We start from the raw sequence: 57,671 nt of genomic DNA on the forward strand, positions 1-57,671 counted from the left end.
ACGAAAAATCTGACGGCGCATCTGACGCACAATCTTTGTGCGGTATTGCCTTAAATCAGTTCCTGGGGCGGTGTCGCAGCACTTTTCCAGGAACTGATTTTTTTGCGAAATTAGGGTGATGCCTTTGTTTTCTGGAAAAGGCTATTCATAAAAAATGCTTGTAATGTCTCTGCAAATATGTTACACTGGAAAATAGATGAAATTTCCGATAAATCGGAGCGTTTTTGTTTTTTTTGTAGGAGGATTTATATGAAACATCGTAACATGTATCGTTTTGCCGCTGGATTCACTGCGGCAGTTCAGGTGGCGATGCTGTGTGCTGTATTGCCAGTCAGTGCTGGAGTGGAACTGAACACTAATCTGATGGCGAAGCGCCAGCGGTGGAAACTTTATACGGATGCCAGCGCTGAGGCGGATTATACTGCTTATAATTCTATCGATGCAACGATCACAAATACAGGCGATCTGGATTATTCTGTGCAGATGTATTATAACGGACTGCCGCTGTACCAGGGCGGTGTGTATGCGCTTCAATTTGATATTTCCAGTACAGTTCCCCGGACAGCTGAGGTGTTTCTTCAGGAAAATGGCGGAGATTATACTGCATATTTTGCGAAAAGCCTGTCACTGACAGAAGAAACACAGACTGTGGAAGTTACCTTTACAATGGAAGAAGAAACAGATTTGATTTCCAAGTTTGTGCTGAACTGCGGCAATATGGGAAGCGAGCTGGAAACTCATGTCATTTCGCTGAACAATGCTTCTCTTATGCTGATCGATGACGCTAATGTGGATTACAGTACTTTTGAAATGCCGGAGAAATCCATTCTGCTCAATCAGGTGGGCTATCTGACCCATGCCGAAAAGACAGCCGTATTCCGTGGACTGGAAACGGAAGAGACGTTTACGGTTCATCGTGCAGAAACGGGTGAAACGGTATATACCGGGACCATTTCCGATGCCCAGGAAAATACAAGTGCAGAGGAAATGGATTGGCAGGCAGATTTTTCTGGGGTGACAGAGCCGGGTACCTATTACCTTGAGTCGGAGACTTGCGGAAAATCGGATACATTTTCTATCGGGGATGATGTGTACAATGATCTGACGGACAGCATGGTGCGGATGTTCTATCTCCAGCGCTGCGGCTGTGAAGTGGAGGATGAGACTTTTGGACACGGCCCATGCCACACACAGCAGACTCTGGACTATACCACCGGAGAAGAAATGGATGTGACCGGCGGTTGGCATGATGCCGGTGACTATGGCAGATATGTCACAGCTGCCGCAAAGGCAGTGGCGGATCTGCTCTGGGCATATCAATACAATCCGTCTCTGTTTTCTGACCATGTAGGCATTCCCGAAAGCGGAAATGGAGTTCCCGATGTGCTGGACGAAGTGCGCTATGAACTGGAATGGATGCAGAAAATGCAAGATATGGAAACTGGCGGTGTCCATCACAAGGTGACCTGTCGGAACTTCCCCGGCTATATCATGCCGGATCAGGAGACGGATACCCTCTATGTGACGCCGGTTTCGTCTCTGGCAACGGCAGATTTTGCGGCGGTTATGGCCATGGCATATCAGTGGTACGGAGAATTTGACAGCACGTTTGCTGAAGAATGTCTGACGCGTGCAAAACTTGCCTGGAGTTATCTGAGTGATAATCCGAGTCTGGTATTTACCAATCCCAATGACATTTCCACAGGAACCTATGCAAACTATTCTGATATGGACGAACGATTCTGGGCTGCTGCTGCGCTGTATGCTGCAACAGGCAAGAAAGCCTATAAGAACGGCGTGAATGACGGGTTGGATTCGCCTTCCCTCCAGATTGCATTCGACTGGGGAACCATCAGCGGATATGGATATCTTTCTCTGCTTTCTATGCCGGTGGAAAAACTGGACGCAAACATTCGGGAAACACTGACGGAAGATTTTATGAAAAATGCAGCTTCTCTTTACAAGACGGCTTCGTCCGATGCGTATCACAGCAGTGTTTCCACCTATTACTGGGGAAGCAATATGACAATTGCAAACAATGGCTTTCTTCTGTCGAGAACAGCACAGCTGACGGGAAATTACGATTATCTGGACATTGCCTATGACCAGCTGTATTACTTGCTTGGATCAAATGCCACAGGCTATTGCTTTGTCAGTGGTTTTGGCAGCCAATCTCCTCAGAATCCCCATCACCGTCCGTCTATGGCAGTGGGACAGGCGATGCCTGGTATGCTGGCAGGTGGTGTAAATCAGAACCTGGAGGATGAGACGGCAGAGGCGATACTGCAATTCACTCCCAATGCAAAGCGGTATCTGGATCATTCAGAGAGTTATTCTACCAATGAAATTGCGATCTATTGGAATTCTCCCATGATTCTGCTGCTGTCTGTGCTTACGAAAGCGGCAGAACCAATACCGGGGGATATGAATTCTGACAGAGTTGTCAACGGAATGGATCTTGCACTGCTGCGTCAGAAGACGCTGACGGGTGACGCAGCAATGGCAGATGTGGTTTCTTTGCAAAAATTCCTGCTGGGCATCGAAATGTAACACGAGTGTATGACATAAATTTCAGCGCCTGATCTAAGGCAATACCGCGCAATCTTTGCGTAGGTTTTCCGGGGCTTCGGATAAAATATACTATTTATAATATAATAGGCGTACTGCGGTACGGGAAAACGGTGGAGGATTGCTCTGCCGTTTTTTATTGGAAAGAGTAATTCTGAACTCTTATTGGACATTTTTGGAATATATAAAAGACATAGTGCCATGTATTTTTGCACGTTAAAATTTTGGATTTGGAAAAGATGCACAAAAACGGCATTGTATTTTTTGCAAGGCTTATAAATTTATGTGGAAAATGAAAAAAGTACTTGCAAATTTCGGATAAATATTATATACTGGTATATGGAGAAGTATGGTGCAGACGGGCACATGGGACTGTGCGGGAATGCGGCGTATGGCTGTACAATTTGGAGCGGAAAGGGGGACGCAGACGACTGGTACAGCGGCGGCGCAGACAGGTACGGCAGCTTCTCTGCATCCATGCGGCGGCAGTTTTGCCGCGGCTCACATTTTTTTCAATAGAAAGGAAGAATGATAATCATGAAGATGAAAAAGTTTATTTCATCTCTCACCGCTGGCGTAATGGCGGCTACAACGGTTTTCACTAGTGCTCTGGTGACACCGGCTATGTCGTTCTTGGCTAGTGCAGCTGAGGTTGATCCAATCAAGATTGTAAATGGTACTCCTGTTGATGTAACTAGCGGAACAGCAACTGAAGAGATTACCGGTATTAAAATTTCTGGTAAGACCATTAATGATGCAACATATAATAAGTATGTTGGCACAAATATTTATGTTACTATTAATGGAACGACTACGTCATATACAGATTTAGTGGTAGATGATGGCGGAGATAACTGGACACCAAATAGTGATTTCTCATTCACGCTTGATTTTGACCCGACTGTTGCATCTGGAGATGCATATGGGGTAACACTGGAAGCATTTGGGTGGAAAGATTTGGCAGATGGCTTTGCTCAAATTACAGATGTAACATTGATTACAGAGGCTGTGACTACTGAGACCACTGATGTTGCCGAAACCACCACTGTTCCTGAGGAAACTACCACTATTTCTACCGATGAATCCGTGGAGACAAGCGAAACAACTTCGATCACCACTTCTGCTCCGGAAAAGAATGACAAGGAAATTACTGATTTCGAAGTAAAATCTGAAAAGGGCATCGATGGTAAGATGTACAGCTACATCGAATTCGACCCGGACGGTGCAGAATCTGCTACTTTGATTTACAAGGTAACAACAGACGACAACAATACAAGCGGTTCTTTTGGTACCTGGAATGGCAGTCTGCCGGCTGACGAACAGTGGCAGCAGGTTGACTTTACAAATATTCCTGTTCCGGACAATAAGGAAGTTTCTGTGGATTACGTAATCCCGGCAACTGTAGGTACTTCTGTAAAGGCTAGTGTATACTATCCTGGTGTAGATGGCGTTGAATTTGTGAAAGTAATTCTTCACTATGGTGACACTCCTGCAAGCTCTGAGAGCAGTGAAACGACTTCTACAACCGAAGCAACTTCTACAACCGAAGCAACTTCTACAACCGAAGCGACTTCTACAATCGAAGCAACTTCTACAACCGAAGCGACTTCTACAACTGAAGCGACTTCTACAACCGAAGCAACTTCTACAACTGAAGCAACTTCTACAACCGAAGTAACAACTTCAACAACGGAAGCTACGACCACAATCCAGACTGAGACAACTAAGGCTAGCGAGACCGAGACTTCTAAGACAGAAGCAACCACTGCAAAGACTACCGCAAAGACAACTACCAAGACAACTGCAAAGACTACAGTTACCACTACCACAAAGGCTCCTGCAAGCACAATCGGAACAGAGGCGCCGAAGGGTAAGGGTATCGTATTCGATATTGCAGAAGTTGAGGCAACTCCGGGCGAAGAGGAAATTACTGTACCGGTTTCTGTAAAGAATGCAATTCCTGCGAATGGTATTTCTCTGACACTGGATATTCCGGAAGTTACTGCAAGAATCCTGACTCTGAGCTATGGCGACCAGTCCGTGGACGATTACATGAGCTTCGACAGCGTACAGAAAAACCTGGTAGGCTATATGGCTTATACAGAAAACGGTCTTGACACTTCTATGGAAGCAGAAGACCGCTGGCTGTACTTTGCATGGGCTGTAAACGGCTCTGCTTCTCAGCCGGATGACGGCGATGCATTTGCACTGCTGTTCGATGTTTCTTCTGATGCGATTTCTGTTGCAGAAGAATATGGTCTGGAACTGATGACCGATGCTGATGGCAATACTTATTATGAATTCCCGATTTACTTCGCACCGCAGGGTACTGTAAACTGGGACTATACTGGTAAGTATCCGGACGATGATCCGTCTAACCCGTATCTGCTGCCCACACAGAGCTATGCAGACGCACAGAACAAGAACATCTTTGACACTGACGTTACCTGCTACAGCGGTGCGATCCGCATCTATGCTGAAAAGCAGAGCACAACAACCAGCACTTCGAAGGAAATGCCCATCAATCTGGATATTGATGAAGTATTCGTTTATCCGGAAGATGAGTTCGACCTGCCGGTAATGGTTACTGCACAGAACGGCGTTGACACCAACAGCATGGCTGTAAAGGGTGTTATCAACATGCCGACTCCGACTGCAGATATGGTCATTGTTCCTTATGGTGAGGATTCCTCCATCACAAACTTCGGTGATTCCAACCAGGTAAACCTGAAGGAATTTATCGCATACAAGGATGGCACCTCTACTCTCACCGATGGTAGCGAACGCTGGATCCGCTTTGGTCTGACCCAGCAGGGTGCAGCTGCTGATCCGGCAGCACTGGATTATATCCTGGCTCTGACATTTGAGATTCCGGATAAGGATACTGTTATTTCCGTTGCAGAAGCAAATGGTCTGGAACTCCTGACTGGTGAGTATAACGGCGAAACTATTGAGTACTATGAGTTCCCGGTTGACTGGGCACCGCAGGGTACTGACAAGCAGCTGAGCGGCACCGATTGGGTTGAGGTTGAGCGTTTCCAGTATTCAAACGCAAACAACGTGGATATCTTCAAGGATCAGGTTGGCGTGAAGAACGGTGCGATCCGTGTTATCATGGGCGTAAAGGCTACTACAACATCTGAAAGCACTACCACCACCACTACTACAACCACAACAACAACGACCACCGCTTCCTCTACAACAGAGACCAGCGAATCTACTACGACAACAACAACGACTACCACTACAACAAGTGAAGAAACTACCACTACAACAACCACAACTACCACAACAACGACTACTACCACAACAACTACCACCACAACAGAAAGCTCTACTACCACAACAACTACCACCACAACGACAACTGTAAGCGAAACAGAGACAACAACATCTGAATCGACTACAGAGTCCACTACAACCACCACCACAACAACCACTACAACAACTGAGAGTGAAGTGACAACTACCACAACAACTAGCACAACGACTACAACCACTACTACTTCTGGTACAACAACCACCAGAAGAGGCGCGAATACCATGACATTCACCACAACATCGACAACAACAGCCACCACCACAACTACTTCCGAAACCACAACCACCACTACTACTACCACAACAACTTCCGAAACCACAACTTCCAAAACCACATCTTCGGAAGTTGAGCCACCCACCACAACTACAACACGCCTCTCTGCTGAGCTAAAGCCGGATGCAGGCTTCTACTTCTCTGTAGATAATAATGACTTTAATCCGGCTGATCTGATCACTGTTTATGCGATCGATGAAAAGAATCAGCAGAAGGATGTAACAGCTCAGGTTACATTTGAGTATGCAACACCTGCCGAGATGTTCGAGGCTGTTGGTGAAGCATATGTTGCGAAAGAGCTGAAGGCTTACTTTAATGACGAAGATGGCACAAAGACAGAGCTGGATGTGGCTCCTATGGTTTATATCGGCGTAAAGGGCGATACAACTCTGGATTCCAAGGTGACTCCGGATGACGCTTATTACGCATTGGTATACTATGCATCTTGCTCCGTTGGTAAGGCAGCAACTCTGACAGACGGCAAGGATGAGAACCTGGAGAAGCTTGCTTACTTCCTGACTGATGTTGACACAGAGGGCAAGGCAGGCGCAGATACTGATACAGAGAAGGTAAGCCCGGACGATGCATATTATCAGCTGGTTTACTATGCAAGTGAATCTGTTGGTAAGGATATCACATGGCCGGATGTTATTCCGTCTCTGAAGAAGCTGGAAGGTTCTATCTGGGCTTCGTAAGCAGAATTTCATTTTGACAGCATAGGAAAAATGACATAAGTTACTGAGACCCGGTGCGGGAGAAATCCTGCACCGGGTTTTTGTTTTCAGGTCAGAGTGTAGATTTACTTGCTTTTTCAAGGATCGTACTTTGTTTTTTTCAAACTATTCAAAAAAGAGCAAAAATCTCAAATCTATGCTTGCAAAATCGTACAGAATCGGCTATACTTATTATGAAGCGGTTTTCGCTTTCAGACCATGACAAATAGAGGAGGGAATGCTCTTGAAAACAATACAGGAAACACGACAGATGTTGCAAGCCCGTGTTCTGGATGATATCATCTCGAAACTGTGCGGCGGAGCAGACCAGATTGAAGCCTATCGAAAACGTTTGCTTCATGCAATAGATGCATTTGCTGCGCAATTTGGCACTGATCGTAAAATTGCTTTATTTTCCGCACCAGGAAGAACTGAGCTTGGCGGAAATCATACAGACCATCAGAGAGGCCATGTACTTGCGGCAAGTGTCAATTTGGATATCATCGCAGTTGCGGCATACCGTGAGGATAATGTGATTCAGGTACAGTCAGAGGGCTTTCCGATGGACGTGATTTCTCTGGATGAACTGGAACCGCAGACGGATAAAAAACCGGATGCAGCGGAGCTGATCCGCGGCGTTGCTGCACGTTTCAAAGAGCTTGGTTCTCCGTTGACGAAAGGCTTTGATGCATATACCACATCTCAGGTCATGAAAGGGTCGGGGCTTTCTTCGTCGGCTGCTTTTGAAGTGCTTATAGGGAATATCTGCAATGCGCTTTATGCAGAGAATCGTTTCAGCGCTGTGGAGCTTGCACAGATCGGACAGTATGCAGAAAACGTCTACTTTCAGAAGCCCTGTGGTCTCATGGATCAGATGGCTTCTTCAGTGGGAGGCGCAGTTGCCATTGACTTGTTCGAAGAACATGCACCGGAAGTAGAGCCTGTTCCTTTCGATTTTTCTAAGACAGGTTATGCATTGTGTATTGTGGATACCGGCGGCAATCACGCTGATCTGACGGCAGAGTATGCGGCGATTCCGGCGGAAATGCATTCGGTTGCAGCATATTTCGGAAAGGAAGTCCTGTCCGAAGTGCCGGCAAATGAAGTGCTCTGTGCCATTCCAGAATTGCGGAAGGCATGCGGCGACCGCGCTGTGCTCCGTGCCATACACTACTATCGTGAGGATCGCCGTGCTCAGGGCGAGTCGGATGCTCTGGAACGTGGTGATTTTGAAGCATTTCTTCATCTGGTGCAAAATTCAGGTCAATCTTCGTACTGTCTGCTGCAAAATGTATATCCCTCTTCTGTGCCGGAAGACCAGCCTGTGTCCATTGCGTTGGCTGTAGGGTCGGCGGTGCTTGGCGGCAGAGGTGCCATCCGGGTACACGGCGGCGGTTTTGGTGGTACCATTCAAGCGTTTGTCCCCACTGTGCTTCTGGCACAGTTCCGGGAGGGTATGGAACAAGCACTGGGTGCAGGCTGCTGCCATGTACTGCAAATTCGTCCTGTGGGCGGAACGACAATTTTGATATGACATTCAGATAAGAAAGGAAGCGTAGTAAAATGGGTAAGATTCTGGTGACCGGAGGAACCGGTTTTATCGGAAGCCACACTTGTGTTGCATTGATCAATGCAGGCTATCAAGTTGTAATTATGGACAATCTCAGCAATTCCAAGGTGGAGGCGATTGCCCGGATCGAACTGATCACGGGGAAGCATGTGCGTTTTTACCGGACAGACATGCGGGATGAAGAAGGCATGCGGCAGATTTTTGAGGATAATAAAATCGATGCGGTTATTCATTTTGCCGGACTGAAGGCAGTGGGCGAATCGGTGGAAAAGCCGCTGGAGTATTATCAGAACAACATCGGCGGCACACTGTCTCTGCTGCGTGTTATGAGAGAATATCAGTGTAATGTGATGATCTTTTCTTCCAGTGCAACGGTGTATGGCTGTCAGAATCCTGTACCGTATCAGGAGGAAATGCCTACCTCTGCCACAAATCCCTATGGTTATACCAAGGTGATGATCGAACAGATCCTGCGTGATGTGTGCGTGGCAAATCCGAAATTCAGTGCTGTGGCACTGCGGTATTTCAACCCCATCGGTGCCCACGAAAGCGGTCTTTTGGGTGAGGATCCTAACGGGATCCCCAACAATCTGGTGCCCTATGTGGCACAGGTTGCCGTCGGCAAGCTGGATCATCTGAATGTTTATGGCGATGACTATGATACCTCCGACGGCACAGGTGTCCGGGACTATATCCATGTGATGGATCTTGCCGGCGGTCATGTTGCAGCATTGGCATACGGTGTAGAGCGCAGCGGTTTTGAAGCTGTGAACCTGGGCACCGGAAAGGGCAGCAGTGTGCTGGAAGTCGTAAAGGCTTATGAAAAAGCCTGCGGAAAGAAAATCCCCGTAGAGATCACTGACCGCCGTGCCGGAGATATTGCAACATCTTATGCAGATCCGGGAAAGGCAAAGGTACTGCTCGGCTGGGAAGCGACTGCGGACCTGGAAAAAATGTGCGCCGACAGCTGGCGGTTTACCCAGCAGAATCCGGAGGGACTCTAAGGAAGTACTGATTTCCTAATATCAGAAAGGAGCAGATATGACAGGCAGATTCGGAGATGCAATCGACAATTTCCTGATCGTCATGGTAGCAGTTGCAGTTGTGCTGCTGCTGGTGGTGATGCTCGGCTCTCGTCAAAGTCCGTTTCGGCAGCGACTCAGCAAGATGCTGGTTCAGAATCCCAATGCGGCAGAAAAACGCCAACCCCTGGAGTTTAACCGGGAGTATTACATCACAGGAGAGAGAAATATGCGCAGACCAAATCGTGGAAAAAATCCGCCTCGTACCGTCATTGCTGTTCTGGTACAGAAGGTGGACGAACGCCGCAGAACCATGGATCCCGGCGGCACCATGAAGTTATATAATGAGTATTATGAGCTGATTTTCAAAACACGCAAGGGTGACATCCTGCATATTGTCACAAGCAAAAAAGCGTACATTGAAACGCCCTTTCATCAGCAAGGTCAGCTGACCTTTCAGGGTGACAGGTTGATCCGGTTCCAATATCCGGGCGGCGAGGTAAATGAAGATCAGGACGCTTTCACCGGTGCGATTCCGGTGGCACGCCGGGTTTGATACCATCATTCACATATGATTAAAACAGCCCCGCAGGCATTGAACCTGCGGGGCTGTTACTCTTTTATTTGAGGCAACACCGTACAAAGAGCGCCTATGGGCTTTGCGCGGTATTGCCTTGATTATTACGGAATGATCATAACTGGCGTATTGATGGTGACTTTGTTGTAAATTTTCTTCGCCACATCCAGAGGGAGATTGATACAGCCGTGAGAACCGTTTGTCTGATAGATCTCGCCGCCATAAGCGCTGCGGTTCAAGTCGTGGAGACCGATTCCGGTATATGTGACCGGCATCCAATAGTCTACCCAGACTTCATAGCCCTGTACTTCCATAGTACCCAGCTTTCTGGGAGATTCCCGTGACCATACCTTGTATGCACCAGGAGGTGTAGCACGGCTTGGATCGGATGCAAGTCCGGTGACAACATCGGTTTCCAGATACAATTCACCGTTGACATAATACCACAGCTTCTGGTGGCAGATGTCCACTTCAATGTAGGTGTCTCCAGTATATGTAACACCAGCAGTGGAGTTCATGCGGAAGCCTTCTACCTTATAAACTGGTTCAATGGTGACCGGCTCGCCGGCTTTGATGTATTCTACCAGCTTTTCTGCTGTTGCGCTGACATTTGTTTTCCATCCATAGATGCCGTCTCCGCCGATGGGGAGTTGGATTGTGCCATCCATGGTGGATTCAAAGGTACGTGTATATCCAGTGACCAGTGTATCGTATTTGTCAGCGATGTTCTCCTGTACCCAAGCAGTTGCTTTGTCCAGGTCTACGGAAATATCACCGGATTCAGTGGAGATCCAGTCCATAATGGTTTCGTGATCCAGTGTTTCTGTGCCTACGGGGTCCATGATCTCTTCCCGGTCTGTCATATCATATGTGATCTCCACAACACCGATCTGATTGTACAGTGCCAGGGTGCTCTCCAGACTGGAAGCAGTCACAGATGCTTTTTTATAGCAGTTGCTGTCTGCCATATTGATGGTGTTGTTGCCCTCACGCATTTGTGCAATGGTATAATCAGAGAGCACCTGGGTGTCCACCATATTGCCGTCATCTTCCGGCTGGATGGAAAATGTACCGTCCTCGTTCTGTACGACTTTTGCATCTGTGGGCGGTACGTTGCCCCAGTCATAGGCAGCGATCAGACTTACCAAATCGTCCTCGGAATAAGAATCCTGAAGTGTTGCTGTATATTCACTTTTGGAGAAGAATTTTTTGAACCAGAGCGCATGACTTTCTTCAGCTGGATCTGCGAGGCTATTCTCTGGGAGGGAAACTGTGCATCCAAAAGAGGAACCCTTGAATACAATGGGGTCGCCTTCTTTTGGGAGAAAAGTTAGTCCCATATCCTGCGCAGTGCTCAGAACTGCCGATTCCGCCTCTTCCATGGTCATGCCTGCAATATTGACGCCGTTGACATAAGTCTGGGGCAGGAATTTTCCGTGATAGATCAGGAGCCCGCCCAGATAAACCAGGATCAGTGCAGCTATCACGGCAATACCGATGATGATCCAGATAGTTGCAGCGCTGTGCTGCGTCCTGGCAACAACCGGTTCATATTGCCGTCTCGGCGGCGTTGGTCTCGCGGGACGGGATGCCGTGGCAACAGAAGCAGCAGGCTTTCGTTCCGGCTGTCGGGCAGGTGAAGGAGAAGCAGAAGCGTGCCGCTCTTCGCCCCGCTGTGATGCAACAGCCTCCCGGATCTGCCGCGCCTTATCCGAACGGGAACGCTCTGCCGGTGTGACAATTCCGGAATGTGTACGTTCTGTCCGCTCTGGTGAAGGCGATCCAGTGCTCTTTTTCTCCATATGCTGTACAGGCGGCTTCGAAACTGGTTCCCGTGCGTCCTTTGCTGCAAGAGATGCTTTGATTTTTTGCCGCATCTCTTCTTTTGTCAGGTGCGCTGGGCTGCCGGAAGTGCCGGTATTGCTGAAGTTTGGCTGCTGGTCTTTGTTGTTCAATGCTATCGTTCCTTTCTTCCCCTGTGATTTAGGTATAATATAAGTATACCGAATCCTCTATTTTTATTTTTACTTGAGGGCTGTGATGCTGCGTTTATATTTCACATGAATGCGTATGGATTTGTGGGACAGCTTGCCTGTCCGAAGAATATTACTTGAAGATCCATCGGTCTACTTTCGAGGTGACCTTATGTGAATACGCTCTGAAATCGACACAAAACACACTACAATACTATTATATACATAGCCTCTGACTTTGTCAACACCTTTCGACGCCGATTTTGGAAAAAACACGAATTGTAAACACCTTTTACCGATTTGTATCCAATACTGCGACATTTGGTTTTGTCCCAGTATATGCAGCGGAATGAAAAGGTATGCCGTCAGTGCTTATAGGCTGTACAGAAATAAGCATTTTCTTTGCAATCGATCATTTATGCAAATCTAAAACGGTATAATATTGCTCAAAATCTGTTAGAAAAACATTATACAAAATGCATGGAAATTGTGCAATATGACCATGACCGATGGTTAATTTTTGTAAAAGATGCAGATTGACAGCGGATAGAAAAAGTTATAAAATAAACTTGTTTACATATGGTATTCGCCCGGTGCTGTATGAGATTGATGAAGAAAGAAAAGAATACGGGTATTGCCTGTCGTATGCACGCGGCTGGCAACAGGAGGAATGAATCATGAAGAGGAAAAAACTGGGCTGCAGTATTGTTGCAGCGATGCTTGCAACTGCTACAGCGGTTTCAGCATTACCGGCTTCTGCCGTTGAGAATGGTGCACTTGCTGACAATGTGCAGCAGATAGTCGCTGCAAGCAGCGCCTCTGTTTCTGTCATTGCTGCAAGCGGCGTACAGGAAGCAGCATATGCTGAATGGGGTGCAGTGACCGGAGCGGACGGCTATAATGTTTACGTGGACGGAACACAGATCGATTCTATGCTGATTCGTCAGTATGCAGATCGTTTTCGTGCGGATGCTGTTGGCTTAAAGGCAGGAAGCCATACCATCAAGATCGTGCCCATTATCAGCGGCAAGGAAGATACATCCAAAGCGGCAGAAAAGTCTGTGACTGTAACAGCACATGACCGCAGCGGTTTCGGCTGGGTAAACGGCACTTCTTCCGGCGCATACAATGAGGACGGCACCCTGAGAAGCGGTGCAGTTGTACTATATGTTACAGAAAATACCAAGGATTCTGTTTCCATGGATGTCACAACCGATTCCAAGGGCGGCACAACAAGTGCAACCGGAATCCAGAATATTCTGACTGCTTATCAGAAGGGATATGAGACAAAGCCCCTTTGTATTCGTGTGATCGGTAATGTGACAGACCCGTCTACGTTGATGGACGGCGATATTCTGATCAAGGGCAATGGTTCCAGCAAGAGACTGAGCTGCGGTGTTACCATCGAGGGTATCGGCAACGATGCGACCCTGAACGGTTTCGGACTCAGAATTGCAAATGCAAGCAATGTAGAAGTACGCAATCTGGGCTTCATGAACTGCAACAGCGGCGAGGGCGATGACTGCGGTTTGCAGCAGAACAATGACCACGTATGGGTACATAACTGCGATTTCTTCTATGGCGATGCCGGATCGGATGCTGACCAGGCAAAGGGCGACGGCGCACTGGATACCAAGACCTCCAGCTATATCACACATTCCTACAACCATTTCTGGGATAACGGAAAGTGCAACCTGCAGGGCATGAAGTCAGAATCGACTGAAAATTATATTACATATCACCACAACTGGTACGATCATTCTGACTCTCGTCATCCTCGTATTCGTACTTGTTCGGTTCATGTTTACAACAACTACTTTGACGGCAATGCAAAGTATGGCGTGGGTGTAACCATGGGTGCCTCCTGCTTTGTGGAAAATAACTACTTCCGCAACTGCCCGAATCCCATGATGAGCTCTGGCCAGGGTACGGATGCCTTGGGCGAAGGTACCTTCTCCGGCGAAGCCGGCGGTATCATTAAATCATGTGGAAACTACATGACTGGTCAGAAGAGCTATATTACTTATGCGCAGAACAATACAGAGTTTGACGCTTATGAAGTTTCAAAAGCATCTGAAACTGTTCCCAGCAGTGTAAAGACTGTTTCTGGCGGTACGACATACAACAACTTTGATACAAACTCCAGCATCATGTACAGCTATACTGCGGATGCAGCAGCGGATGTTCCGACGATCGTCATGGCAAATGCCGGACGTGTTCAGGGCGGTGACTTCCAGTGGACATTTGACAACTCTGTGGATGATGCAAGCTATGCAGTGAACACTGCACTGAAGGCAGCACTGACCAGCTATGATGATTCTATCGTGGCAATCGGCAGCGGATTTACTGACAATACCGATCCGGTGACCACTACAACAACAAGCCAGACGCTGCAAACCACCACAACCACAGTGACCACCACGGTTTCATCCAAACAGACTGCTTCGGCAACCACCACAAAGACTCCCGATGTGCCCACAACAGGCGATATTTTCTGCTCGCCTACTGGTACAGGCAGCGGTGCCTCGGAGAGTGATCCCGCTTCTGTGATGGATGCAGTTTCCAAGCTGACAGCAGGTCATACGATCTGGCTGCTGGAGGGTACTTATGCATTCTCCGAAATGATTGTGATCTCTGAGGATAACAGCGGTACAGCAAATGCCATGAAGGGCATGAAGGCATACAATGGTGCTGATGTTACCTTCGACTTCTCTGGTCAGGGTGCTGCGAATTCATCAAACCGTGGTATCGTATTGGACGGCGACTACTGGCATTTCTATGGCTTTGAGATCACCAAGGCAGCTGACAACGGTATGCTTCTGTCCGGTAACAACAATAAGATCGAGATGATGGTATTCAACGACAACCAGGATACTGGTCTCCAGCTGTCCCGTTACAATACCAATGCGGCAACTATTGCGGAATGGCCCAGCAACAACCTGATCTTGAACTGTACCTCGAAGAACAACTGTGACAATGCGTCCATGGAAAATGCAGACGGCTTTGCAGCAAAGCTGACCTGCGGCGAGGGCAATGTCTTTGATGGCTGTATGGCATATAACAACAGTGACGACGGCTGGGATCTCTTTGCAAAGTCAGAAACTGGTCCTATCGGCGTGGTTACGATCCAGAACAGCATTGCATTCCGCAACGGCTTTACAGAATTCGGTGAAGGCTATGGCGACTGTGATGGCAACGGCTTCAAGCTGGGCGGTTCCGGCATTGGTTCTGCTCATGTTGTAAAGAACTGTCTGGCATTCGAAAACCTCCACTGCGGCTTTACAGATAACAATAACCCGAAGCTGGGTACGCTGATCAACTGCACAGCAGTCAATAACAACGGCGAGGGTACAGGAAAGCCCAACTTCTCCTGCTATCGCTGCACCGATGACGGTTGTGATTTTGAAAACATTATGTCCTACTATGACAGCGCTGTATTCCTGTCTGACAGCAAGCTGAAGGGCGGCGCTTCTAACGATAAGTTCGTAGGCACCTTTACCAATGGTATTTACTACAACAGCGGTTACTATCAGGTCGATGCAAAGACCGATGTGACAAACGGCGCAAAAATCGGCACCAAGCTTTCCGCTGGTCCGGCGGCTTCTGACTTTATTTCTATGGCAGGAGCACCGGCACAGGGCACAGATTTCCACACTGCATGGAGAAATGCAGATGGTTCTCTTAACCCGGGCGGTTTGTATGAAACTGCGGATTCCAGCAGCTATAAGACCATGGGCTATCATATGTACAATGGCAGCATCGTGGTTCCGCCGACGACAACAACAAGCACAACTTCTTCGAATCATACAGAGACCACAACAACTACTGCTACCGGTGCATCTACCAATACTCCGGTGATTCCTTCCGGTGCACAGATCCATAACTTTACACTGAACGGTACAAACAGCACATTCTACACCATCAGCGGCAATCTTTCCACAGGCAAGGGTACTGTAAACTACAATGGTCTGGAACTGACCCAGTGCCTGAAGATGGAATCTGCGACTTCCATTACGTTTACAAATGCTGCTGACGGCAATCTGACTCTGGTATTCGTTGAACCGGCTGCAACAGTTAAGGTAGATGGTACAAAGTACACTGCAAGCGGTGACGGCATTATTACTGTTCCGGTTTCTGCTGGTGCACACACCATTTCAAAGGCAGACACTGCAAACCTGTTCTATATGGTATATGCAGATAAAGGCGGCACGGTAACAGAGACTACGACGACAGCAAAGCCGGATGAAACAACAACGGCAAAGCCGGATGAAACGACAACTGCAAAGCCGGATGAAACAACAACGGCAAAGCCGGATGAAACGACAACCGCAAAGCCGGATGAAACAACAACGGCAAAGCCGGATCAGACTACCACAAGTGTTTCCATTAACCCGAATATTCTGTATGGTGACGTCAACCTGGACGGCAGAGTGGACATTACTGACGCGGTGCTTCTGAATAAGGCAACTGCTGGTGCAGTAAAGCTCAATGACAGCCAGTTTGCAAATGCAGACTGCTGGAAAAACGGCGAACTGAGCAGTGATGATGCACAGACACTTCTGAAGTTCCTGGTACATCTGATAAGCTCGCTGCCTGTGACAGAATAAGAATTACGTTAAAATTTGCCCCCGTCAGAATGAAACTGATTCTGACCGGAAAGAAGGCTGCTGTACCGATTTCAAGGTGCAGCAGCCTTTTACTTTGAGATCATTCCAGAAAAAACATGTTTCCCACTTGACAAACCCTGCCGAATTCATTATAATATAGGATAGGCAACACCGCACAAAGAGCGCCTGACGACTTTGCACGTCATATTTCACAAAAATGCTCGTGAATACAAAAAGTATTCACTGCGCTTTTTGTTTCATCTGACGCACAATCTTTGTGCGGTATTGCCGATAGAATATCGAAATGCAGTGAAAAGGAGGAGTATCCTGCACCGGATTCTTCAGAGAGAAAACGGTTGGTGCGAGTTTTCGGACGGTGCAGGAGAAGGTAGCCTTGGAGCAGTGCAGATGAAGTTCTCGTCCGGAGAATGGGTAATCTGCGCCGGGTGCGCCCGTTCCAGCGCAGGCAGAGTTTTTCTGCAATGAGTGCGGCAATTTTATTGCCGAATTCAGGTGGTAACACGGACAAATGTTCGCCCTGAGCAATCTTTCAGATTGCCGGGGTGTTTTTTATTGCGGCAATCAGCACATATTATACATGGAAAGGAAAAGTAACTATGAAACAGGAACTGGCAAAATCTTACCAGCCCAAAGACTTTGAAGACCGCATTTACCAGATGTGGAACGACAGCGGCAGCTTCACACCGCATGTAGATTCGGAAAAGAAACCCTATACCATCGTGATTCCTCCGCCCAATATCACCGGACAGCTGCACATGGGGCACGCACTGGATGAAACTTTACAGGATATTCTCATCCGCTGGAAGCGTATGTCCGGCTACAGCACCCTGTGGCTGCCGGGTACAGACCATGCCTCCATTGCAACGGAAGCGAAGATCGTAGAAGCAATGCGCAAAGAGGGCATCAAGAAGGAAGATATCGGTCGTGACGGCTTCCTGGAGCGTGCCTGGGACTGGAAAAAGCAGTACGGCGGCAGAATTGTGGAACAGCTGAAAAAACTGGGTTCCTCCTGCGACTGGACAAGAGAACGCTTCACCATGGACGAGGGCTGCAATAAGGCAGTCAAGGAAGTTTTCATCAAGTACTATGAAGAGGGACTGATCTACCGGGGCGAGCGTATCATCAACTGGTGCCCGAAATGTCTCACCTCTATCTCCGATGCAGAGGTAGAATATGAGGATCAGGCAGGTCACTTCTGGCATCTGCGCTATCCCCTGAAAGACGGCAGCGGTTATCTGGAACTGGCGACCACCCGTCCGGAAACGCTCCTGGGCGATACTGCCGTAGCTGTAAACCCCAACGATGAGCGCTACCAGCATCTGATCGGCAAGACGCTGATCCTGCCGCTGGTTCACCGGGAAATCCCCATTGTTGCCGATGAATACGTTGAGATGGACTTCGGTACCGGCGTAGTTAAGATTACTCCGGCACACGACCCCAACGACTTTGAAGTTGGTCTGCGTCACAATCTGGAAGTCATCAATGTTATGACAGACGATGCCAAGATCACAGATGATTATCCCAAGTATGCCGGTATGGATCGTTATGAAGCACGCAAGGCTATCGTGGAGGATCTGAAAGCCGAGGGCGCACTGGTGGAGATCGAGGACTACAGCCACAATGTGGGCACCTGCTACCGCTGCGGTACGACCGTTGAGCCGAGAGTTTCCAAGCAGTGGTTTGTCAAGATGAAGCCCCTGGCACAGCCGGCAATTGATGCAGTGAAGTCCGGCAGAACCAAATTTGTTCCGGAGCGTTTCAATAAGATCTATTTCCACTGGCTGGAAAATATCAAAGACTGGTGTATTTCCCGTCAGTTGTGGTGGGGTCACCAGATTCCGGCGTTCTACTGCGATGACTGCGGTGAAATGGTTGTCACCAAGGAAAACAGCGCAGTCTGCCCAAAATGCGGCAAGCCCATGCGTCAGGATCCTGATACGCTGGACACCTGGTTCAGCTCTGCCCTGTGGCCGTTCTCTACCCTGGGATGGCCGGAACAGACGGAAGATCTGAACTATTTCTACCCCACCAATACACTGGTAACAGGCTACGATATCATTTTCTTCTGGGTAGTCCGCATGATGTTCTCCGGTCTGAAAAATATGGGTGAAGTACCTTTCAACACCGTTCTCATTCACGGTCTGGTACGTGACGAACAGGGGCGGAAGATGTCCAAGTCTCTGGGCAACGGCATCGACCCGCTGAAAGTCATTGACGAATACGGTGCAGATGCCCTGCGCTTTATGCTGGCAACCGGCAATGCACCGGGAAATGATATGCGTTACAGTGACGACAAGGTAAAGGCTGCCCGGAATTTCGTCAACAAGCTGTGGAATGCATCCCGTTTCATTCTGATGAATCTGCCGGATGATTTCCACTACAACGGTCTGCCGGAAGATCTGGAGCTGGAAGATCGCTGGATCGTATCCAAGTTCAATGCTGTGGCAAAGGAAGTGGGCGAAAATCTGGACAAATTTGAGATCGGCGTAGCAAGTGCCAAGATCTATGACTTCATCTGGGATGTATACTGCGACTGGTATATCGAACTGACAAAGCCCAGAATCCAGGCTGGCGGTGCTGCCATGGAAAAGGCACAGGCTGTTCTGGTATGGGTAATGCGCGGTATGCTGAAGCTGCTGCATCCGTTTATGCCCTATATCACCGAAGAGATCTGGCAGGTACTGACAGACGGCGAATCCATGATTATCACAGAATCTTATCCGGTTTATGAGGAGCAATATGACTATGCCGATGCGGCACAGTTCGAAAAGGTGATCGACGCCATCCGTGCGATCCGCAACCGCCGGACGGAATTGCAGGTTCCGCCGTCCAAGAAGGCACGTGTCTGCATTGAGACCACAGAGCCGGAGCTTTACAAGAGCACTGCAATATTCTTCGAGAAACTGGCATCTGCCTCTGCGGTAGAAGTCGGCGCAAGCTTCGATATGCCGGATGCAGCTACTGCCGTAACAGACAGCGTGAGAATTTTCATTCCCATGGATGAACTGGTGGACAAGGACAAGGAACTGGCACGGCTGAAAAAGGAACAGGAAAAGGTACAGAAGGATCTGGACTTCCTGAGCAAGAAGCTGTCCAATCAGGGCTTTTTGGCAAAGGCACCGGAACAGCTGGTAGAAGCAGAAAAAGCGAAGCTGGCGAAGGCGCAGGAGAAGATGGACAAGATCATGCAGTCCATGGCAGCGTTACAGTAAGCCTAAAATATTCTAGTTTATGGTACGCTTGCATTTGTAGGGGCGGCTATTAGCCGCCCGCAGGTAAATCATTTGCTGACAGAAAAATGCGGGCGGATAATATCCGCCCCTACATTCTCCGCATTTTTATTCAACCGATATGTAAGTTTACCAACCAATGAAAAAACAAAAACGAGGTGAATGATAATGACCATTTCCGAAACCATGGACTATATCCAGAGCTTTCAGAAAAGCGGCAAGCCTGTCCATGACCTTTCCCGGATCCACGCTCTGCTGGATGCACTGGGCAATCCCCAGGATTCTCTCCGTGTGGTACACATTGCCGGTACAAACGGCAAAGGCTCCGTGCTGGCATTCTGTGCAGCGGCAGCTTCTGCGGCAGGCTTTCGGGTGGGCACGCTGACTTCTCCCTTTATCCGGCATTACACCGACCGGATTCAGATAAACGGGCAGGATATTCCCATGGAGACTCTCTGTACCCTCTGCGAACAGGTGCAGCAGTGTCCCGTCTCTGAGGATTGTTCCCAGTTTGAGATTACATTTGCCATTGCACTTCTCTGGTTTGTGCAGGAAAAATGCGATCTGGTCTTTCTGGAAACAGGAATCGGCGGTCTGCTGGATGCCACCAATGTGGTGAAGCATCCCCTGGTCTGCGTCATCACCTCGGTTTCCTATGACCACATGGCAATCCTTGGGAATACTCTGACTCAGATCGCAGCGCAGAAAGCCGGCATTATCAAGCCGGGGTGTCCCGTGGTGCTGTCCCCGGACAATCCTCTGGACGTGACCTGTCTGGTACAGGAAACGGCGCAACGCAAGCATGCCGCACTCATTACCCCAGCCATGGAGGACTGCCAGATCATGTCGGAAACGCTGGAGGAAACGGTATTCCAGTACCACTGTTTCACCTACACCCTTCATATGCCCGGACGGCATCAGGTGTACAATGCGCTGACAGCCATTGAGGTGATACGACTGCTGGGAATGCACGGCTATCTCATTTCCGCTGCTGTCACACAGCAGGCGTTTGAAAAAGTACAGGTACCGGCACGCACCCAGGTACTGCAAAAGGAACCGCTGGTTCTGCTGGACGGCGGTCACAATCAGGCAGGCGTCCTGGCGCTGACAGATCTGATTCAGCACGCCGGGCGCAAGCCAGTGCACGGCATCTGCGGCATGATGCAGAATAAGGATTATCAGACAGCCTGCGGTATCTTGCGGCAGACTCTGGATACGGTTATCTGCGTGGACGATTTCACGGAACACGCTGTAGCTGCCGAAACTCTGGCGGAGTGCTTCGGGGATCATAAACAGGTGCAGACTGCGCCGCTGAAACAAGCCTATGCAGCAGCATTGCAGCAGGCAAAGGCAGACGGCGGTATGGTCGTGGTCTGCGGTTCCCTCTATCTGGCAAGCGCTGTACTCCAGGAGGAAACAACGCCGGAGGATCAGCCGGTGCTGTAAAATCATCTGAGGCAACACCGCACAAAGAGTGCCTGACGGCTTTGCACGTCATATGCAAGCATCTGACGCACAATCTTTGTGCGGTATTGCCCTGAAAATAATCGTAAAAAATTGCAGAGAGTGCCATGTGCATTCTCTGCAATTTTTGTTTAAACGGCTTTTCCCGGTGCATACTCCTATTGAGGTGACCGATATGAAAAAACTGGAACTTGCGTTATTGCTGGGACTTGCCGGAGCGATCTGCTTTTCTTCCCTTACTAAAACAGCCGAAAGCCGTTCCGATCTGGAGGACAACGTCCTGCGGCTGCATATTCTTGCCAACTCCGACAGCATTGACGATCAGGCATTAAAGCTTAAAGTACGTGACCGGATACTGGAATACACAAGCGATATTCTCGGAAATCCAGGAGATACGCTGGAGGAAGTGGAGGAGATCGTCACAGAGCATCTGGAGGAACTGGAGGAGATCGCCCGGGAACTGATCCAGGATGAGGGTTACTCCTATGATGTCACTGCCCAGCTGGTGGAAATGGAATTTGACGATCGTACCTATGGAGAACTGACCATGCCTGCCGGCGAATATGACGCCCTGCGCATTACCATCGGTGAAGCCCAGGGGCAGAACTGGTGGTGTGTCATGTACCCATCTCTCTGTGTGTCAAATGCCTGCGAAGTGACGGATGATCCGGAGACAGAAGAGACATATTTTGATGCGGAAGAACAGGATCTTCTGGAGCATCATGAGCGATATGCCGTGAAACTGAAATGCGTAGAATGGTTTGAGAAGATGTTTTTACACTAAGGCAACACCGCACAAAGAGCGCCTGCCGGCTTTGCACGTCATATGCTTGCATATTTTCCGTCATATTTCACAAAAATGCTCGTGAATACACAAAGTATTCACTGCGCTTTTTGTTTCATCTGACGAAAAATCTGACAAAGTTTATGCTCGTAGAGTACATCTGACGCACAATCTTTGTGCGGTATTTCCCTAAATTCACCATTCCTGTTCTATCCGTTTTGGATGCTTTTCTTTCCGGCGATAGCGTTTGGCATTGGTTTCCGCTACTTTTGTCACGGGATCAACGCCGCCCCAATCTTTTCGCCGGAGTGCATTGCGGCGCTTCTGTTCCTTTTTGCTGCATTTCTCAAAGGGGACAAACTGCTTCATGCTTCTTCACCTGCCTTGAAATTATAAATGGGACGGATGATATCAATAACCTCCACCGTATCGCCGATGCACTGCAATATTTCCTCCATGGACTTATACGCCATAGGACACTCGTCCAGAGTATCCTTGTTGACAGAAGTGGTGTAGATACCGTTCATCTGCTTTTTAAATTCCGATACGGTGAATGTATTCCGGGCGGCAGAACGGGAAAGAACTCTGCCTGCACCGTGGGGTGCGGAATAATTCCAGTCGGGATTGCCCTTTCCCACGCAGATGAGACTGCCGTCTCGCATGTTGATGGGAATCAACAGCTTTTCGCCCATCTGTGCTGAAACGGCACCCTTGCGCAGAATCATGTGTTCTGTGTCAATATAATTGTGGATGGTGGTGAACTGTTCTGTCACGTGCAGTCCCATGCCCTTGATGAGTTCATCCATCATTGCCTTGCGGTTCCACATGGCGAATTCCTGTACCAGCTTCATATCGTGGAGATACTGTTCAAACAGTTCTCCCTCGGTGTAGGCAAGGGGCTTTGGCACGCTGGTGTATTTGGTATTTTTCCGCTTCTGCAATTCTGTCTGGATCTGCTTTTCCTTTCCGGCAGCTTTCAGATCGGCGATCAGGGCGTCCAGGTCTGCCTTGGAGCAGCCATTGAGACGGCGGTATGCTTCTTCCTGGTAATACTGCGCCGTTTCCACGCCCAGGTGCCGTGAGCCGGAGTGCAGCACCAGGTAGAGACTTCCGTCACTGCCCTTGTCTGCTTCGATGAAGTGATTGCCGCCGCCCAGTGTGCCGATACTCCGCTCTGCACGGATGGGATTGATATACTTGTAGCAGTACAGCTGTGTCAAGTCGATATTCTGTGCATAGCGGTGGGCTTTTTCTCGGATGGAAAAGCCGGAGGGAATCTTCTGGTAGATCAGCTTGTCCAGCTTTTGCAGTTCCAGATGGGTCTCCTTGAGCCGGGCAACTTCCATGCCGCAGCCGATATCCACGCCTACCAGATTGGGCACTGCCTTATCCGTAATGGTCATGGTTGTGCCGATGGTGCAGCCTGCCCCGGCGTGAACATCCGGCATAATACGGATTTTGGCGCCTTCTGCCATGGGCTGGTTGCACAGCTGAATGATCTGTCCGATGGCAGTGTCATCAATGTGATCTGTAAAGACCTTTGCTTCGTTGTATTTTCCGTTTAATATGAGCATTTCTGTTCCTTTCTGTTGTACCTGCGCCGGGAATTTGAAGCAATGCCGCGCAAAGCCGTCAGGCGGTCTTTGTGCGGTATTGCCTTGAATCATTCGCAAAAAAATGCACCTCTGCCCAAAGCAAAGGTGCATGGATTTCCGGAATGCGATCAGATTGATATGTCAGATCTGCCGTGCGCAGGGAATGATCATGCTTCGGTTGCCTTTTGTGCTGTTCCGTTTTACGTTCGTATGATTCGGATAATATGTACGGTTTTGCATGAGATTCACCTGCCTTTCTTGTATTTTAGCGTGTTCACAAAAATGAATCTGCAAATACGCTTTTATCAATTATACCACATTTTTTTAGCTTGTCAAGTAATTTTCGAAACAAAATTTTCCCGTCCGCTGTAGAAAAACAGCAGTCGGCATCGGAAAAACAAACATTTTTGAAAATACAAGGAAAACGTGAGATTGTCCTTGACAATACCAGGGGAATATAGTATAATAAAAACAATACCGCCAATTTTTTGTAATGCATACAGGCGGGTTTGCAGAAAATTGCAAAAAAATATTGAATAGAAAAGGAGCATTTGCATTATGCTGCTCGACAAATATTTACCGCGTATTGAATTTGACAGCTATGAGGATTTTAAAGAAAATTATCGTGTGAACATCCCGGAGGACTTCAACTTCGGCTTTGACATCATTGACGAATGGGCAAAGCAGGAGCCGGAGAAAAAAGCACTTGTCTGGTGTGATGATCACGGCGAGGAGCGCACATTCACATTCACTGATATTTCCCTATTGTCCAACCAGGCTGCCAATTATTTTCTGAGCCTTGGCATCAAGAAGGGCACAGTTGTCATGATGATTCTGCGCCGCCGCTGGGAATACTGGATCTGCGCTGTGGCACTCCATAAGATCGGTGCCATTCTGATTCCGGGATCTCTCCAGTTAACGAAAAAAGACCTGATCTATCGTGGAAACAGCGCAAAAATCCACACCATGATCTGCATCAATGACGATTATGTTATCGAACAGGTGGAACAGGCACAGGCTTCTGTTCCCACCATTGTCAATAAAATTGTCGTAAACGGCGAGCGTGCAGGTTGGAGAAGCTTCCAGGATGAGGTGAGCGGTTTTTCTACTGAGTTTGCACGTCCCACAGGTGAAGCCGGCACAAAGGCATCGGATACCATGCTGGTATACTTCACTTCCGGCACCACCGGCGAGCCGAAGATGATCCAGCATAACTATACCCACCCTCTGGGGCATATCGTCACTGCGAAATACTGGCATCAGGTGCAGGAGAACAAGCTGCACATGAGCGTTTCCGATTCCGGCTGGGCAAAGTTCGGCTGGGGTAAGATCTATGGGCAGTGGATTTGCGGTGCAGTGCAGTTCGTATATGATATGGACAAGTTTATCCCCACAAAGCTGCTCCAGAAGATCCAGGATTACAAGCTCACCACCTTCTGCGCACCGCCGACCATGTATCGGTTTATGCTCCAGGAGGATGTGGCATCCTACGATCTCTCCAGTGTGGAGAACTTCACCACAGCCGGCGAGCCGTTGAATCCAGAGGTATTCAACCGTTGGAAGGAACTCACCGGCAAGGAGATCCGGGAGGGATTTGGTCAGACCGAAGGTACTGTTCTAATCGCAAACTTCCCGTGGATCACCCCGAAGCCCGGTTCCACCGGAAAGCCGTCACCGCTGTATGATATCACATTGCAGCGTGAGGAGGACGGTACACCGGCAGCGGACAATGAACATGGCGTTCTGGTCATGCAGAACCTGAAGAAAGCATGGCCCACCGGTCTTTTTGTGGGATATTACAACAATCCGGAAATGACAGAGGAAGTGCTGGGCGGCGGCAGCTATTGCCCCCACGATGTCTTCGAACGGGATACAGACGGCTACTATTGGTTTGTGGGCAGAAATGATGATGTTATCAAGTGCTCTGGATATCGTATCGGGCCCTTCGAAGTAGAAAGTGCCCTCATCGAGCACCCGGCAGTTCTGGAATGCGCCATCACTGCGGCACCGGATCCCATCCGTGGTCAGGTGGTAAAGGCAACTGTTGTTCTGACAAAGGGATATACCCCCAGCCCGGAACTGACAAAGGAACTGCAAAATCACGTAAAGCATACCACTGCACCGTATAAATATCCTCGTATCATTGAGTATGTGGATGAGCTGCCGAAAACACTGGGCGGCAAGATCAAGCGTGCACAGATCCGTAAGGAAGATGAAGCAGCACAGAAGTAATTTGTGTTACTGCGCATAGAATTATACCTGGAAAACACCGTGTGAATGATTCGCACGGTGTTTTTTGCAAAAACAGCACAGAAAATTTACTATATTTTCTTTTGGAATGTTGCAATTTCTTATTGTATATGCTATAATAAAAGAAATAGATTCGTGTAAATAATGCAAAGGAGGGTGATGGCATGAGGCGTTTGATACGCAGTTGTGCGGTCTGTATCCTAACTGTTTGCTTTTCTGTTTTTTCACTGCATACAAACTGGTTCCGTGCGGCAGCAGAACAGCAGACAGAGGTGTCGGATATGAGCGGATATCCGGAAGAAACGGCTGCATTGGTCAATGATTTTCGTGCTGAAAATGGGCTGGAGCCGCTGCAGATCGCTCCGGTTTTATTGAAAGCTGCTTCGATACGTGCGCAGGAACAGCAGCAGACATATGGTCACACAAGACCGTCCGGCGAGAATTGGTTTACGATCGTGGGAGAAATGGGACTGGATACCAACTGTTTTGCTGCGGAAAATGTAGCTGCAGGGTATGAAACGCCGGAGGCTGTGGTAGAAGCCTGGAAAAATTCTCCGCCGCATCGTGCTGCTATGCTGGGAGAAAATTATGAGTATATTGGTATCGGCGTGAGCTATCTGGAAAATGATCCGGAATACTATTTTTATTACTGGGATCTGGTGATGATCTCCTCTGAAACCCCTTTGGATGGTGCGTGGATTCCGGGAAATAATGTTGAGACAACTGTTGTTACGGACGAGCAGTCATCGATTGATACCACTGCTGCTGATACACTGCCCGGTGGACTCTCTATTTATACCCGCATAGGGGATGCGAATATGGATAAGGAAATCAGCCTGGCGGATGTGGTTCTGATGCAGCAGATGATGCTGGGTCAGGTGACTGCCAATGACATGCAGCTGTTACAGGCGGATTGTTATCAGGATGGTATCGTGGATCAAAAAGATGTCCTTACCTTGCTGCGGTTTTTGATGCGTCTCGTAACGCAGATTCCGGTGATTCCATCGTAAGGTGATACAAAAGGGGCTGTTGCAAGGACAGTCAAATCCTGGTTCACGGGTGCGATTCCCACATCGCACCGTTTTCCTTTTGGATTTTGACTGCCTGCAACAGCCCTTTCTATGTGTTTCCATTAGGCAACACCGCACAAAGAGCGCCTGACGGCTTGCACATCATCTGCTTGCAGATTTTCTGTCATATTTCACAAAAAATCTGACTGCGCATATGACGTACAATCTTTATGCGGTATTGCCTTTACGTTGCCCTGTTCTCAATGGGCAGCAAAATGGTGATCTCTGTGCCTTTTCCCAGTTCACTCCGGAGAGAGATGGTGCCGTCGTGGCAATCAACGATATGCTTGACAATGGACAGCCCCAGACCAGTGCCGCCGCGCTGTTTGGAACGGCTTTTGTCCACACGGTAAAACCGCTCGAAGATCCGGCTCTGGGCGTTCAGGGGAATGCCGATGCCGTTGTCGGAGATGAGGATCTTCGCCTGCTGTCCCACGTGTGCAATGGAAATGTGTACCTCACCGCCGGGATTGTTGTATTTGATGGCGTTGTCGATGAGGTTGATGAACAATTCCCGGATATATCCCTCGTTGCTGTGCAGCAGGAGACAGGTACCTTCCAGAGTTACTTGGATATGACTCTGTTGGATCTGTGGTTCCAGGAGCTGGATGGCACTTCTGGCGGAAGCGGAAAGCTCCACCGGGGTATCCAGCATTTCCGTATGCTCTTCAATCTCAGAGAGCCGGATGATATCATTGATGAGAAAGAGCAGTCGTTCGCTTTCCCGTTCAATCATTGCGCCGTATTTGAGCACATCTTCTGTTTTGGTAATCATACCGCTGCCGAACATTTCCCCGAAGCCCTTGATGGTCGTCAGGGGCGTTTTCAGTTCGTGGGAGACGTTTGCCGTGAATTCCTGACGCATTTTCTCTGCCTTGACGCTGTAGGTCACATCTACCAGGAGAATAATTGTGCCGAAAATGCCGCCCATTTCTACACGGCTGATATGGGCACGGATGTATTTTCCGTCAATTTGCAGGAGCTGGCGGACAGACGCATGGTGTTCTGCTTTGGATTTGCGCAGAGCGTTCAGAAAATCCTGGTTGTCAGTGAGGATGAAAATGGACTTATCCTCCCATTCGCCCTTGTCAATTTCCAATAGTGTTGTCGCCGTGCGGTTTGCCAGCTGGATCTTGTCGGAATCATCCAGGATCAGAATACCCTCAACCATGTGCTCCTGGATCAGTCCGATAATATCCTTTTCGTGGTATAATTCTTTCTGCGTGCGGCTCATCTCCTGCCGCAGGGCATTTAGTGTTTTTTGTTCCTCCATGTGCTGCTGCTGCATGTGCTGTTTCAGGTGCATATACGCCATGCCCAGAATAAGCAGCAGGCTGACAGTCACAGCAAGGGCGATCCATGCGATCCAGTCCATGTTTTATCCTCCGATCTTATACCCGTAGCCTCGAACCGTGTGAATGAAATTCTGACATCCGGCGGCATCCAGCTTTTGCCGTAGCGTTTTGATATGGGCATCTACTGTGCGGGTCTCTCCCTCGTACTGAAAGCCCCAGACCTGTTCCAGGAGTCGGTCTCGGGAAATCGCCGTGCCCCGGTTTCGCACCAGATAGGACAGCAGTTCGAATTCTTTATATGTCAAAGGGATTTCTGTGTCCTGAAAAGTCACTATGCGTTGATCCAGGTCGATGACAAGCTCCTGGACAGCCAGAACATGGGGCTGTTCCGGTTCTGCCGGATGGCTCCGGCGGAGTACTGCCTTAATACGGGACAGCAGTTCCATGATACCAAAAGGTTTTGTAATGTAGTCGTCAGCACCGTTTTCCAGCCCGGTCACTTTGTCGATCTCCGTGGACTTTGCAGAGAGCATGATCACCGGGATATCCCGTGTTGCCGGTTCAGATTTCAGACGCTTTAAAATGGAGATGCCGTCCTCGTCAGGAAGCATGATATCCAGCAGGATTAGTGCCGGGGCGGCCGTCTGCATCCGCTGGAAAAAAGCTTTGCCGTTGGGAAAGCCCTCCGCTGTATAGCCGCCGGACTGCAATGCGCAGGTGATCAGTTCTCGTATGCCGTTGTCATCTTCAATACAAAATATATTTGCCAAGATCCTCGTCCTCTTTCATGTAACTTCTGTTAGGGCAATCCCATAAAAGCCGTCAGGCGTTCTTTGTACGATGTTGCTTCAGATCTGCCTCAATAGCTGCCGTCATGGCTTGCACCGCAGTTTCTACCGCATGTGTCATATCATTTTCGGCATGGGCATTATCCCGCACGACCTGTTCCCGTTCCTGATTCCACAGCATTTGCAGTACCGTGGCGCAGCGGACATGCCGGGCGGCGGCTACGATAAACAGTGCGGCGGATTCCATTTCGGATGCCAGGGCGCCGGCGGCTTTCCATGCCTGCCAGTGATTCAGCAATGTTTGAGAGATTGGCATGGATTCCGGGTCATGCTGCCCATAAAAAGAATCTTTGCACTGTACCACGCCGGTGCTATAAGGATATGCACGGGATTGGGCAGCGCATACCAGATGCTGTACCAGAGAAAAGTCAGGTACTGCCGGAAAAGCGAGAGGCAGATATTCCTGTGTCGTTCCCTCCATGCGGATGGCACCGGTGGGAATGATGAGCGTTCCCGGTATCAATTCCGGCTGCATACCGCCGCAGGTGCCAATGCGGATGAAAGTGTGGGCACCCAGTGCCACCAGTTCCTCCATGGCAATGGCGGCAGAGGGTCCGCCGATTCCGGTGGAAGTGACGCTGACAGGCGTATCGCCGATTTTTCCGGTATAGGTGGTGAATTCCCGGCTCTGGACGACCTTTTGGGCATCTGTCAGATAGCCTGCAATCATTGCCGTCCGTCCGGGATCGCCGGGAAGAAAGACATACTGTCCCACTTCACCGGGGGCGCATTGGATGTGGAATTGACGTTCAGACATGGGTGATCCTCCTGAATGCATAAAGTTGAATCATGGTGCATCATGCAGATGACGATGAAGCGTAAAAAGGCTGGGAATTGTAGAGGCGAACTGCGTTCGCCCGCAGAATTCCGAAAATTACTCAACGGGCGAACAATGTTCGCCCTGCATTGGTATAACTTCTATAAGGGCAATACCGCACAAAGATTGTGCGTCAGATGCGCCGTCAGATTTTTCGTCAGATGAAGCAAAAAGCGCAGTGAATACTTTGTGTATTCACGAGCATTTTTGCGAAATATGACGGAAAATATGCAAGCATATGACGTGCAAAGCCGTCAGGCGCTCTTTGTGCGGTGTTGCCTAAGATAAAACAACAAAAATCGTTTTCAACGATAAAAACCGTCTGCTTGACAAATTGCCGAAACTCTGTTATGATACTTACTGTTATCTTATTACGTGGAGGAATTGCATATGCAGCCGAATCCGTACTGGCAGCCGCCGGAGCCGCAGCATCACTATGACATCCGTGCACTGATCTTCGGGGCAGTTTCTTTTCTGTTCTGCCAATTGCCGCTGATTCCTGTGGGAACGGGGATCATTGCCATTGTTTATGCTGCAAAAGCCAGAAAACAGCCGTACAGCAATCGGAACATTACCATAGTCGGCATGGTGCTCGGTATCATCGGAATCTGTGTGGGATTTATTGCAACTATATACTGGGCATTCTGTTTTCTGGGGATTTTAGCGATGCTGTACCAGGAGTCGGATTTGGTGCCCACTCCTGCCGATCCGGATGTCTATGAATTTGAAAATCCCGGTCAGCCGGCAGTATTCCGGATGTGGAAATTTCTGTAAAATTACAGCTTATCCGTACTTTCGCTTTGGGCAACTTCAGTCTCCTCAGCAGTATTCGGATTCTGCGGCGGCTCCGGTACATTCATTTCCTCCGGCGGCGGCATCACCACCGCAAAGCCGGAATCTGGTGCTTCTTCTGCCTGTTCCCGGCAAGCGGGATCTACGCAGAAGGAAATTGCCTTATGATTGTTAACGATCCGGTTCACACGTTCTGTGCCGCCGTATTCGCCGTCAATGGTCCAGGAAACCGGCTCATCGTCCAGATTGGTCACCGTCAGTTGGGACGTGCGGAAATAGTGGAGATACTGCTTCGCCAGTCCCAGCTGGATCTTGGAAAATGCCGCAATGAGCTGGTGGAATTCGATCAAATTGGACGGTTTGTGGATCAGGGTTACTTCAAAGAGACCGTCATCCCAGCGTACATCGGAAAGTGCCAGGAATTTCGCGACAGAGGAAGAATTCGTCACCATACCGTAGAGAAATTCATCTTCAATGACGCCGCCGTCATGTTCGATCCGCATCCGGCAGGAGCGGATCTTCGGCAGCTTGGAGATAGCATTGAGAATATAGGCGGCGTGTCCCAGGACATTTTTGAATTGCTGGGGTGTCTGGTATGAGATTTCCGTCAGTGCGCCGAATGCCGCAACATAGGTGAAATATTTATCGTTAAAGCCGCCAATATCGCATCGCATGGGCTCACCGTTGATGATGCAGTCCACAGCAGCTTCGGGGTCTTTGGGAATGCCCAGACCACGTGCAAAGTCGTTGGTGGAACCAAACGGGATATAGCCGATGGGGCACGGCGTTTCGCTTGACATACAGCCCTGGATCACTTCGTTCAATGTGCCATCGCCGCCGGAGCAGACGAGGATGTCATAACACCCGGCATCACAGGCTTCTTTTGCACATATTGTGGCATCGCCGCGTTCCTGGGTGGGATGCACCGTGACCTGAAATCCGGCAGCTGTGAAGCGGTCTACAATCATGGCGAGATGTGAACCGACAGATGCTCTGCCGGAATACAGATTGCAGATAAAGTAAAGCTGTTTCAAAAAATAACCTCCTTTGTCATTTCTATGGTATCTTTAGTATAACACGATTTGTGCAAAAATGCAAGGGCATTGAAAACATGTTCCTGCGAAAGGAGATGGATTCTCATGAGAAATGTGATGCAGGAAATCGAAGTGCCGGACTGGAAGGAACGTCTTGCCGCATATGTTCCCCAGGATGCACAGGAACAGGTGGACTATGAGGAAATATGCAAGGCGGCGGAAATTGACGGCGTGCAGATCCTGCACCGTTCCAGAACAGCAGGTCATGTGACTTGTTCCGGCTTTGTCATGAATCCGGCGCTGGATGCCGTATTGATGGTGTATCATAATATTTACGATTCTTTTGCCTGGACAGGGGGACATGCAGATGGTTCCACGGATTTTCTATGGACGGCCGTCCGGGAGGCAAAGGAGGAAACGGGGATCCGGAAACCCTTTCCGCTGTCCGGTGCAATTCTCTCTCTGGATGTGCTGCCGGTAAAGGCGCATGTGAAAAACGGCGCTGAAGTCCCGGCGCATGTGCACTATAATGTGACATACGGGCTGATCGCCGACTCCAGGGAAACCATTTCTGTGAAGCCGGATGAAAACCAGGCTGTCCAGTGGATTCCGGTGGAACAACTGGCGCAGGTTTGTCGGGAACCACATATGCTCCCGGTATATGAAAAGGTGATAGCCCGGATGCGTGCCTGTGCTGCACAGCAAAAGCAGGTCATGGCTGCTATGACAGAGCCGCTTCTGGCGTGGTATCCCTTCCATGCGAGAGATCTGCTCTGGCGGCATGACAAGGAACCTTATCATGTGTGGCTGTCGGAAATTATGTTGCAGCAGACACGTGTGGAGGCGGTGAAATCCTATTACCAGCGCTTTCTGGAAGTATTCCCGGATGTCCACGCCCTTGCGGCAGCAACGCAGGATCAGGTGAACAAGTGCTGGGAGGGTCTGGGCTACTACAGCAGAGCCGCCAATCTGCGCAAAGCTGCAGAGGAAATCGTGGAAACATATCACGGCAGCTTTCCGTCTACGTGGGAGGAAGTGCGCAGTCTGCCCGGTGTAGGAGATTACACAGCCGGTGCCATTTGTTCCATCTGTTATGAACTGCCCACGCCGGCGGTGGATGGCAATGTGCTACGGGTGACGGCACGGGTGACGGATAACTTCTGTGAGATCGACCGTACAGAGCGAAAAGAGGCAGTGACCAAAGCCCTTGGGGAAGTGTACCAGTCCCACCCTGGCAGCTGCGGTATGCTGACACAGGCACTCATGGAACTGGGTGCTACAGTGTGTCTGCCCAATGGTCAGCCCCTTTGCGGGGAATGCCCTCTGGCGTTTCTTTGTATGGCACGGAAAAATGACGATGTTATGCGTTTGCCCCAGAGAACGGCGAAAAAGCCCCGGAAAATGGAACAATATACTGTATTTGTACTGTGCTGTGACGGAAAATATGCAGTCCGGAAACGCAGTGCAAAGGGATTGCTGCACGGCTTGTGGGAATACCCCAATATTTCCGGTATATGCACCACAGAGGAGGCGATTGCACAGGTCAGTGCGTGGCACTGCCAGCCCCAAGATGTGCTGCAAACAGTAGAACGGCGGCATATTTTCACCCATGTGGAGTGGGAGATGTATGGGGTGTATCTGACCTGTGCCCGGCAGGATGAACAGTTCGTCTGGCGTTCGGCGCAGGAAATCGCAGCGGAGATTTCTCTGCCCACGGCATTCCGGCAGTTTATGCCGAAGTGATCCAGTTTATGCAGCAGAATCAGTGATTTTGAGTAAAAAAACAAATGCGTCATAAAGTTGAGTATAAAGTTGAGTAAAGTTGAGTTTGCGTGAAAAATGAAACCATCCCCTTGACAAATCCAGAGAAATCCGGTATAATTAACTACTATGAGCAGACTGTGTGATAGCGCAGCGTAAGCTGTGAGGAAAGTCCGAGCACCATAGGGCAGGATAGCTGTTAACGGCAGCCGGGGGCGACCCTAGAGCCAGTGCAACAGAGAGATACCGCCGCAGCAATGCGGTAAGGGTGGAAAGGTGCGGTAAGAGCGCACCAGAGTACGGGAGACCGTACTGCTATGTAAACCTTATCCGGTGCAACGTCTATTGGTACACGCTGCCGCAACATCGGCCCGGTGGGCAGCGGCGTAATGGCGGCATGAGCTGCGAGGCGACTTGCAGACTAGATAAATTATCACACACGACAGAACTCGGCTTATAGGTCTGGTCATGACAGCGCAGCATTTTTGACTGCGCTGTCTTTGTAGGAATATGTTTTAATCAGTGATTCCTTAGGGCAATACCGCACAAAGATTGTGCGTCAGATGCAAGCATATGACGTGCAAAGCCGGAAGGCGTTCTTTGTGCGGTGTTGCCATAGAAAGAATAACGCTGCATAAGATAGTTCTGGAGGTGTCTGTGATGGATATGCTGGAACAGAATGGGAAAACTACAGTGCAGGCAGGGAATCGGAGCTATACTGTGATCGTGACTGCACCGGAGAAAAATGCGGCGAGAGAAGATTCAGATCGGATCCGGCTGGGAAAAATGCTGGATCAGCTGATCCGCATTCCTGGCGGAAAGCGAAAAAGGAAGTAAAGCGATAATATTGCTGGAATCGAGAAAACGGAGGTGCTGTGTATGATGGACGCAGAGACAATGCTCTGGTATAAACAGCCGGCAGAAGATTTTGACCATGCACTGCCGATCGGAAACGGCAGGATCGGAGCCATGGTATTTGGCGGTGCGGCAGATGAGGTACTCAAATTAAACGAGGATTCCATCTGGTCCGGGGGAAAGCGGAACCGGAACAATCCCGATGCCCGTGAGGGTCTGGAAGAAGTGCGTGCTCTGCTGAAAGAGGAGCGCATTGCAGAAGCCGAGGCGGTCGCATTTCAGAAAATGCAGGGCGTAACACCCAATTCCCGGCACTATATGCCCCTGGGGAATCTGAATCTGCATATGGATTTTGATGGCAAGGCAAAACAATACCAGCGCAGTCTGGATCTGGAACAGGCACTGGTTACGGTGCGCTTTACGGCGAACGATGTGACCTATGTCCGTGAGGTATTTGTATCCGAGCCGGATCGTGTTCTGGTATTGCACATTGCCGCCAGCGAGCCGGGAAAGATCAATCTCTGTGCGTCAGTGGACGGACGGGATGATTATTATGACGATTGCCGTCCCTGTACCGATTATGATAACATGATCGTCTACACAGGCGGCACAGGCAGCAGGGATGGTATTTTTTTTGCTGCAGCTATGACTGGCTTTACCGAAGGCGGTTCCATCCGCACAGTGGGTGGGTCTCTGGTGGTGGAACATGCCAACGAGGTGACTCTGCTTCTGAGTGTGGGCACCAGCTTTTATCACGGGGAACAGTATGAGGATGTCGCAAAGCTGGATGCGTCCTATGCAGCGGATTGCAGCTATGAGGAACTGCTGTATCGCCATCTGACGGAATATCAGGAAAAATTCCGCAGGGTACGCTTTACCCTGCCGGACAACAGTGAGGGCGGCAGTGCACTTCCTACCGATGAGCGTCTGCTTCGCCTGAGAGGTGATGAGGGCGATCATAAGGAATGCAAACTGCAAATCCATGACAGCAAGCTAGCGGTGCTCTATTTCAACTATGGCAGATATCTCATGCTGTCTGCAAGCCGTCCGGGCACACAGCCCATGAATCTCCAGGGTATCTGGAATCAGGATATGTGGCCGGCGTGGGGCTGCCGCTTTACCATTAATATCAATACGGAGATGAACTACTGGCCGGCGGAGGTATGCAATCTGTCGGAATGCCATCTGCCTCTGTTCGACCTTATCGAACGGATGCGTGCGCCGGGACGGGAAACTGCTCAGGCAATGTATGGCTGCCGGGGATTTGTCTGCCATCACAATACGGATATCTGGGGTGATACAGCACCTCAGGATCTGTGGATGCCAGCTACCATCTGGCCTATGGGTGCAGCGTGGCTGTGTCTGCATATTTTTGAGCATTATGAGTTTACTCAGGATCTGGAGTTTTTGGATCAGCACTACGAGGCAATTCGAGAGGCTGCGCTGTTCTTTGTGGACTATCTGATTGAGAACGAAGTCGGGGAGCTTGTGACCTGTCCCTCTGTATCGCCGGAAAACACCTATAAAACAGAGCGTGGAACAAAGGGCTGTCTGTGCAGCGGCCCTTTTATGGATACGGAAATTCTCACGGTACTGTTCCGTGATGTCATTAAAAGCAGCAAGCTCCTGGGACGTGACGAGGCATTTGCCGCACAGCTGGAGGAGCTGCTCCAGAAGCTGCCGCCGCTGAAAGTGGGTAAGTACGGTCAGATTCAGGAGTGGGCGAAGGATTATGAGGAAGTGGAGATCGGTCACCGGCACATATCCCAGTTGTTTGCCCTGTACCCGGCAGATCTCATTACGCCGTATCACACGCCGGAACTGGGCAAGGCTGCACGTGCAACCCTGATTCGCCGGCTGACCTATGGCGGCGGTCATACGGGCTGGAGCCGTGCATGGATCATTAACATGTGGGCAAGACTACTGGATAAGAACTCGGCATATGAGAACTTGCAGAAGCTTCTGGCATGGTCAACCAATCCCAACTTGCTGGATTCTCATCCGCCGTTTCAGATCGATGGAAATTTCGGCGGTACAGCGGCAATTGCAGAGTGTTTGCTGCAAAGTCACCGTGGTGAGATCAATCTGCTGCCGGCATTGCCGGAATCGTGGCCGGACGGCAGTATTTGCGGGTTGCGTGCCCGTGGCGGCTTTGAGGTAGATATCACCTGGCATCAGGGCAAGCTGGAATCAGCAGTGATTCGTTCACTGGCAGGAAAGCCCTGCACAGTGCGTGCCAATACTATCATTAGTGTCAGCAGTGATACGGGCTCGGTAGATGCACGTATTGACGGCGCACTGCTGACCTTCCCCACGGAAGCAGGAGCGACATATCGCATTCGAGTATAAAGGCAACACCGCACAAAGAGCGCCTGTCGGCTTTGTACGATATTGCCTAAAAAGTAATGGTATCCACTTATGTAATAATCTGAACTTCGCACAGATTTAGTTAACGATATTCCATAGACCGGGAGATGGATAGATTGAGAAAACAGCAAATTTGCGCATTGTTGGCGGCTGTGATGATGCTGACAGGGTGTGCTAAAATTGAACAGGAGCCGGAATGGAACGACGCACTGACGGCAACGCCGGTGACGCAGTTGGAAACGGAAGTGGCTACGGAAACGACTGCACCCCAGCATCCTGCCGTCGCTTTGCAGGTGCCGGAAATTACACGACAGGATGCGTCCCTGAAGCTGGAAGCGGAAGATGCCGCAATCCCCTCCGGTTGCTCTGTGGCAATGCTGCCTCGTTTGGGCTATTCTGGTACAGGGTATCTCAGCGGTCTGGATGCCGATAATCACAGTACTCTTGTCTTGACGGCGGAGATCCCTGCCACGCAGCATTATGATATCACTGTAGTAGTAGGCTCTGGTGCAGCATCTACCTGCAAAATTCTCGCCAATGGCGAACCAGTGTACACGATGACTACGGATGCAACAGAGAATTTCATGCGTGTTACAGTACAGGGAATCTTCCTGTCTGCCGGCGACTGCGAACTGTCCATTGTTCCGGTAGATGGTCTTGTGGATATTGACTGCGTGGAACTGACCAATAATACCAGCCTTTATGATGAAATAGCAGAAATCGACGCAATGCCGGTAAACACAGATGCTACGGCAAAGACAAAGCAGCTGTATCAATTTCTTACAAAGAATTATGGTTCTAAGATCATCACCGGACAGTATGTTTCAGACAGCTCTGATGGGGAACTGAACCAGATTTATACTGTCACCGGAAAATATCCCATGATCCGATTTGCAGACATGGGTGCATATTCTCCCAATGGCGGCGATTCTCGAAAGGCAACTGCCGTGGAGGACAGTCTCGCCTGGGCAGAGGAAGGCGGTGTTGTGGGGTTGTCCTGGCTGTGGAATGCGCCAACGGGAACTGATACGATTTATGCCAAAGATGCCACTTTTGATCTGGCAGAGGCGGTGACAGATGCCGATGTAGCTATGTGTTCGCCCCAGGAACTGTCGAAAATGGAAGAAAACGGAGAAATCTCCGCGAGCTGCTATGCCCTTCTCCAGGACATCGATGCCATTTCAGCAGCAATGCAGCCTCTGGCGGATGCAGATGTGCCGGTGTTGTGGCGCCCTTTGGGCGAAGCAGGCGGTGGCTGGTATTGGTGGGGGAGTGCCGGTGCAGATGCCTATTGCTGGCTTTGGGACTTGATGTATACTCGTATGACGGCGTATCACAAGCTGAACAATTTGCTTTGGGTCTGGAACGGTCAGAGCAGCAGCTTTTTGGTGGAGGAATCCCAGTATGACATTGCATCGCTGGATCTCTATGTGGATAAAGCAGAGGTGTATGGAAGCCGCTATGAACAGTATGTGGCACTTCGGAATATGGTGCCGGGGAAAATGCTTGCGATCAGTGAGTGCAGCACGGTACCCGATATGAACGCCATGTTCCGGGATAATGCAGTGTGGTCTTTTTTCGGTTTGTGGTATGCGCCGTATCTGGGCGAATATACGGATAATAGTACCCTTATTGCCATTTACAATTCAGAGGGTGCTCTGACACGGGAAGATTTTTCGTATCAGTGAGAAATGTAAAGGCAGCACCGCACAAAGAGCGCCTGGCGGCTTTGCACGTCATATGCTTGCATATTTTCCGTCATATTTCACAAAAATGCTCGTGAATACACAAAGTATTCACTGCGCTTTTTGTTTCATCTGACGAAAAATCTGACGGCGCATCTGACGCACAATCTTTGTGCGGTATTGCCTAAAAAAACATCAGCACTAGGGCGTGCTATGTGAATACACTCTGATCCAGCTGTGAAATAAAAAGTTTATCACACAGAAAAGGAACGTTTTTGTAAGGAAAACGTTCCTTTTTTTATGCAATATCTAAAAACACTTTTTATAATTCAATTCTTCCGGGAAATCAACTTTTTTTGCTCTGACCTCTTGACATTTTTCTGCTTATTGCGTATAATGAACATATGAACAATCGTTCAAATGATAGATGCATAGGAGGAATCAGAATGCGAAAGATATATCGTATGGAGAACCTGGACTGCGCAAATTGTGCAGCAAAGATGGAGGCAGCTATTCAGAAGCTGGAAGGCGTACAGTCTGCGACAGTGAGTTTTATGACCCAGAAGCTGACCATTGAAGCGGAGGAAGCGGATTTTCCGAAAATTCTGAAAGCGGCGCAGAAGTGTGTGCGGAAGGTAGAGCCGGATTGTGAGATCATTGTCAAGTGATAAAGAAGCGCAATGCATGTAACGTCAAAGTAATATCAAAAACTTCATTGCCAAGCTGCCTTTTTCAAAACGGTTAGGAAATCGCTCTTGGTTAGACAACTAGGGGAAACGTAGTTATTCAAAAAAAACCGGAAAGGAATGCCTTATGACACGACAACAACGAAAAATACTCATCAAGATCCTGATCGGCGGCGTGCTATTTGCGGCGGCAATGCTTGTAACCCATTTGCTTACCCTGCCATGGTGGGGTGAATTGGTGATCTTTCTCGCCGTTTATCTGGTGCCCGGCTGGAGCGTTCTTGCAAAGGCGGCACGGAATATTGCCCATGGTCAGGTGTTCGACGAAAATTTCCTGATGACCATTGCCTCCATTGCCGCCTTTGCCATCGGCGAATATCCCGAGGCAGTGGAAGTCATCCTGTTCTATCAAGTGGGTGAACTGTTCGAAAAAATCGCCGTGGGACGTTCCCGCCAGGCAGTATCCGATCTTCTGGATCTCTGTCCTGATGAAGCAACGGTGCTCCGGGACGGAAAGCCGGAAACAGTTCTGGTGGAAGAAGTCGCCGTAGGCGAACATATTCTGGTGCGGCCCGGAGAGAAATTCCCGCTGGATGCCGAAGTTTTCCAGGGGCACACAACTATTGATACCGCCGCCCTCACGGGAGAATCCATGCCCGTATCTGCGGCGCCCGGAGACGGCGTTTGCAGCGGCTGCGTGAATCTCAGCGGTGCAGTGGAGCTTGTGGTCACAAAGCCGGCTTCGGAATCCACTGCCTCTAAAATCATGGAACTGGTGGAGACTTCTGCCTCCCAAAAGGCAAAGACGGAACAGTTTATTACCCGGTTCGCCCGGTATTATACGCCCTGCGTGGTCATTGCCGCAGTGATTCTTGCTATCGTACCGCCGCTGATTACGGGGCAGACATTTTCAGAATGGATCTATCGTGCGCTGACGTTCCTGATTATTTCGTGTCCGTGTGCACTGGTGATCTCTGTTCCCCTGAGCTTTTTCGGCGGAATCGGCTGTGCCTCCAAAAACGGCATTCTGGTGAAGGGCAGTAACTATTTGGAAGCACTGGCACGTGCTCAGACGGTGGTCATGGATAAGACAGGTACCCTGACCCAGGGAAAATTCCGTGTAACTAAGCAGTATGCTTTGGAAATTTCTGAAGAAGAACAGCTGGAACTGGCGGCGTTGGCGGAATCTGCATCCAATCATCCCATTGCCCAGTCCCTGCGGGATGCCTATGGAAAACCGTTGGACAGCGCACGTGTGACAGAGCTTCAGGAACGTGCCGGGCACGGTGTTTCGGCATTGGTGGACGGCAGACAGGTTCTCGCCGGAAATGCAGCCTATCTGGAGGATGCCGGGCTGGAACCGGCAGTGCCTGATGGCAGCGGTACAGCTGTGCATGTGGCGGTGGATGGTGTTTATGCCGGATATCTCCTCATCGCAGACAGCATAAAGCCGGATGCGGCAGAAGCAGTGCAGACCCTCCGGAAGTCCGGCGTCACATGTGTGGCAATGCTCACCGGAGACAGCGAATCTGCGGCGCAGGAAGTGGGCGAGACATTGTATCTGGATGCAGTGCACGCAAAGTGTCTCCCTACGGACAAGGTGCAGCACATGCAGGAATACCGGAAAAAGCTGAACAAAGGCAGAACGCTGGTCTTTGTGGGCGATGGTATGAACGATGCACCGGTGCTGGCACAGTCGGATGTGGGCGTTGCAATGGGCGGTCTCGGCTCCGATGCGGCGATTGCAGCGGCAGATCTGGTGATCCTGGATGACAAGCCCTCAAAGCTTGGAGTTGCAGTGCAAATTGCCAAAAAGACCATGGGCATTGCACAGCAGAATATTGTGTTTGCATTGGGCGTCAAGGCGATTGTCCTGGTGCTGGGTGCCTGCGGTCTGGCGCATATCGGCGCAGCAGTTTTTGCAGATGTAGGCGTTTCTGTGATCGCCATTCTCAACTCTATGCGGGCGATGCGTGCGGTGAAATCGAAAGAAAAGTAAAGGCAATACCGTATAAAGAGTGCCTGCCGGCTTAGCACGTCATATGCTTGCATATTTTACGTCAAATTTCACAAAAAATATGACGGCGCATCTGACGCACACTCTTTGTCCGGTATTGCCTAAAGAATACGGCAGATTTCGTGAATATGCGAGGTCTGCCGTTTTTTCTGTACTTCCTGATTTTCTCTTGACATCTTCTATATCCTGTGCTACAATAAAATTATCCCCCATAGGGGGATATATCAAGAGAGAAAGGACGGAGTGCGATGCACACCCATGAACATGAAAACACAAAAGCAGTTATCAATCGTCTGTCCAGAGCCATCGGGCATCTGGAATCGGTGAAGAAAATGGTGGAGGATGGCAGGGATTGCAGCGAAGTGCTCATTCAGCTTGCAGCAGTAAAGTCTGCCATCAACAATACAGGAAAGCTGATCCTGAAAGATCATATCAATCACTGTGTGGTACATGCCATTGAAAACGAAGATGAACAGGTGCTGGCGGAATTGAACGATGCCATCGACAAATTTATCAAGTAGGTGTGCCATGAAACAGGGAAAAGCCATTTGTTTTGCTGTCCTTGCGGCGGCATTTTATGCCATCAATTCGCCGGTATCCAAGCTGCTCCTGGAAAAACTGTCTGCCGCCATGCTGGCAGCGCTGCTCTACCTGGGGGCAGGGCTGGGACTGTTTCTGGTGGGATTGGTGCAGAAAAAACTGGGCAGGGGAGAACGGGAAAAACCACTGACAAAGAAAGAACTCCCATATACCATTGGAATGGTTGTGCTGGATATTGCCGCCCCAATTTTTCTGATGCTGGGGCTTCGTATGACAACTGCGGCAAATGCATCGCTGCTGAATAATTTTGAGATCGTTGCCACAAGCGTGATTGCATTATGCATATTCAAAGAGGTCATCTCGAAACGGTTATGGCTAGGGATCGCGCTTGTCACTGCGGCAAGTCTGCTGCTTTCTTTTGAGGATCTGAGCACTTTTTCGTTTTCTGCTGGCTCGGTATTTGTGCTCCTCGCCTGCGTTTGCTGGGGATTTGAAAATAACTGCACCAAGATGCTTTCCTCGAAAAATCCTCTGGAAGTCGTTGTGATCAAGGGCTTTTGTTCCGGAACAGGTTCGCTGCTCATTGCCATTGTACGGGGCGAATGCAGTCTGAATGTTCTTTATATTCTGTTTGCCCTGCTTCTGGGTTTTGTGGCATATGGGCTGAGCATTTTCTTTTATATCTATGCCCAGCGCTATCTGGGTGCGGCAAAGACCAGCGCTTATTATGCCGTTTCCCCCTTTCTCAGTGCCATTCTGTCCCTGCTGATCTTCCGGGAACTTCCGACGATGCTCTATGTTGCAGCTTTTGTGATCATGCTTGTAGGAACGTATTTTGTTACCATTGATGGACGTGAAAAACAGTGATGTATTGTACTTCATTTTCATCCTCCAAAATAAGAAAGTCGCTTTTGATTCTATCCTGAATCCGCAAAACTCAAATTGACATTATATCTGTTTTTGCCCTATTTTAAGGCTTAAACAAGCTTTTTTTCTTGCTTAAAATTATTCACCCAAAAGGTGTACTTTTCAAAGCTGAAAAATATCTTGTTTTTCTCGGAATACAGCCACTTTTTGTGCTTTTATAAAATTCAATTTTGCGGATTCAGGTCTATTTTGAAGTGTTATACTGAAAGAGTAGTCGAAAAACGCCCAAAAATTGGTATAATATAATTTACAAAACCAGAAAGGGAAAACGACTATGAAGTACAGTAAAGAATTCAAAGAAGAAGCGTTAAAGCTATCAGATGAGATCGGACTGAACTATATCAATCTTCGGAAATATTACAGTGAGACTTTGGGACAGAGTGCGATTTCTATCATTCAACTGGAAAATGGTGAAAAGACAGAATTCGTCAACACACGTATTCCGGTGGACGATGTACCCATCTACTTCCGCCTTGTGATTACCGGGAGACATTCCCAGTTCTATTGGAGCTATGACGGCGAAACCTATACGAAAATCGGTATTCTCTTTGATACCACGAAATTTTCGGATGATTACTGCAAATATGGGGAATTTACAGGAACTATGGTTGGAATTACCTGTGCCGATAGAGTAAAACATCAGCATTATGCAGATTTTGACTTCTTTGCATATAAAACAGATCCGGAGCATTCTGAAGTTGGTTAAGGCAATAGAACATATGCGCCAATTTATGACAGCCACAGTGATTTTCTCTTTCACTGTGGCTGTCATTGTTCTTTCAAAAATATAACGCGCAAAGGCGCCAGGTGTTCCGCCTTATCGGGAATACAAAAAAGGCTGAATTACGTGAAATTTCCGTAATTCAGCCTGATTGGAAATGGTGCGGATGACAGGACTTGAACCTGCACGCCGGAGGCAATAGAACCTAAGGGTAGCGTCATGACAGTGGATTAATAATATGTATAGCCTAACATCCGATTGAATCAGGGGTCTGAAAAATAAACTGTGTAAATGCAATTTTCCCAAAATTAATGATAATACTAAAAATGCAGCCAAAAGTGGCAACGCTGAGGAGCGACCAGACGCAGGCTGTGAGATAAAACGGTGGAAAGCGGCGGCAGAAATGTCGTCGTTTTTCATTGTTCCACCGGATATCTCCAAAGCGGATAAACCTCGGGAGTTTGAGGGCAGCGCCCTCAACAGCCGTCAGGCTGCCAGTCTGTCCTCAAAGAAAATCGCAAACTGCGAGTACGCAAGTCCCCAGTCTCTAACTGGCATAGTCCATTTCTTTGAGATTTCCTTTACGCTCATATAGATGACCTTGCGTATGGAATCATCAGTCGGAAAAATCGACTTTGATTTTGTGAATTTTCTCACCATTCTGTGGTAGCTTTCAACTGCATTTGTTGTATATATTATCTTACGAATCTCCTGCGGATATTCGAAAAATGTTGTCAATTCCGCCCAGTTTTTGTCCCATGATTTTATAATGTTCGGATACTTCTTGTCCCACTTTTCACGGAACTCTTCTTTAGCGTATTCAGCATCATCAAGGTTTACTGCACTGTAGATTTTCTTAAGGTCTGCACATACTGTTTTTCTGTCTTTGTATGGCACGAACTTGCAGCTGTTTCTTATCTGATGAACAATGCAAAGCTGATTTTTTTGAGTCTGAATTTCGAACTGTGTAAATACTTACATCTGACACAATTCACCAACAACCGCCTTTGTCATTATATCTACAAGAATGTAAAAGTCAAGGCTAAAATGAACGCAAATGCGGTCTTGACTTTTACATTCTTGTAGAAGTACGGCAATTAAGCGGTTGTTGGAGATTTTATGGTCGAATTAATAAAACACATTTTAAAAATCATACCCGATTTTTTGTCTTTGGAAAGACTGCATTTATTGCCTCACAAAGTCCTGTCAGATTGTCATGGCAAGCAATGAAAATGTCCGTAACACCGCGGCTTTTCAGGTCTGAGCATATACTTGCGTAGAAACTTGCAGACTCATTTTCTGATATCCATGTGCCGAGAATTTCTTTCTGTCCTTCCATATTGATACCCAGAACAGAGTAAACACACTTGCTGATAATTTTGTTGTCCTTGCGTGAGTTGAATACGATTCCGTCAAAGAAAATCACCGGATATATTTTGTCCAGTGGACGGTTCTGCCACTCGTTTACTTCAGGAAGAATCTTGTCGGTTATACGGGAAATCAATCCCTGCGAAATTTCGGAACCGTAGATTTCACGCAGTGTATCTTCAATGTCACGCTGTGACATTCCTTTGGCGTACATTGCCATGATTTTCTGCTCAATTTCATCTGTACGGGTCTGTCTTTTTTCAATGACTTTCGGCTCAAATTCACCGTTTCTGTCACGAGGCACGGCAATTTCGCAATCACCGTAATCACTGCTTATTGTCTTTTTGCCATAGCCGTTCCGGCTGTTTCCAGAGTTGTTTCCAAGGGCTGAATTTTTCTCGTAACCCAAGTGTTCATCCATTTCAGCTTCGAGCATCTGCTCAATTGTACCGGAAAAAAGTCGCTTTAACATACTCTGGATATCACCTGTATTGTGACAGTCTGCCATCAGCAGTTTTACAAGTTCCATTTCCTTTTCATTCAAACCGTGTTCTCTTTTCATAACAATTTACCTCCAAATTTCTTTGTGGGTATTATTGCCATTTACACGGTTCCGTATTCAGACTCAAAGAATCCGTCAGCTATAACCGCCGACGGATTCTTTTTGCATCTTAAATTTATAAGCTTCAACGTTTTAATAAATTGAAACTATATAATAAATATGTGATTATCCCACACACTGGGTATTCTTTTGCCGTCATCCCATGTTTCCAATGTATATGATACCATTTTTCCGTCAGAGTTGTAATTATAGAAGAATTTATCTATACTCATGATTTTAACGTCAAAGTTATAATTTTGCAAAGTGCTTGAAACCAGCTTGCCATTATTATAGAAAAATTCTTCATTGCTGATTTCATTACAGTTAAACGGCTCATCAAATATACTCATATAATCATAGGATTGAATCAGTCCGTTTTGATACGAGCATTTTGTAAGTCCCGATATCCATACGGTTTTACCGGAATTAATCTGAAAGACTACGGATTCTGTAAAGCCGTCATAATTATAGATAAGCTCATATTCAATGACCGAGCTGTCGCAGCCTTCAGGAATATCGGGTCTTTTTGCAAGAATCATTTTGTTATCGGCATTAAACCAATACTCAAAATCAGGTGTTTTTCTAGGCTTCTTTATCAGTTTTCCTCTTTTGCACCCTCCGATAACAATATCCAAAACGGGACTTGGACAGTAAAAACCACGGTGGAGACATTCTCCTCCTCTTGAAAATTCCTTTCTTACAACGCTCTTTTCTGCTACTGTAAAAGAAGATAGCAACTGCTTACTGCAGCGATTATAAATCTGTTGTGCTTCTTCTCTTTTTTTTAAGAATGAATTGAGAACATCTCCCATGGTACTTTTCTCCTCTCAAATTAAAATGGTGCAACTTTATCCATCGTTAGTATAAATCCTTTTAGGGTAGATAATGCTTGAACCACCTTTTGATAACGTTGCCCTTGATTTTTTCCTTTATTATACGCACTAATTACAACAGAATTTGTAAATTCATAGTATCGGTTTGTGTGTAAACGACGATGCAATCCGGTCTTAATTGAAACCAAATTTCGATAATCAGTCTGGTATTTAATTCCAACATTTTTAAGCGCAGTTCTTGCACCATTTGCATTTTTAGCCGCTTTAGCTACGATATGATGTACCTCACGAGGGGACCTATATCTTGGTTTGGTTTTAACTCTTGCAAAACTAAGACCAATACTCCGAGCTATAGATTGCGCCTGTGAGTTTGCCCAGCTAAAAGCAACACCAAGATTTCTCATTCCTCTTGAAATTCCTCCAGAAATTGTATTACACATTCTGTTCCAAGCACTAAGAAATGACGGAGATGTCAAAACAGCTGTAAGACAAATCGTAATAATAGCACAAGCAAGGAAATAGATTCCCATGATAATTATTGTCCCATCACTGCCTTCAGGGTCAACCATGTTGACCGCGTTGTTGTTACAATAAGCAAAGAGATTTGTTCCCAAGATATTGCTATCAGAAATTATCTCATCCGCATTCAAAAATCTACCCGTAAAGCTGTCATAATACCTTGACTGTAGGTAATAAAGACCGCTTTCATTATCATAGTAATATCCACGATAGCGGAATGGATTTGCATTAGCAATTTCCTGATTGCCCGAAACGGAAGCAATATTGCCCCATGCGTCATAGAAGTATTCGCTTACAAAGTTACCGTCTGCGTCAAATATCCTTACAACGTCGCCCTGAGCATTTTTTTCAAAGTAGTATGTCTGATCATTGTATTCAAATCCTATGATTGAATAATTTTCATCGTAAATATACCAATTAATATTTCCATTTGTCGTTTCTGAAACAATTTTAGTTCCATCAAGTTGGTAAGTAGTTTCAGTACCATTAACAGTTTTAGAGGTTCTGATTCCATCGCTGTTATAAGTATAGTTTACCACATTATCGTTCTTTTGTAAAGAGGAAAGCTGTCTTCCCGTCCATGTAAACTGCATTCCGTCACGATATGATAATGGGTTTCCTATTTCATCATATGTGATATTTTGACCATTGAAGCTTGTTAAAAGATCTCTCCATTCAGCATCTTCATAAGAGTAATTTTTTGTTAAAATGACTTCACCGAGTTCACCGTTAGTATATGCATATTCGTCAGATTTTAAAATATTTCCGGCATTGTCGTATGTATACATAACAGTTTTATTAGCATATACGCTGTTTTCCCTGATAAGCTGTCCTAAACCGTCATATTCATAACTTGCTTTTTCTGTATCGTTTTCAACAATTGTCGAAATTTTGCCTTTTGAATCATAATTGTATTGAATAGTTTTACCGTCCTGATACTCAATCTTACTTACGCCCTCTGCCGTATTCGTGCGGACTGATGATAAGATGGAGTTTTCGTTAGAGTAAATGGTATTTTGCTCTGTATTTTCACCAGAAACAACTGAAACCAACTTGCCACCGGAAATCAGATTCGTAGTTGAACTTGATTCCACAATTTCATCTGATTCGAATTCAGATTCCTCATTATCTTCACAAACAGTGTGCTGACTTTTATTTATAGAACCATTCATGTATGTTATTTCACACTCGTCATCTGTTTCATTATAACTGATGCTGAATCCGTTGTCGGATGTTACGGAAGTGGTATTTCCGTCTTCATCGTATGTATAGAAAAAACTTGTGTTTTCACTGTTATCTGTATATGTCAGAACATTTCCATTCTCATCATATGTCCACTCATAGACAACTTCACCGTTTACCTTCTGTGCGATAACATCATCGTTTGTGTCATAAACGTATTCGCTGTTATCACCGTTTCCGTAGTTTTCTGACAAGAGATTTTTTCCGGAATAGTTGCTGGTAACAATGGTTCTGTTTCCAATGCCTACATCCGTTATATTACCACTCTCATCATAGGAAAAGTCATACTGAAAACCATTGTGCGTAATGGTGGTGAGATTTCCGGCATCATATCCGTATGTATTTACAACATACTGTCCGTCAACATATTCAATTGCAGCAGTAATATTGTCATCACTATCATAGACATTGGTGCCTTTATTATCGCCGATTGTGGAAGACTTGCTTTCCCCGTTTACATAGTTATACACAGATTCGCATCTGTTCCCATCGTTGTCCACATATCTTGTAACAAGATCAAATTCGCTTGTATGAACAGGAACATCATAATTTACTTCACGTCCCGAATCAGGATCAGTTTTCATCGGCTCTGCGTCCTCATTGTCAGGAATTCCATCAAAATCGCTGTCTGTAAGATATGGATTTGTACCGAGTTCCATTTCCTGCAAGTTGGTAATACCGTCGCCGTCAAAATCTGTGTCTTCGTCATACACAAGCGGATCGGTGTAGAGAACATTCATTTCATAACCGTCTGAAAAGCCATCACCGTCCGTGTCGGCATTATTAGGATCCGAACCTATACATATTTCGTAACCGTCTGGAATGCCATCTCCGTCTGAATCAGTTGTATCCGCATGAATTCCGTCTGCATCCTTTACAAGCGTTGCCACTAAAGATTGAATCTCTTCACCAAATCTTGTGTGTACAACAACCTTATAATCAGCTTTATCTGTTAATGATTCAGCTGACATTCTGTACTCTTCTTCAGAAGTTGTACCAAGTTTATTAAATGCTGCTTCACTTCCATATCTTGCATATACATCAACAGAACTGATATTTTCATTACTGCTCCACTGCAGCACAATTTCTTTAGTATCTTCATCCTTATATGCATACAAGCCCATTAACTGGTCAATTCTTGTATATTCAATGTTGTCAACGGATTCTGCAATTGAATCGTTTTTATTGACCGTAAAATTGTTTGCCTGAACATAAATTTCTTTAGCAATAATTGCACCTTCAATATTTACCATTGCGCCATTTAAGGTTACAATACCATTAGGAGCATAAATTATTCCTTTGAAATCAGTCAGATTGTTGCAATTGATTGAGATATCTCCGTTCTTGGAATAAAGAATTGCGTTTTCACCATAAATTGCTTCTCCACTCAAGTAAATATTCTGCTCGGCGATAACAGTATGATTAACTTTAACTGTACTTCCGCTTGCAGAATAAACATCGCTGCTGTAAATATTAGACTCCGTTTCAACAGCAGTTCCACCAAAATAACCGTTGGAGATTGACTGTGCATCGGAATTCAACATGAGCATAAGACCATCATTCAAATTCAACAGTTCAGCGGTTTGCTGAACTTCTCCGTTAATGTTAGGATTTGCTGATTGAACTGACAAATTGCCTGTTTGAATAACAAACTCAAATCCCTGTTGAATTTCAACAGCAGCCGTATTGTTTGAATTGAAATTTGCTTCATCTGCAAATGCCGACATACCCATGTTAACCGAGAGTGCGGCAATCAATGCAAATGAAACGATTTTACTAAAAGTTTTCCTTTTCATTGATTTCTCCTTCTTTAAATTGTTTTCGTTGAACTGTATTTGGTAAGCGTTTCGTAATTGTCTCCTGCATAAACCTTAAAAACAGTTTTTAAGCGATATGTACCTTTTGATAAACTACTCTTGCTGTTTGTCGCATAACCTTTGTAACCGACATCTGTTTCAATCCAGCAGCTGACTTGACTCCAACTACCTGTTGATGTCTTTTTCTGCAACGTTTGAGTGATAACGATTTTAGTCGTTTCATTTCTGTAACCTGTTGCTTGACTTATGCAATTTGCAGTAGTTCCGGAAACAGAAAGTGTTGAACTGCATGAAGAAGTGTATAAATTATATACAGATACTTCTTGTGCCAATACTGTACTGCTTAAACAAACTACTGCCACAATGGTCATTACAATTGCCGCAATTATTTTCTTTGCCATAAAATTCACCTCCTGTTTTAAATTAGAATAGACAAGAAAATATTTACAATTTTCTCATTCTACTCTAAATAACAAAACAAGAGGCGTTTTCCTGACATAAAATTTGAATTTTTGTACCTATTCTATCTTTTTCACAGAATTTACAATCTTTATCAGTTCACTTTTGTTAATATTTGATGATACATCAATAATATAATCACCAATATCCCAAATTATATGGGAGTAATTATGATTATCATAAAAATAAACTGCTTCTTTTCCGTTTATATCTATAGCTGTTGTTTCAGCGTTTTCCGTATTTATAAGTAAATCATATGCTGATTTGGTATATTGGGAAAAATCAATTACATAGTTGTCATTAACATAAACTGTATTTCTGAATGTTTCATTATACTCATGATAGTCAATAGTATAATCGTTTAAATCATAAGTTATTTCATATTTTTCTTCTATAATTTCAGGAGCATTGCCATCATCCACTGTCTGAACAATTGAAAATTTTTCAAACGTTCTTACAATAAAATTAATAACAGCGTTTCTGAGTGCGTCTACGCTCATAATTGTTGCAGAGGATACAATGATTATACCTGCAGCTATACATGCAGCACGTTTAGCAGAAGAATTGATTATTCTGTAATATGGTTTGTTCCTGCGCTGTATGAGTTTATGCATTTTCTTTTCAAACTTATCTGAAAAAACATGCTTTTCAGATGTTTTTGTTAAATTTCTATAATCTCTTTCCATTGCCTCATGTATGGCATTTCTAAACTTTTCATTTTGCATGCTATTCACCTTTTTCCAATATTTCTTTTAATAATTTTTTTGCTCTTTCTGCTCTTTTCCATACGGTTTCAGGAGAAATTTTCAAAATCTTTGAAATTTGTTTTGCTGTCAACTCTTCATAATAATACAAATAAATAATGTCTCTGTATATTACCGGCAGCTCCGATATCTTTTCAACCAATAACTGATAATCGAACTTTTCAAATACATTTGCATCAACTGGTGTCTTAAAATCATCAAGTTCTTCACAATATTTATTTCTCCTTTTATTACTGTTGTATAGAGTGATTGAAGTATTTCTAACTATAATAACAAAATAATACTTGATTTCCTGACATGCTATCTGATTTATTTTTTCAAAGTTATTAGCAATAGAAACAAAAGCCTCATGAACAGCATCTTCTGCATCTTCACAGTTATGTAATATGCTATATGCAACTGCATACATATCCTGCCTGTATTTTATGTAAAGATCTTGAAATTTACTTTTATCTTCATCGGTGTTAAGTATAGTCAAGTAAAAATTTAGCATATATTTCTCCTTTTTCGAAAATTATAAATCTCAATGGTAAATATTTACTGTTTGTTATTATAATACATTTTGAACAATTATTCAATAAGCATATGTAGATTTATAATATCATTGTGAGTATTAATATTTAAATAGTTTCGGTCATAAATTATTCAAAGCAATTGACATACCCCATCTCACCCTGACATGTTTTAACTGCACAAAAAACAAAGCTGACACATAGTCTGTTTCATGTGCAAAACGGATATTCTTATCAGAAACTATTGACAAGAGCGTTAGGATGATATACCATAGAATTGGAAACATAGTCTGCAAAGATTTAAGAGTCTTTGCAGGCTTTTTTGTTTGCACTCTTAAATCTGGTAAGGAGGTATGACAGAATGAAAAAGCTTGATTCAAAGTCTTGTGAAGAAATCATGACAACGGTGTACAAACCGATTGAATTCGTTGTTGAGGGATTGATTGCACAGGGCTTGTATATACTTGCCGGAGCACCGAAGGTCGGGAAGTCGTGGTTAGCACTTGATATATGTCTGAGTATAGCAAAAGGAGAAAAAGTCATAGGACACGAAACTCTGTGCAGTACTGCATTGTATTTATGTTTAGAGGACAGCTTTGCAAGAATACAAAATCGTCTTTATGAAATTACAGATGAGCCTGCTGACAATCTGTACTTTGCAGTTATGGCGGATTCAATCGGTGACGGACTGGAGGTGCAGATAGAAAAGTTCAAATCAGAACATATTGACTTGAAAATAGTGTTTGTTGATACTCTCCAAATGGTGCGAAGTGAAAACGAATCATCATACGGTTCAGATTACAAGGAACTGTCTGTTCTGAAATCACTTGCTGACAGACTTGAAATTGCAATTGTACTTGTGCATCATACCAGAAAGTGTTCCGACAAAGATCCGTTCAATATGATTTCAGGTTCAACCGGTATCAGTGGTTGTGTTGACGGAAGTATGGTGCTGATTGAAACAAAGCGTGGAAGTCGGAAAGCTGTTCTGCATTGCGTTGGACGTGACATTGAAAATGCTGAAATCAATTTGCAGTTTGATTCAGAACTGAAAAAGTGGATTGTAACTGATGAACCTGTTGTTCATAAAAGCAATGAAAGCATTTTTCTTGCTGCTGTTTACTTGTTCATAAAAGTGAAAATTCATTTTGAAGGCTCGGCTACTGAATTGGTAGAGCAGCTAAAGTTTTTTAGCGATGAAGAATTTTTTGCTAATCGAGTTACCCGTGAACTTGTTCAGAATGGTTACACACTTAAAAAGTATGGTGTTGATTTTCAGTACAGACGTGTTCACGGTGGACGTAAAATTATTCTTCACTATGACCGTGAGCGTGACAGTAGTGACAGTAAAATAACTGTCGCAGTTACTGTCACGGAAAGTTCGCAAAGTCCGTAACAGCGTTGTCTGAGGGCGTGTCAGTAAAAATATTTCTTCTGTCACGCAAAAGTTACTGTCACGCCTGAATCAGGGCAAAACAAGGCGATTTGTGCCCTCCGGTTTTCAGTCGTAGAAGTTATCGAGTGCGTGCCCGCACAGGGCAATTTCGCGGTTTACTTTGCAGAAAAACGATACAAAACATCGCGCATTATTCCTTGCGAGAATTCAGCTGCAAATTTAAGTTTTGAAATATTTCAAAATGTCCAGTCGGGTCACCGACCGGTCACGCACTTGCAAGTTAAAGCAACGGGGTTGCATTCACAGCAGACGGCAAAGCCGACTGCAATTCTGCGAGGTTTGAGAAGTTTCCACAAAGGGGTTGTAGAATCGAAAGATTAGAAATATAGGAGTTGTAAGCTTAGAAAACCGCATAGAATCTGCAAATTTTAAGGAGTTGTGCCGAATTTATAAAAATTTGAGATAGAAATGAAATATTGAAATGCTCAATTTAATTTTCACAAGTAAAACGAACGCAAGGATGTCATGGAGGGCGATAAAGAAATGTCAAGGCAAAGAGAGATACCTAAAATTAATTCAGTTATTGTCACTTACAACGGCAACAAAAAGTTATTCGATAAATTCGTAGAAGGACTGATAAAAAATTACCTATCCTTTATTGGTAAGGTAGAATTCAAACCGTAGGTCTGGACTTGTGAGCAGTAATGTGGTATGGTGTGTCGTAACACCCGAAAGGGTGATGCGACTGCCAGAGGAGGTAAAAAAATGAAGGTATGGCTATACTATCGCCTGTCCAGAGATGAAGATGAGGAAATGAACAGTCTTCAAAATCAGCGGCAGATACTTGCCGACTACGCAGAACAGAACGGTCATGAAATTGTCGGTGAAAGCTTTGATGACAACGTTTCAGGCATGACGTTTCAAAGAAAAGGTCTTGGGGAACTTGAACTTGCGGTGGATGAAAACAGAATAGATGCTGTGCTGGTAAAAGATTTGTCCCGTCTGGGCAGACACAGAACACAGACTGCGTTGTTCATAGATCACCTCAGAGAGAACAATGTCAAGGTGATTTCTGTGACTGAGGGCATTGACACAGCAAATGAAAACGACGATTTGCTGATAGGATTCAAGCAGATTTTCAATGATTTTTATGCGAAAGACATAAGCAAAAAAGTCAGGGCAGGGGTGCGTCAAAAGCAGAAGAACGGCATGGTTGTAAATCTTCCGATGGGATATTACAAGGACAAAAACACAAACGAAGTTCTGATTGACGAGATTGCAGCCGACATTATTCGGGAGATTTTTCAGAAATATATCGACGGTTACGGTCTTACTACCATAGCAAGGGAGTTAAACAGCCGAAACATAAAGTCACCGGAGTACTTTTCACACAGAAAAACAGGAGCACAGCGAACACAGATGTGTCAGAAATTTCTATGGACTCAGACGACGGTCAAACGGCTGCTTCAGAATGAAATTTACACAGGAACGCTTGTGAATCACAAAACTGTTACGAGCAAAATTTACAAGACCAGAAGCTTTGTTCCGGATAATGAACAGTACAGGCATGAAAACTTTCTGCCGCCGATAATTGATATGAATGTGTGGGATAAGGCACAGATATTGCTTGAACAGCGTCCGAAATCTAATGTAAGGGCGGCTGACGGCAGGAAGATACATAGATACTGCGGCATGATAAAATGTGCAGAATGCGGAGCAATTCTGATAGCCAAAAGGAGAAAATATTCTGACGGAACAGAATGGGTGGAGTACACCTGTAACAGTCACCACAGATACGGAAAAGAATACTGTACTCCTCATAGAATCCGTGAAGAACAGCTTGATGAAATTGTAACTGGTGAAGTTCTGAGGCTGAAAAATAAGATACTGTACGAAAGTGAAAAGTACGATAAAATTATTAAGGACTGGCTGAAAGAAAAGCCGAGGTGTGAGCAGAGAATATCTCAGCACAAGGATAAAATATCTGTACTGAAAAATCAGATTGAGAATCTGATTATGGAGAGAATCGGTGACCGTGAACACGCTGAAATTTACAATGGCATGATAAAGAAACGTGAAGAAGAAATAGACTGTCTTGAACAGAAAATTGCTGATATTCTGAATTATTCCGAGGTCAGCCGGAAAAAGAAAGAGCAGCTGAAAAGTACTCAACAGCTGCTTGAAGAAGTGTTGAAAGAACCTAAAATTACAGATGCTGATTTAAGGTTACTAATTGAAAAGGTACTTATTCATCAGAATGAAGATAAGAGTATTGATGTGCGGCTTGAATTTAATGGGGATTTTGATGAAAAAGTGATTGGATAAAAATAACGGATTCCGTAAATGGGAATCCGTTTTGTATTGGTACGGGTGACAGGACTTGAACCTGCACACCTTTCGGCATTAGAACCTAAATCTAACGTGTCTGCCAGTTTCACCACACCCGCACATATTAAATTGCCTGTCAGATTTCACCTGCGGACAGTCACAGGGAATAAATGCACTGAAGTGTCGCAACCAAAATCTAACGTGTCTGCCAGTTTCACCACACCCGCACATATTAAATTGCCTGTCAGATTTCACCTGCGGACAGTCACAGGAAATAAATGCACTGAAGTGTCACAACCAAAATCTATCGTGTCTGCCAGTTTCACCACATCCGCATCGTTGTCTGGGACGCTTTTCAGTATAGCATATTTTTTGCATTTTGTCAAGGAAGCAAAATACAAATTTTATTGGTTCATTCAGAAATAGCTGTTGCCATGTCTACGGAACGCAGGTTGCCAAACTGGAAATGTTCTGTTATACTGAATACAGAAAGCTTTCTCAGTAATTCTCAAACAGGAGGAAAATCATATGAATCGTTATGTCACTGGTCAGACTATTCAGACACTGCGGGAAAAGCGTGGATTTACCCAGCGGCAGCTGGCAGAACAGCTCTTTGTCAGTCACAAGACCATCTCCAAATGGGAAACCGGAAAGGGTCTCCCGGACATTACCCTGCTGGAACCTCTGGCAAAGGCGCTGGGCGTATCTGTTGCCGAACTTCTATCGGGTGACTATATTACCAACACCAACCGGAGCGCCAATATGCTGCATACACAATTTTATGTGTGTCCGGTCTGCGGCAACGTGATTTATGCCGCAGGCGAAGGGGCTTTCAGCTGCTGCGGTATCACTCTTCCGCCGCTTCAGCCGGAGGAACCGGACGAAGAACATGTTATGCACCTAGAACTCGTGGACGGCGAACGCTATGTGCGCATGGCACATCCCATGACAAAAACACACTACATCTCCTTTTTCGCTTGCGTCACATCCGACCGGGTCATTCTGACAAAGCTCTACCCGGAACAAAACCCGGAAGTATGTCTCCCAATGCGAGGACACGGTTGGATCTATGCCTATTGTAACCAGCACGGATTTTTCCGGGTGCGTGTGTAAATGGTGCCTTGCCGAAAAAATTGCTGGAAATGCACTTGAGGCAACACCGCACAAAGAGCGCCTGACGGCTTTGCACGTCATATGCTTGCATCTTTTCCGTCATATTTCACAAAAATGCTCGTGAATACACAAAGTATTCACTGCGCTTTTTGTTTCATCTGACGAAAAATCTGACGGCGCATCTGACGCACAATCTTTGTGCGGTATTGCCTTGACAAATCCGGTGAAATCGGCTATAAGTTATTTTGCATAAAACTTGACAATCCCCGATGCCTATGCTATACTATAAAATAGTGTATTTCGGCAGAATGCCGGAGAATTACAGCAAAAAAGGATGGAAACTGCAATGAAATTAGGTATGGTCGGGCTTCCCAACGTGGGAAAAAGCACGCTCTTTAACGCATTGACAAATGCAGGCGCAGAATCGGCAAACTACCCTTTCTGTACCATTGAAAAAAATGTAGGTATCGTCTCCGTACCGGACTCACGTCTGGACAAGTTGGCAGAGATGTACGATCCGGACAAGTTCACGCCTGCAACACTGGAATTCGTGGATATTGCCGGTCTGGTAAAGGGTGCGTCCAAGGGCGAAGGTCTGGGCAACAAATTCCTGGGCGATATCCGTGAAGTAGACGCCATTGTTCATGTGGTACGCTGCTTTGAGGATGAGAATATTATCCACGTAGACGGCAGGATCAACCCGGCTTCGGATATCGAAACCATCAATCTGGAACTGATCTTTTCCGACATGGAAATGGTGGCACGCCGGATCGACCGCACCAAAAAGGCATTGAAAGGTGACAAGAAATTACAGGCACAGGTGGACTTTCTGGAACGGCTCCAGGCACATCTGGAAGAGGGCAAATCTGCCCGCGGCTTCGACTTCACCGAGGATGAGCTTGCCTGGATGCATGACATGCCCCTGCTGTCTGCAAAGCCGGTGATCTATGCGGCGAATATGAGTGAGGAAGATTTCCGCAATAACATTGACACCAACGAGCATTATCAGACTGTCTGCAAGATCGCCCAGGAGGAACACGCCGCCGTACTTCCCATCTGCGCCAGAATGGAGGCAGAGATCGCCGACATGGAACCGGATGACAAAGCGATGTTCCTGGAAGATCTGGGGCTGGAGGAATCGGGTCTGAACCGGATCATCCGTGAGGGCTATGCACTGCTGGGACTGATCTCCTATCTGACTGCTGGAAAGCAGGAGGTTCGTGCCTGGACCATCACAAAGGGTACTCGTGCACCCCAGGCTGCCGGAAAGATCCACACAGACTTCGAAAAGGGTTTCATCCGTGCCGAAGTTGTCTCCTATGACGACCTGATGGC

At 46.8% G+C, this 57,671-nt stretch carries 38 protein-coding genes, 1 tRNA gene, 1 other RNA gene, 1 pseudogene and 1 other annotated feature (1 of these 42 running past the window's edge); of the genes and pseudogenes, 26 read left to right on the plus strand and 15 right to left on the minus strand.

The features are described 5' to 3' along the window. Positions 1-249 precede the first annotated feature (249 nt). The 5 genes from Q0418_RS00345 to Q0418_RS00365 all read left to right on the plus strand — a co-directional run bounded on the left by Q0418_RS00345 (position 250) and on the right by Q0418_RS00365 (position 10,024). Positions 250-2,550 carry a glycoside hydrolase family 9 protein gene (locus Q0418_RS00345; RefSeq protein WP_298481554.1) on the plus strand — a complete coding sequence of 767 codons (2,301 nt, stop codon included), beginning with the start codon at positions 250-252 and terminating at the stop codon, positions 2,548-2,550. A 555-nt stretch (positions 2,551-3,105) separates the two neighbouring features. Then, complete coding sequence (locus tag Q0418_RS00350; protein WP_298481555.1) at positions 3,106-6,858, plus strand: cellulose-binding protein CttA-related protein; 3,753 nt, start codon at positions 3,106-3,108, stop codon at positions 6,856-6,858. 262 nt (positions 6,859-7,120) lie between these two features. Further along, a complete protein-coding gene (locus tag Q0418_RS00355) occupies positions 7,121-8,410 on the plus strand; it encodes a galactokinase family protein (protein ID WP_298481556.1) in 1,290 nt (429 codons plus the stop codon). A 29-nt stretch (positions 8,411-8,439) separates the two neighbouring features. Further along, positions 8,440-9,450, plus strand: coding sequence for a UDP-glucose 4-epimerase GalE (galE, locus tag Q0418_RS00360; protein WP_298481557.1), 1,011 nt, complete (start codon positions 8,440-8,442; stop codon positions 9,448-9,450). A 37-nt stretch (positions 9,451-9,487) separates the two neighbouring features. After that, a complete protein-coding gene (locus Q0418_RS00365) occupies positions 9,488-10,024 on the plus strand; it encodes a DUF2500 family protein (RefSeq protein WP_298481558.1) in 537 nt (178 codons plus the stop codon). Positions 10,025-10,149: 125 nt separating this feature from the next. Here the strand turns inward: Q0418_RS00365 and Q0418_RS00370 are convergent, their stop codons facing one another. Further along, on the minus strand, positions 10,150-12,000 hold the full coding sequence (locus Q0418_RS00370; RefSeq protein WP_298481559.1) for a L,D-transpeptidase: 1,851 nt from the start codon (positions 11,998-12,000) through the stop codon (positions 10,150-10,152). Positions 12,001-12,695: 695 nt separating this feature from the next. Here Q0418_RS00370 and Q0418_RS00375 point away from each other — a divergent pair. From Q0418_RS00375 to spoIIR, 4 genes are all read left to right on the plus strand, one after another. Further along, complete coding sequence (locus Q0418_RS00375; protein ID WP_298481560.1) at positions 12,696-16,625, plus strand: dockerin type I domain-containing protein; 3,930 nt, start codon at positions 12,696-12,698, stop codon at positions 16,623-16,625. Positions 16,626-16,925: 300 nt separating this feature from the next. Beyond that, positions 16,926-17,169: a binding site (T-box leader), on the plus strand. Between the two features lie 73 nt (positions 17,170-17,242). After that, on the plus strand, positions 17,243-19,858 hold the full coding sequence (locus tag Q0418_RS00380) for a valine--tRNA ligase (protein WP_298481561.1): 2,616 nt from the start codon (positions 17,243-17,245) through the stop codon (positions 19,856-19,858). 186 nt (positions 19,859-20,044) lie between these two features. Continuing rightward, the gene (locus tag Q0418_RS00385) at positions 20,045-21,322 is read left to right on the plus strand and encodes a folylpolyglutamate synthase/dihydrofolate synthase family protein (protein ID WP_298481562.1); all 1,278 of its coding nucleotides are present in this window, start codon (positions 20,045-20,047) and stop codon (positions 21,320-21,322) included. Positions 21,323-21,515: 193 nt separating this feature from the next. Continuing rightward, positions 21,516-22,124, plus strand: coding sequence for a stage II sporulation protein R (gene spoIIR / locus Q0418_RS00390; RefSeq protein ID WP_298481563.1), 609 nt, complete (start codon positions 21,516-21,518; stop codon positions 22,122-22,124). 195 nt (positions 22,125-22,319) lie between these two features. Here the strand turns inward: spoIIR and Q0418_RS00395 are convergent, their stop codons facing one another. Both Q0418_RS00395 and Q0418_RS00400 read right to left on the minus strand, forming a co-directional pair. After that, on the minus strand, positions 22,320-22,493 hold the full coding sequence (locus Q0418_RS00395; protein ID WP_298481564.1) for a hypothetical protein: 174 nt from the start codon (positions 22,491-22,493) through the stop codon (positions 22,320-22,322). Continuing rightward, positions 22,490-23,698, minus strand: a complete 1,209-nt coding sequence (locus tag Q0418_RS00400; protein WP_298481565.1) for an RtcB family protein — start codon at positions 23,696-23,698, stop codon at positions 22,490-22,492. Before Q0418_RS00400 ends, Q0418_RS00395 begins: the two co-directional genes overlap by 4 nt. 579 nt (positions 23,699-24,277) lie before the next feature. Here Q0418_RS00400 and Q0418_RS00405 point away from each other — a divergent pair. Both Q0418_RS00405 and Q0418_RS00410 read left to right on the plus strand, forming a co-directional pair. After that, on the plus strand, positions 24,278-25,951 hold the full coding sequence (locus Q0418_RS00405) for an AMP-binding protein (RefSeq protein WP_298481566.1): 1,674 nt from the start codon (positions 24,278-24,280) through the stop codon (positions 25,949-25,951). Between the two features lie 182 nt (positions 25,952-26,133). Next, a complete protein-coding gene (locus Q0418_RS00410) occupies positions 26,134-26,979 on the plus strand; it encodes a CAP domain-containing protein (RefSeq protein ID WP_298481567.1) in 846 nt (281 codons plus the stop codon). A gap of 244 nt (positions 26,980-27,223) precedes the next feature. On the opposite strand, the gene Q0418_RS00415 is transcribed toward Q0418_RS00410, so the two are convergent. The 3 genes from Q0418_RS00415 to Q0418_RS00425 are packed head-to-tail and all read right to left on the minus strand — an operon-like array spanning position 27,224 to position 29,939. Continuing rightward, on the minus strand, positions 27,224-28,414 hold the full coding sequence (locus Q0418_RS00415; RefSeq protein ID WP_298481568.1) for a cell wall metabolism sensor histidine kinase WalK: 1,191 nt from the start codon (positions 28,412-28,414) through the stop codon (positions 27,224-27,226). 3 nt (positions 28,415-28,417) lie between these two features. Further along, positions 28,418-29,104: a response regulator transcription factor gene (locus Q0418_RS00420; RefSeq protein WP_298481569.1), complete on the minus strand. Its 687-nt coding sequence runs from the start codon at positions 29,102-29,104 to the stop codon at positions 28,418-28,420. Between the two features lie 52 nt (positions 29,105-29,156). Further along, entirely contained in the window at positions 29,157-29,939 is a 783-nt protein-coding gene (locus Q0418_RS00425; protein WP_298481570.1) for a nucleoside phosphorylase, read from the minus strand. A gap of 450 nt (positions 29,940-30,389) precedes the next feature. On the opposite strand from Q0418_RS00425, the gene Q0418_RS00430 reads away from it, so the two are divergent. Next, positions 30,390-30,773, plus strand: coding sequence for a DUF4190 domain-containing protein (locus tag Q0418_RS00430; RefSeq protein WP_298481571.1), 384 nt, complete (start codon positions 30,390-30,392; stop codon positions 30,771-30,773). 2 nt (positions 30,774-30,775) lie between these two features. On the opposite strand, the gene Q0418_RS00435 is transcribed toward Q0418_RS00430, so the two are convergent. Further along, positions 30,776-31,825, minus strand: a complete 1,050-nt coding sequence (locus Q0418_RS00435) for a diacylglycerol kinase family protein (RefSeq protein WP_298481572.1) — start codon at positions 31,823-31,825, stop codon at positions 30,776-30,778. A gap of 105 nt (positions 31,826-31,930) precedes the next feature. Between Q0418_RS00435 and Q0418_RS00440 the strand changes: the two genes are divergently transcribed. The 10 genes from Q0418_RS00440 to Q0418_RS00485 all read left to right on the plus strand — a co-directional run bounded on the left by Q0418_RS00440 (position 31,931) and on the right by Q0418_RS00485 (position 43,369). Then, entirely contained in the window at positions 31,931-33,568 is a 1,638-nt protein-coding gene (locus Q0418_RS00440) for an NUDIX domain-containing protein (RefSeq protein ID WP_298481573.1), read from the plus strand. 148 nt (positions 33,569-33,716) lie between these two features. Beyond that, positions 33,717-34,059: RNase P RNA component class A (gene rnpB, locus Q0418_RS00445), an RNA gene on the plus strand. Between the two features lie 187 nt (positions 34,060-34,246). Then, entirely contained in the window at positions 34,247-34,423 is a 177-nt protein-coding gene (locus Q0418_RS00450; RefSeq protein ID WP_298481574.1) for a hypothetical protein, read from the plus strand. A 42-nt stretch (positions 34,424-34,465) separates the two neighbouring features. Beyond that, the gene (locus Q0418_RS00455; RefSeq protein ID WP_298481575.1) at positions 34,466-36,790 is read left to right on the plus strand and encodes a glycoside hydrolase family 95 protein; all 2,325 of its coding nucleotides are present in this window, start codon (positions 34,466-34,468) and stop codon (positions 36,788-36,790) included. Positions 36,791-36,924: 134 nt separating this feature from the next. Further along, positions 36,925-38,496 (plus strand): glycosyl hydrolase, encoded by a 1,572-nt coding sequence (locus Q0418_RS00460; RefSeq protein ID WP_298481576.1) that lies wholly within the window; start codon positions 36,925-36,927, stop codon positions 38,494-38,496. Between the two features lie 443 nt (positions 38,497-38,939). Beyond that, entirely contained in the window at positions 38,940-39,161 is a 222-nt protein-coding gene (locus tag Q0418_RS00465; RefSeq protein ID WP_298481577.1) for a cation transporter, read from the plus strand. A 145-nt stretch (positions 39,162-39,306) separates the two neighbouring features. Continuing rightward, positions 39,307-41,178, plus strand: coding sequence for a heavy metal translocating P-type ATPase (locus Q0418_RS00470; protein ID WP_298481578.1), 1,872 nt, complete (start codon positions 39,307-39,309; stop codon positions 41,176-41,178). Positions 41,179-41,444: 266 nt separating this feature from the next. Then, positions 41,445-41,717, plus strand: coding sequence for a metal-sensing transcriptional repressor (locus tag Q0418_RS00475; protein ID WP_298481579.1), 273 nt, complete (start codon positions 41,445-41,447; stop codon positions 41,715-41,717). A 7-nt stretch (positions 41,718-41,724) separates the two neighbouring features. After that, positions 41,725-42,603: a DMT family transporter gene (locus Q0418_RS00480; RefSeq protein WP_298481580.1), complete on the plus strand. Its 879-nt coding sequence runs from the start codon at positions 41,725-41,727 to the stop codon at positions 42,601-42,603. A 334-nt stretch (positions 42,604-42,937) separates the two neighbouring features. Next, positions 42,938-43,369: a hypothetical protein gene (locus Q0418_RS00485; protein ID WP_367276202.1), complete on the plus strand. Its 432-nt coding sequence runs from the start codon at positions 42,938-42,940 to the stop codon at positions 43,367-43,369. A 501-nt stretch (positions 43,370-43,870) separates the two neighbouring features. Here the strand turns inward: Q0418_RS00485 and Q0418_RS00490 are convergent. From Q0418_RS00490 to Q0418_RS00520, 7 genes and pseudogenes are all read right to left on the minus strand, one after another. Further along, entirely contained in the window at positions 43,871-44,341 is a 471-nt protein-coding gene (locus Q0418_RS00490) for a transposase (protein WP_298481594.1), read from the minus strand. Between the two features lie 205 nt (positions 44,342-44,546). Further along, a pseudogene (locus Q0418_RS00495) lies at positions 44,547-45,281 on the minus strand (IS256 family transposase); the annotation flags it as partial. 179 nt (positions 45,282-45,460) lie between these two features. Next, the gene (locus Q0418_RS00500; RefSeq protein ID WP_298481581.1) at positions 45,461-46,165 is read right to left on the minus strand and encodes a hypothetical protein; all 705 of its coding nucleotides are present in this window, start codon (positions 46,163-46,165) and stop codon (positions 45,461-45,463) included. 20 nt (positions 46,166-46,185) lie between these two features. Next, positions 46,186-49,743, minus strand: coding sequence for an RHS repeat-associated core domain-containing protein (locus Q0418_RS00505; RefSeq protein ID WP_298481582.1), 3,558 nt, complete (start codon positions 49,741-49,743; stop codon positions 46,186-46,188). Between the two features lie 14 nt (positions 49,744-49,757). Further along, entirely contained in the window at positions 49,758-50,165 is a 408-nt protein-coding gene (locus Q0418_RS00510; RefSeq protein WP_298481583.1) for a hypothetical protein, read from the minus strand. Positions 50,166-50,282: 117 nt separating this feature from the next. After that, positions 50,283-50,948 carry a DUF4367 domain-containing protein gene (locus tag Q0418_RS00515; RefSeq protein WP_298481584.1) on the minus strand — a complete coding sequence of 222 codons (666 nt, stop codon included), beginning with the start codon at positions 50,946-50,948 and terminating at the stop codon, positions 50,283-50,285. Between the two features lies 1 nt (position 50,949). Next, entirely contained in the window at positions 50,950-51,480 is a 531-nt protein-coding gene (locus Q0418_RS00520; protein WP_298481585.1) for an RNA polymerase sigma factor, read from the minus strand. A 380-nt stretch (positions 51,481-51,860) separates the two neighbouring features. Here Q0418_RS00520 and Q0418_RS00525 point away from each other — a divergent pair, with 380 nt between their 5' ends. Continuing rightward, on the plus strand, positions 51,861-52,895 hold the full coding sequence (locus tag Q0418_RS00525; RefSeq protein WP_298481586.1) for an AAA family ATPase: 1,035 nt from the start codon (positions 51,861-51,863) through the stop codon (positions 52,893-52,895). 765 nt (positions 52,896-53,660) lie between these two features. After that, the gene (locus Q0418_RS00530; RefSeq protein ID WP_298481587.1) at positions 53,661-55,220 is read left to right on the plus strand and encodes a recombinase family protein; all 1,560 of its coding nucleotides are present in this window, start codon (positions 53,661-53,663) and stop codon (positions 55,218-55,220) included. Between the two features lie 37 nt (positions 55,221-55,257). Here the strand turns inward: Q0418_RS00530 and Q0418_RS00535 are convergent. Continuing rightward, positions 55,258-55,342 (minus strand) — tRNA-Leu (locus Q0418_RS00535). A 409-nt stretch (positions 55,343-55,751) separates the two neighbouring features. On the opposite strand from Q0418_RS00535, the gene Q0418_RS00540 reads away from it, so the two are divergent. Beyond that, positions 55,752-56,336, plus strand: coding sequence for a helix-turn-helix domain-containing protein (locus tag Q0418_RS00540; RefSeq protein ID WP_298481588.1), 585 nt, complete (start codon positions 55,752-55,754; stop codon positions 56,334-56,336). Positions 56,337-56,682: 346 nt separating this feature from the next. Next, positions 56,683-57,671, plus strand: the 5' portion of a protein-coding gene (gene ychF / locus Q0418_RS00545) for a redox-regulated ATPase YchF (protein ID WP_298481589.1). Its footprint extends 106 nt past the window's final position; 989 of the gene's 1,095 nt are visible here — the first part of the coding sequence; it begins with the start codon at positions 56,683-56,685; its stop codon lies off the right edge, out of view.

Source organism: uncultured Ruminococcus sp. (assembly GCF_937915125.1).
GTDB lineage: Bacteria > Bacillota > Clostridia > Oscillospirales > Ruminococcaceae > Ruminococcus_C.

Bases quoted from the DNA above. Each gene is read 5' to 3' on its own strand.
- Q0418_RS00410 (WP_298481567.1), top strand. From the start codon at position 26,134: ATGAGGCGTTTGATACGCAGTTGTGCGGTCTGTATCCTAACTGTTTGC.
- Q0418_RS00430 (WP_298481571.1), top strand. From the start codon at position 30,390: ATGCAGCCGAATCCGTACTGGCAGCCGCCGGAGCCGCAGCATCACTAT.
- Q0418_RS00515 (WP_298481584.1), bottom strand. From the start codon at position 50,948: ATGCAAAATGAAAAGTTTAGAAATGCCATACATGAGGCAATGGAAAGA.
- Q0418_RS00425 (WP_298481570.1), bottom strand. From the start codon at position 29,939: ATGTCTGAACGTCAATTCCACATCCAATGCGCCCCCGGTGAAGTGGGA.
- Q0418_RS00540 (WP_298481588.1), top strand. From the start codon at position 55,752: ATGAATCGTTATGTCACTGGTCAGACTATTCAGACACTGCGGGAAAAG.
- Q0418_RS00455 (WP_298481575.1), top strand. From the start codon at position 34,466: ATGATGGACGCAGAGACAATGCTCTGGTATAAACAGCCGGCAGAAGAT.
- Q0418_RS00510 (WP_298481583.1), bottom strand. From the start codon at position 50,165: ATGGCAAAGAAAATAATTGCGGCAATTGTAATGACCATTGTGGCAGTA.
- Q0418_RS00395 (WP_298481564.1), bottom strand. From the start codon at position 22,493: ATGAAGCAGTTTGTCCCCTTTGAGAAATGCAGCAAAAAGGAACAGAAG.
- Q0418_RS00500 (WP_298481581.1), bottom strand. From the start codon at position 46,165: ATGGGAGATGTTCTCAATTCATTCTTAAAAAAAAGAGAAGAAGCACAA.
- spoIIR (WP_298481563.1), top strand. From the start codon at position 21,516: ATGAAAAAACTGGAACTTGCGTTATTGCTGGGACTTGCCGGAGCGATC.
- Q0418_RS00465 (WP_298481577.1), top strand. From the start codon at position 38,940: ATGCGAAAGATATATCGTATGGAGAACCTGGACTGCGCAAATTGTGCA.
- Q0418_RS00350 (WP_298481555.1), top strand. From the start codon at position 3,106: ATGAAGATGAAAAAGTTTATTTCATCTCTCACCGCTGGCGTAATGGCG.
- Q0418_RS00380 (WP_298481561.1), top strand. From the start codon at position 17,243: ATGAAACAGGAACTGGCAAAATCTTACCAGCCCAAAGACTTTGAAGAC.
- Q0418_RS00375 (WP_298481560.1), top strand. From the start codon at position 12,696: ATGAAGAGGAAAAAACTGGGCTGCAGTATTGTTGCAGCGATGCTTGCA.
- Q0418_RS00440 (WP_298481573.1), top strand. From the start codon at position 31,931: ATGAGAAATGTGATGCAGGAAATCGAAGTGCCGGACTGGAAGGAACGT.
- Q0418_RS00405 (WP_298481566.1), top strand. From the start codon at position 24,278: ATGCTGCTCGACAAATATTTACCGCGTATTGAATTTGACAGCTATGAG.
- Q0418_RS00505 (WP_298481582.1), bottom strand. From the start codon at position 49,743: ATGAAAAGGAAAACTTTTAGTAAAATCGTTTCATTTGCATTGATTGCC.
- Q0418_RS00415 (WP_298481568.1), bottom strand. From the start codon at position 28,414: ATGGACTGGATCGCATGGATCGCCCTTGCTGTGACTGTCAGCCTGCTG.
- Q0418_RS00525 (WP_298481586.1), top strand. From the start codon at position 51,861: ATGAAAAAGCTTGATTCAAAGTCTTGTGAAGAAATCATGACAACGGTG.
- Q0418_RS00520 (WP_298481585.1), bottom strand. From the start codon at position 51,480: ATGCTAAATTTTTACTTGACTATACTTAACACCGATGAAGATAAAAGT.
- Q0418_RS00480 (WP_298481580.1), top strand. From the start codon at position 41,725: ATGAAACAGGGAAAAGCCATTTGTTTTGCTGTCCTTGCGGCGGCATTT.
- Q0418_RS00400 (WP_298481565.1), bottom strand. From the start codon at position 23,698: ATGCTCATATTAAACGGAAAATACAACGAAGCAAAGGTCTTTACAGAT.
- Q0418_RS00485 (WP_367276202.1), top strand. From the start codon at position 42,938: ATGAAGTACAGTAAAGAATTCAAAGAAGAAGCGTTAAAGCTATCAGAT.
- Q0418_RS00385 (WP_298481562.1), top strand. From the start codon at position 20,045: ATGACCATTTCCGAAACCATGGACTATATCCAGAGCTTTCAGAAAAGC.
- Q0418_RS00450 (WP_298481574.1), top strand. From the start codon at position 34,247: ATGGATATGCTGGAACAGAATGGGAAAACTACAGTGCAGGCAGGGAAT.
- Q0418_RS00530 (WP_298481587.1), top strand. From the start codon at position 53,661: ATGAAGGTATGGCTATACTATCGCCTGTCCAGAGATGAAGATGAGGAA.
- Q0418_RS00475 (WP_298481579.1), top strand. From the start codon at position 41,445: ATGCACACCCATGAACATGAAAACACAAAAGCAGTTATCAATCGTCTG.
- Q0418_RS00365 (WP_298481558.1), top strand. From the start codon at position 9,488: ATGACAGGCAGATTCGGAGATGCAATCGACAATTTCCTGATCGTCATG.
- galE (WP_298481557.1), top strand. From the start codon at position 8,440: ATGGGTAAGATTCTGGTGACCGGAGGAACCGGTTTTATCGGAAGCCAC.
- Q0418_RS00470 (WP_298481578.1), top strand. From the start codon at position 39,307: ATGACACGACAACAACGAAAAATACTCATCAAGATCCTGATCGGCGGC.
- Q0418_RS00345 (WP_298481554.1), top strand. From the start codon at position 250: ATGAAACATCGTAACATGTATCGTTTTGCCGCTGGATTCACTGCGGCA.